This is a genomic window from bacterium (assembly GCA_035295165.1).
In the GTDB taxonomy this organism is placed as follows: Bacteria; Sysuimicrobiota; Sysuimicrobiia; order Sysuimicrobiales; family Segetimicrobiaceae; genus JAJPIA01.
Map to the genome: position 1 here is coordinate 1 of DATGJN010000064.1, position 56,628 is coordinate 56,628.

Consider the following 56,628-nt stretch of genomic DNA (forward strand, 5'->3'; position numbering starts at 1 on the left):
GTTGCCTCCGCGGAGTTGGTGTTGGTGTCGAGCGGTCCGGGAGAAGTCTCGAACTGGGCCGTGCCAATGGCCCGGGACGCGGCGGCGTGGGCGGAGGAACGCGGCGTGCCGCTCGTCCTCTCGTTGGTCCTGCCGCCGTGCCAGTTCGCGAGCGGGCAGGAAATTCCGTACGCGCGCCGTCAGGGGCCGTTCGCGCGGATCCTCGGGCCGCGGGCGTGTTTGGCGGTAGTCGCCGGGATCCGGCGGCTGCCGGTCTCCGGTCCCGGGTGCGTGCTCCATCTAGGCGGCGACCTCTGGTACACCACCACCCTGGCGGGTCGTCTCGGGTTTCCCGCATTTGCGTATGTGGAGACCGCGCTCGTGCGCAGGCGTGCCCACCGGTTCCAGCGCATCTTCCTGCCGTCTCAGGACCTCGCCGACGCGCTGGCAGCCGTGCGCGTGCCGCGCGACCGGATGGCCGTCGTGGGCGATCTCCGCGTGGATCACCTCGCGTCGTACCGCGATCTTGCCAATGCGTCCCGGCGCGGGGCCCGCGTGGCGCTGCTGCCGGGAAGTCGGGGCTGGATCGTGGAAGGCATGCTGCCGTTTCTGCTGGAGACTGCGTCGGCGATGCGTGCGGAGCGAGGGCAGATCCGCTTCTCCGTGATCGCCTCGCCGTTTCTCGCACCGGACGCGCTCGCGCGGATGTTGGCGCCGCATCGCGCGCGTCTGGCTGCGCTCGAGATTGACGTGGTCCAGGATGACCGCCTGCGCGCCCTCGCCGGATGCGAGCTGGCGATCACGGTGCCGGGTACGAACACCGTGGAGCTCGCGATCCTCGGCGTGCCGATGCTCGTCGTATTGCCGCTCGACCGCCCGGGCCGCATTCGCACCGAGGGCATGAGCGAGTGGATCAGCCGGCTCCCGGGGCTCGGCACCGCGGTCAAGACGGCGATGGCCTGGCGGTTTGCGCGCCGGCATCAGTTCGTCGCGTGGCCGAACCGCGAAGCCGGCCGTGAGGTCGTGCCGGAGCTGGTCGGTCACATCGCTCCCGCGGACGTGTCGTGTCGGGCGCTGGAACTGCTCGCGGACGGCACGTGTCTCGACCGCACCGCCGGCGAGTTGCGCGGCCTGTACGCGACCCCCCCCGGGGTCGCGCGACGCATGCTCGAGGAGATGGCGCCCTTTCTCTCCCTGACCCCGGGCCGGCGCGCCGCGCTCGCGTGAAGCGGCTGCTCGTCGTCAGCAACGGCTACGGGGAGGACGTCGAGGTGGCGCAGGTGATTGGAGCGCTCCCGTCCGGCGCCGTTGAGGTGTTCGCATACCCGCTCGTCGGCCTCGGGCACGCCTACCCCGCCGGCGTCACGCTGCTCGATCCCCGCCGCGAGTTCCCGAGCGGCGGGTTCGGCGCCCGGGTGGGACCGGCGGCGCTGTGGGGGGATCTCCGCCGAGGGTGGCTGCGATTCTGGCGGGCGCAGCGGCGGACGCTGCGGGCGCAGCGCGGCCGAGCGGCCCTCACCGTGGCTGCCGGGGACGTGTACTGCCTGTGGATGGCCGCCGCGGCCGGCGGTCCGGTCGTGCACCTCGCGCTGCCTCGGTCCGAGTACATCGGTCCGCACTCGCCGCTCGAGTTGTGGGTGATGCGGCGAGCCGCCTCGCGCGTGTTCACGCGGGATGACGTGACCGCCGCGGCGTTGCGGCGGCGCGGGATCCCCGCGGAGTACCGCGGCTTTACGCTGATGGACACGCTCGCTCCAACCGGGGAGACGTTTGGGATCCCCTCCGGCCGGTCCGTGCTCACGCTCTTGCCCGGCAGTAAGCCGGCGGCGTTCGACAACCTGCTCCTGCTGCTGCGTGCGGCGGAACTGGTCTCGCCGGGGGGCGGCGAACGCCCGGCCGTGCTCGTGGCGTGGCCTCCCAACCTGTCGCGCGACCAGCTCCGGCGCGCCATGGAGACCGCGGGCGCGCACTGGGACGACTCCGATCGGTTCCGGTGCCGCGGGCTCGACGTGCGGGTCACGAGCGACCGGTTCGCCGACGCGCTCGCACGTGCGACGGTCGTGTTGGGCATGGCCGGCGCCGCGCACGAGCAGGCGGCCGGGCTCGGCAAACCCGTGGTGGCATTCCCGGGCACGGGACCGCAGGTCACGCGGCGGTTTCTCCGGGAGCAGCAGCGGTTGCTGGGAGACGCGCTCGTGGTCGCCGGAACGCCTGAGGAGGGAGCCGCCGAGACGTCGGCGCTGCTGCGCGACGCCAGGGAGCGAGAGCGGCGCGGCCGCGTTGGCCGGGAGCGCCAGGGCGGCCCGGGCGGGTCGTCGGCGATCGCGCAATATCTTCTCGAGAGACTGGGCGCGTGACGGTCCTCCGGCGGAGCGCGTCGTGAGGGACGCCGGGCCCTCCGAGGCCGGGCGTCCCGAGCCGACCGGGGGGCGCGACCGGCTGTGGACCGCGGTCCTCCTCGCCGGCGCTGCCGTCCTGACGTTCTACCGGCTCGGCGCCGGATCGCTGTGGGACCAGGACGAGACGAAATACGCGCAGGTCGCCCGGGAAATCCTCGAGCGGGGCGACTGGGTGACGTTGTACGTGAACCATGTTCCGTGGTACGTGCACCCGCCGTTCTATATGTGGTTGACCGCGCTCACGGGCAGCGCCTTCGGCTTCAGCGAGCTCACCGTGCGGTTCTGGTCCGGCGTCTTCAGCGTCGTCGCCGTGTATGCCACGGTCTTGATCGGACGCGACCTGTTCGGCCCTCGGGTCGGCTGGCTCGCCGGTGCGGTGTTCGCGGTCACGTTTCATTTCCTCGTGCAATCGCGCCTCGCGGTCTTCGACACCGTGTTGCTCGCGTGGATGCTGCTCGGCGTGCACGCGTTCCTTCGGGCGTACCAGCACGGCCGGCGCGCGGACTGGCTGCGCTTCTTCCTGTACTGCGGGCTCGCCACCTTGACCAAGGGGCCGATCGGTCTGATCCTGCCCGGGCTGGTCGCGGCCGCGTTCGTCACGGTTCGAGGCGCCTGGCACCGGTGGCGCGAGGTGCCCTGGGCGGCCGGGATCGCGGTGTACGTCGCCGTCGGGCTGTCGTGGTACGGTGCCGAGACGTGGCTTCACGGCCGGGCGTTCGTGTCGACCGTGTTCGGGTACTACGGCGTCGGGCGGTTCTTCGGGGTCGTGGAGAACCAGGCCGGCCCGTGGTACTACTACGTGCCGATCCTGGTGCTCGGCGCGTTCCCCTGGACGGCGTTCTGGCCGGCGGCGGCGGCGTTTCACGGGCGCCGGCTGCGCGACGACGGGAGCCTGTTCGTCGCGCTGTGGTGCGTGCTCACGTTTGCGTTCTACACGGCGGCGGGGACGAAGCTGCCGAACTACGTCCTGCCGATCTATCCGCTGGCGGCGGTCGGGGTGGCCGCGTGGTGGGAGGCGTTCTTGCCGGTGCGGCGGCTGGGGTGGGAGGGCTGGATGTCCCTGGCGCTCCTCGTCGTGCTGCTGGGCGCGCTGTGCTGGGGGATCGGCGGCTACCTCGCCCAGCTCTATCCCGCGCGGTTTCACGCGCTGGGTCACCTGCTCGTCGCGCCGGCGGTGGCGCTCGCGGCCGGGGTCGCGCTGGTGCTGGTGCTGACGGTGACGGGGGCCCGGCTTGCCGCGCTGCTCGCGATGTGCGCGGCGATGGCCGTCACGTGGCTCAGCGTCGTGACGTGGGTGGTGCCGGTGGTCGAGGCGGAGAAGCCGATGAAGCCGCTCGCGCTCGAGATTCGTGCGGCGCTTCGCCCCGGCGATCGGATCATCGGGTACCGGTTCGACATCTACTCGTCGCTCATCTACTACACCGACCACCATGTCGACTGGATCGACGATCCGAGGGCCCTGCGTGCGGCCGTATGCGCGCCCGGCCGGGTGTTTGTCGTGAGCCACCTGGACGAGCTGGCGCGGGTGCGGCTGCCCGCGGTCGTCTCGAGGTACGCGGTGCGGGGGGACGTCGTGGCCGTGGTGAAACCGGCGGAGGCGCACTGCACGCCGTAGCGGGGCGGATCGGCGGGGCGCTACGGAATCGGGTCTGGGCCCGATCACGTGCCGGCGCGTCGGATGGTACCGTGAGGATGGTGCCCGTTGGGACGGCCGAGTCTAGATGACGGCGAGGTGGAGTCACGATGCCGGTGCTCACGGATCAGGTCCGCGCTCAGGTGTCCAAGGTGTTCTCCGAACGGCTCGACGCCCCCGTGACGCTCCAGTTGTTTACACAGCGGGCTTCGCCGCTCGGTGCGCCTGCGCTCCCGTGTGAGACGTGTCAGGATACCGAGGCGCTCCTGCGTGAGGTCGCGGCGCTGTCAGCGCACATTACGCTCGCCGTTCGAGACTTCGTCGCGGACGAGAGTGTCGCCCTGCGCCTCGGGGTCGATCGAATCCCCGCCATGGTGTTCCAGGGTCGCAACAAGGGCGTGATGCGGTACTTCGGGGTGCCGGCCGGATACGAGTTCAGCGTGCTTGTCGAAGGCCTGATCGACGCCGCGCGTGGCGAAACCGCCCTGAGCGCGGCCACCCGTGAACGGGTGGCCGCCCTCGCGTCGCCGATCCAGATCCGCGTGCTCGTGACCCCGACCTGACCGTATTGTCCCCGTGCGGCCAGGTTGGCCCACGCACTCGCGGTCGAAAGCCCGCACGTGACGGCGGATGTGATCGAGGTCGCGGAGTTTCCCGAGCTCGCACAGCGGTACCACGTCCAGGGTGTTCCGAAGACCATCATCAACGAGCAGGTCTCGGTCGATGGCGCCGTCCCGGAGTCGCGCCTGCTGGCGCTGGTCCTCGACGCGGTCGGACGCGGACATGCGCCCTAGCCCCCGGCGCCCCCGCGCGGCGGCGAGGAGCGGGCGTGTGCGGATGGCGGATGGGCTGAGGAGGGTGCGGGGATGTTGACGACGTACGGATTTGGGACGCGGGTGTCGCTCCCCTACGATCAGGCGATCGAGCGCACGCGTGCGCTGCTCAAAGCGGAAGGGTTCGGCGTGCTCACGGAGATCGATGTTCAGAAGACAATGAAGGAGAAGCTCGGCGTGGAGTTCCGTCGGTACGTCATTATCGGCGCGTGCAATCCGCCGCTCGCGCACCGGGCGCTCGAGGCCGAGTTGGAGATCGGTCTGCTGCTCCCCTGCAACGTCATCGTGTACGAGGCCGATGGCGGGAGCGTGGTGTCCGTCATGGATCCCAACGCGGCACTCGGTATGGTAGGCAACGACGCCGTCCGCCCGATCGCGCAGGAGGCGCGGGCTCGCCTGGAGCGGGTCGTCTCGCGACTGCGGGAGGCCTGAGCCCCGCGTCGGGCGAGGTGAAACCAGGGGGGTAACGCGAGGGCCATGTATCGCCGTATTCTGATTCCCACCGACGGGAGCGCGTGTAGCCAACTCGCGCTCGAGCACGCACTTGGGCTCGCCAAGGAACAGCAGGCCGAGGTCAGGATCGTCCACGTGCTCGACCTGCAGCCGCTGTACACCTCCGAGGCCCTGGACGTCGAACCGATCGTCGACGCGTGGCGGCGCTCCGCGGAGGCGGTGGTCACCGAGGCCGCCGCGGCCGCCGCACGGTCCGGCGTCCACGCGGAACACGCCGTGCTTGAGGCGCTGGGCCACCGCGTGGCGGACGTCATCGTCGACGAGAGCAAGCGCTGGCAGGCCGACCTGATCGTGATCGGAACGCACGGCCGGCGCGGACTTCACCATGTCCTGCTTGGGAGCGTGGCGGAGGGGGTCGTGCGGACCACGACCGTGCCCGTGCTGCTGATCCGTGGCAGGTGACGCGCGGGACGGTACGCCCGCGGTCGATGCCGCGGCGTCGACGCGCGTGCCCAGCGGCCTGACCACCCAGGAGGCCGAGGAGCGCCTCCGCCGGTTCGGCCCGAACGCCATCCGTGAAGAAACGCCGCCGGCTTGGCGGGCGCTGCTCGGGAAGTTTTGGGCGCCGGTGCCCTGGATGCTCGAAGGCACGATCGTGCTCGAACTGCTGCTTCGGAAGCCGTTCGAAGCGGTGGTGTTCGCGCTCCTGCTGGCGTTCAACGGGATCCTCGGCTTTGCCCAGGAGCACCGTGCCGAGCGCGCGCTCCGGCTCCTGCGGGAGCGGCTCGCGGTCCAGGCCCGGGTGCGCCGCGACGGGCGGTGGGACCGGTTGCCCGCAGCCGTGCTGGTTCCCGGCGACGTCGTGCACGTGCGCGCCGGCGACTTCGTGCCGGCGGACCTGCGCTTGGTCGACGGCCATCTCGGCATCGACCAGTCGGCGCTCACGGGCGAGGCCCTCCCGATCGAGGCGGAGGCCGGCGCCACCGCGTTCGTCGGCTCGGTGGTGAAGGACGGCGAGGCGACCGGGGAAGTCACGGCGACGGGTGCCGGGACGGCGTACGGCAAGACCGCGGAGCTCGTCCGCACGGCTGTCGCGCCGGGGCATCTGGCAACGCTGGTCGCGGGCATCGTGCGCTACCTTGTCGTGTTCGATCTCCTGCTGGTCGCGGCCCTGATCGCCTACGCGGTGGCCGCGCGGCTACCCATGACCGATGTGCTTCCGTTCGGCGCCATCATTCTGATTGCCGCCATCCCGGTGGCGCTCCCAGCGACGTTTACGCTCGCGACGGTGCTCGGGGCGATGGAGCTCGCCGGTCGCGGCGTGCTGGTCGCACGGCTGTCGGCGATCGAAGAAGCCGCCGAGATGGACGTGCTCTGCGCGGACAAGACGGGGACGCTCACCCAGAACCGCTCCGCTATCGCCGCGCTTGCGCCGACCCCGCCGTACACGGAAGCCGAGCTCCTCGGGTGGGCTGCCCTTGCCTGCGACGAAGCGACGCAGGACCCCATCGACCAGGCGATCCTCACCGCCGCCCGGGCGCGGCAGGTGCCGTTGCCGTTCACGGGGCGGGTGCGGTTTGTTCCGTTCGACCCCGCGACGAAACGGTCCGGAGTGATCTTTCACGACGGGGACGTTGCTCGACAGGTGGTGAAAGGCGCGGTCCAGGTCGTCGTGCCGGAAGGCGCGCCGGACCGCGCCTGGGCGGCCGAACGCCGGGACGCGCTCGCGGCCGGCGGGGCCCGCGTGCTCGCGGTGGCGGCGGGCCGACCCGACGCCCTGGCGCTCGTCGGGCTCGTTGCGCTGCATGATCCTCCGCGCGACGACTCCAAGACGCTCGTGCGGCGTCTCCGTGATCTCGGGATCCGTGTTGTCATGGTCACGGGAGACGGGCTCGCCACCGCGGCGGCCGTCGCGGCGCAGGTCGGCATCGGGCCGCGCGCGGCTCCCGCGGGGATGCTCGACCAGGTGCAGGATCCTGAGGCGGCGCGCTACGACATCTTCGCCCGGGTGTTGCCCGAGGGCAAGTTCAACCTCGTCAGCGCGTTGCAGCGCGACGGCCATCGCGTCGGCATGACGGGCGACGGCGTCAACGACGCCCCTGCGTTGCGGCAGGCCGAGGTCGGCATCGCCGTCGCCACCGCCACTGACGTCGCCAAGGCCGCCGCCGGCCTCGTGCTGACACGCTCGGGCCTGGTGAACATCGTGACGGCGGTGGAGGTGAGCCGGCGGATCCACCAGCGCATGCTCACGTACACGCTCAACAAGATCGTGAAGACGTTCGAGTTGTCGCTCTTGCTGACGTTGGGCCTCATCGTCGGCGGCATCTTCGTCACGACGCCGCTGTTGATCGTTCTGCTACTGTTCGCGAACGACTTCGTGACCATGTCCGTCGCGACGGATCTGGCCCGGGCTGCGCCCGCGCCCGACCGCTGGGACGTGCGCGCGCTCGTTCTTGCCGCGCTCGGTGTGGCGGGCGTGCTGCTGGCGTTTTCGAGCGGCGTCGTGTGGGCCGGCTGGCGGGTGTGGCACCTGCCGCTCTCCACGTTGCAGACCGTGGTGTTTCTCTGGCTGGTGGTGGGGATGCAGGCGACCGTCTACCCCGTGCGGGAGCGAGGGCGGTGGTGGGGCTCCCGGCCGGGCCGCTGGCTTGTCGTGAGCACCGTCGGGGACCTGGCGGCCGTGAGCCTGCTGGCAACCCGGGGCTGGCTGATGGCGCCTGTCGGCCCCGGAGTCATCGGCGCGCTCCTCGTCGTGGGGGCCGTGTACATGGTGGTTGCCGATCTCGTGAAAGTGCCGGTGTTTCGAGCCTGCGGGCTGCGCTGAGGGCGCACGGGCCATCGGAGGCGTCCGCACGGCGGGTAGCGCGCCTTCATCCCCAGAGGAGTCCGACCGGGGCGAGTGGTAGTCATCCGCAACGACGTGCGCCCGTGCGGCGACGACGCGGCATCTGGGTGGAGGCACACCAGAATGGTCTCGACCGACACGCACGAGCGGCGTCACACTCGGAAATGTTTCTGGAGCCGGGCGTCCCAGGCGGCGTTCGTCGCGTTCTTGCTGCTGGGCACCGCGACCACCGTCCTCGGCGCCGGGACGGTCCCACCGGTCGGCTACGACGGGGCGACGCACACCGTGTCCTTGAGCCTTACCGCGGCACAGGCAGACGCATACAACTTCAACGGTTACGCCGGCGGTGCGCTGGTCGTGAAGGTGCCGACGGGAAGCACGGTGCAGGTGACGATGCGGAACGTCGCGGCGGACGTTTCGCACAGCGTGCTCGTGGCACCCTGGGACCAGCGCACCAAAGGGAGCGGGTTCACGCCGGCATTTCCCGGTGCGGCGCCCGCCGACTTCGAGACGGGGATCACGTCGCACGACCCTCCGCTGCACTTCACCTTTTCCGCCCGCAGCGCCGGGACATATGCCCTTCTCTGCGGCGTGCCGGGGCATGCCCTGATCGGCATGTGGGACGAACTCGACGTTGTGGACGGACTGAGCGCGCCGTCCGCGACGACCAAGTGAGGCGCGTGGGCACGCGCGACGCGGACATCGAAGAGGAGGGGGCTGAGATGGACCGTGAACCTGCTGCTGGACCGGGTACAGAGTGGAACGGTGGACTGTCCCGCCGGGCGTTGCTCTATCGATCGGGGACGATCGCTGGGGTGGTCGCGTTTGCTGGAGCGTGGCCGTTGGTCCGCGACGCGTTGGCGCAGGAGCCAGCAATCCCCGGGGTCGCCGCGGGGATGAAAGTGATTAGCCGGTCACCGATCAACCTGGAAACGCCGATCCCGCCGCTGCGGACATGGATCACGCCCAACGACTGGTTCTTCGTCCGCTTGCACTTGCCAGGGTACGCGCAGCTCAACCGGGAGACGTGGCAGATGACAATAGACGGAGCAGTCGGACAACCCCTCCGTCTCGCGTGGGCCGACATGCAGCGGTTTACACATGTCGAGCTCACCGCATGGGTCCAGTGCGCGGGCAACCGGCGCGGACACTTCCAGCCCAAGGCCGCGGGCGGGCAGTGGGATCGCGGGGCCGTCGGGAACGCCCGATGGTCCGGCGTACGCCTGCGTGACGTGCTGCTGTCGGCCAACCCCACGGTGAAAGCGCATCATGTGGCGTTTGAGGGGAGCGATCCCAACGGTGCCGCTCCACCGTACGTCCGCAGCATCCCGATCGAGAAGGCCCTCGACCCCAACACGTTGCTGGTCTTCGAGATGAATGGCCAGCCGTTGCCGACCCTCCACGGATTCCCGGTTCGCGCGCTCGTGCCGGGATGGGTCGGATCGGCCAACGTGAAGTGGATCCGAGCGATTCACCTGGTGGAGGAGGAGTGGAACGGACCGTATATGAAGGACCTCTACCGGATCAATCCGGTCCCCATGAACCCGACCGACAAAACCTTCAGCTTCTCCCAGGACTTCGTTCCCACCACGGTGTTCCCGGTGAACTCATTCTTTACATCGCCCGTCACGGGCGACACGCTCCCAGCGGGCTCCGTGACCCTTGCTGGGGTCGCCTACGCGGGGGAGACTGGAATCGCGAAGATCGAGGTCTCCGTGGACGGCGGGGCGTGGCGGCCGGCGCGGATCACGACGCCTGGGTCCGCGTACGCATGGTATCAGTGGGAGTTGGTGGAGACGCTTGCCCGCGGACGGCACGAGATCGCCGCACGCGCGACCGACTGGCGGGGCCGCACCCAGCCGCGTGAGGGATTGTGGAACCCTCAAGGGTACTTCTATAATGCCTGGGACGTGCTCGCGTTGACCGCCTCCTAGTCGTGCCCATCGGGCGGCGCCGTTCCGCGTCGAACCTTCTGCATCTCGCATTGGGAGGCAGACGGATCGCGGCACCCACTCCGCTCGGCGTGCCACTCTGGCCAGGGCGTGGGCGAGGTCGCGGCCATGGGGCTCACGTTGATCGTCGTGGCTCTTCGTTCTGGGGTACCGGTCTTTCGGAACACCGTGCCGTCGGCTCCCGCGGGCTGCCCTGAGCGGAAGGTGTTTTGCCGGTCGCGTCCGTTGTGGTAGGCTTCGAGGGACGGCGAACACGGGGGACAGTTCGGGCATGAGGATCCTGGTCACGGGTGGGGCGGGGTTTATCGGGTCGACACTGAGCGAGCGGTTGCTCGCGCTCGGGCACGAGGTGACGTGCCTGGACATCTTCGACTCGCACTACGATCCGGCGATCAAGCGGCACAACCTGGCGGGCGCGGCGCGGTCGCCGCGCTTTCGGCTGGTGGAGGGCGACATCGGGGACGCCGCGCTGATCGACCGGCTCTTGCTCGAGCAGGTGGATAGCGTGGTGCACCTGGCGGCCCGGCCGGGGGTGCGTCCCTCGATTGCGGATCCCGCCGCGTACGAGCGCGTCAACGTGCTCGGCACGATCACGCTGCTCGAGGCGTGTCGGCGCCACCCGGTGCGTCACGTCGTGTTCGCCTCGTCGTCGTCGGTCTATGGCCTCTCGCGCGACATCCCGTTTCACGAGGAGACGAGCCGGCTGCTCCCGGCATCGCCGTACGGCGTCACGAAGCTGGCGGGCGAGTACTTCTGCCGTGCATACCAGCACCTCCATACGATCCCGATCACATGCCTGCGGTTTTTCACGGTGTACGGCCCCCGGCAGCGCCCCGACATGGCGATCCACCGCTTCGTGCGCCTGATCGACGAAGGGAAGCCGATCCCGGTATACGGGGACGGCACCGCGCGGCGAGACTTTACGTACATCGACGACGTCGTGGACGGGGTGGTGCGGGCGATCGAGCGCCCGCAGAGGTTCAAGATCTACAATCTGGGGACCCACGACACCGTGATGTTGCGCGATCTCGTCGCGGTGATCGAGCGCGCCCTCGGCAAGACGGCCGCGATTTCGCGGCAGCCCGATCAGCCGGGAGATGTCCCGATCACCTACGCGGACGTGAGCGCGGCCGGACGCGACCTGGGGTACGCACCGTCCACGCACATCGAGGCGGGCGTCGCGCGGTTCGTGGAGTGGTTCCGGGCGTCGCGGGCGGCCCTCGCCTCACCGGACAGTTCGGCCGGCAGCACGTAGTCGGGCGCACACGCATTCCGGCGCGCCGCGCATGACGACGGAGCACGCGCACAATGAACAACCGCTGGGTGGCGGACAGCTCTCGCCCGTCGTGCGCGTCGGGGACACCATCCGACGTCCGACGGGTCCGTGGACGCCCGCCGTCCACGCGCTCCTCGCGCACCTCGAGCAGGCGGGCTACCCCGGGGCGCCGCGGGCCCTCGGGACCGATGACCAGGAGCGCGAGATTTTGTCGTTCGTCCCCGGCGAGGTGCCCGCTCCGGACAACCCGCCGCCGTATGTCTGGGCGGAGTCCGCGTTGACGGGGGCGGCGCGGTTGCTGCGACAGTACCACGACGTCGTTGCCGATTTCGTCCCTCCCCGCGGCGCCGTGTGGCAGACGGACGACGCGTCAGGACAGGAGCGCGAGATCATCTGTCACAACGACGTGGCGCCGTGGAACACCGGGTTCCTGGACGGGGTCCCGAGCGCGTTCATCGACTGGGACTTGGCCGGACCGGGCCGGCGGCTGTGGGACGTCGTGTACGCGCTGTGGCATTTCGTTCCGCTGTACGCCGAAGAGAAGTGCGCCCGCCTGGGATGCGATCCTTCCCTGGACGAGCGCGCCCGGCGCGCCCGCAGCTTTTGCGACGCGTACCGGCTTCCCGACGGTGCGGTGGTGATCGACGCGGTGCTCGAGCGACAGTGGCGCGCCCGCGAGCGCATCCGCACGCGGGCCGAGCGCGGGGACCCGGCGTTCGTCGGGTTGTGGCGCCGAGGCGTCGGGACGGGTATACTCCACGACCTCGCGTTCGTGAGACGCAACGCGGTGACGCTGGCCCGCTATGTGAGCCACACCGGCGGCCGGTAGCGACCCCCTCCGTCAGCCGGCGAACGGACTAGCGAGCCGCGGCCGTTCCGCCGGACACCGCACGTCCCGAGACCCCGCACCCGGCCATGAGCGCGACGGCGGCGGAGTCGCCGGTCGCCGTCGTTCCGCTCCACACCGAGTCCGCCCAGTTCCTGAAGTCCCCCAACGTATCGCCCTGGCGGTCGAGACATTGGAACGTTGACAGTGTGACCTGAGTGTTGATGCTGCCGCTCTGGGCCGCGTGTGCGAACAGCGAGACGGTGTCGTAGACGCCCGCGGCATACCCGTTTCGGAACGTGTCGTTGTCGCGCCGGACGTCTGAGATCCCCTCGAAGTACGCGCCCGGCGACGCGACGGCCGCCACGGCGGACCCGACAAGAAAGGATAGCACGCATCCTGCGATCATCTTCCGCATGATCATCCCCCCGCAACCGCGTCTGCCCGACCATTGTGCCCACATCCAGAGCGAGGCAGACGCCGGGTCCGGCGCCGCCGAGGGGGTGTTCGCGCTCCTCACCCTAAACTCGGATCGCCAATGCGAGGGAATCGACGCCAGCGTTTAGGCGCTCCATGCGTACCCGGTCACGCCCAACAGCGCCTGCTTCATTCCTTTGCCCGGCGCTCCCGCTGGAACCGGGTCAAGGCGTCCTGTTGCCGCGCCGTGTACGATGGCAACGGTACCCTCCGATGCTCCTTGCTCCGCAACACTCGGAGCGCGCGCTTCACCTCCTCCGGCGTCGCGGTGTAGCCGTAGCGTTTCAGGAATCCTCGCGTGTTGTCGACCACGTTCTCCACCGTAGGGATCATCGCCAGCGGGATCGCTTCCTCGATCTGCGTGCGCGTCGCCGTTCTGAGCCTTCCCATCCCCGCCCCCTTCCGAAGCAGAAATGTTCGGGACTTCAAACGCGCTGCGTCCCCCCGCGCCGTCCGCGTTCGCTGCGCGGGGGGGACGGACTGCGTCTCCCGGAGTCAGTATAACCCGGCGACGAGGACGCGATGTTCCGATGACGAGCGTCAGGCCGGGAAGGTCGCGTCCGCATGTCTCTGGAACCGCGGCATGACGTCCCTCGCCAGCAGTTCCATCGAGCGACGCCAGAGTCGCGGGCGGTCCCAATCGTGGCCGGTCATCAGCAGGGTGCCGAAGTGACCGGTCTCATCGCGCAGCGCGACCAATTGGTCGAGCACGCGGCCCGGCGTCCCGGAGATGACCTGCGAGCGCTTGATCACGTCGACGGTCGCCGCCTCGTCGGGCATCTCGGGATCTGGTTTGATCATGAACAGGGCCTTGCGCCCCACGGCGAAGCTGTGCCGGAAGAAGGCGTAGTAGTAGGAGAGGCCGTTGGTCGGGTCCGCGAGGTAGTCTTCGGCCTCCGCGTCCGTCTCGGTGACGAGCACGCAGCGCGAGACGCGCCAGACGGTTGGGTCGGGCCGCGCTCCCACCCGTTCGCGCCCTTCCGCGTAGCGTTCCCAGTGGCCGCGCAGATACCGGCGGTGAAAGAAGTTCCCTGAGATCGGAATCCACCCCCGCTCGCCCGCGGTCCGGGCGCTCAGGGAGTTGGGCGTGACGAGGGACAGCGCGATCGGCGGGTGCGGCACCTGGTACGGTCGCGGGACCCAGCCGACCTTGAAGGCGGGCCAGACCGAGTCCTTGAGCGACAGCGGCCACGATTGTCCGGGCAGGTCGTACGGCGGGTCCTGGGACCACAGCTTCAGCACCGTGTCGATCGACTCGACCACCATCTGCGAGCGCACCTCGCTCGGGGGGACGTGGAACATTTCCATGTCGCTGCCGAGGCCGCCCGAGCCGATCCCCAGGATGAGGCGCCCGCGGCAGAGATGATCGAACATCGCGGCCTGCGCCGCCACCACGAGCGGGTGCGTCTGCAGAAGATTGAGGACGCCCGTGCCGAACCGAATCGTCCGCGCGCGGTCGATCACGGTCGAAAGGAACACGAACGGGGAGGTGATGCGCTCGCTCCACGACGTGAGATGCTCGCCGACAAACACCTCCGAGAAGCCGAGCCCGTCCGCGAGGATGATCGCCTCGCGGTCTTCCTCGAGCACGGCGGTGTAGTCCCGATCAGGATGGTGAAACGGCATCATGAACATGCCGAGCGTGACGCTCACGACAGCCTCCTCACCCGTGCCGCACGGAGCATCCCCGAGCGCTTGGGGAAGGTTCTAGGTCTGGCTCCCGCTCAGCCGGCGCACGTACGGCCGGAGCGTGGTGCGGTGAAGGGAGTCGACGAGCCGATCGTCGGCCGTGACAAGGAAACAGTCTTCAGCCACCGCCAACGCGAGATATAGCGCATCGTATACGGAACGACCGAACCGTGTCGCAATCTCGAACGCTGCGGTAAGCAACGGTACGGAAGGACGGAGCACAATCGGCGGGGCTGAGGCGAATGCGGTGACGACGTGCTGTGCCTCGCGTGGGCTGAGCTCGCCGCGCCGGGTCTTTTTCCAGAGCGTGTTGCCGAACTCGGTGAGCAACAGATCGGGCGCGAGCAGCCGCAGGCCGCGAGCGAGGAGTCCGGACGCGTGATCGCTTCCCCGCTCCGGGACGTACCATTTCACCGCCACGCTCGCGTCGACGACCACCAGCTCGGTGCGCGTCACCGCCGACGGTCCTCTCGGATGAGGGCCGCGCTGTCACTGAAGGTGCGGTCGCGCCGACCGAGCCGCGCGCGCACCGCGGAGGCGATCCGCGCCGCACTCTGATCGGTCGATTCGCTGGCCGCAGATTCGAGGATGGTCACGAGTTCCTGCTGAAGCGACCGCTGGTGTCGTGCAGCCCTGCGCTTGAGTGATTTGATCAGGGCTTCGGGAACACGCCGAATGAGGACGTCCGTCACGAGCCACCTTCCGTTCGAACGTGCTATCATCATGATAGCAGTCGAAGCGTTTCGGTGTCAAGAACGTACACTGCCCCGTGAGCCGCGGCGCGGATGGCGTTGCCTGCTGCGGGCTGGTTCGCGGCGGCACTAGCGAGCCTAAACGGCACGGCCGCCGCGTGTTCCATCGCGTTGCTTCGCATCGAGAGGGTTGTTTCCGCCGTCAGCGAGGCCGTGGCACGATCGTCGTGACGACAGCGGGCCCGCGGCCGCCCACCGGGTCGCAGAAACGTGGCCGACGCTGGGGAGGGGTAGCTCGTGTCCACCAAGCGCAGAGCGCCGACGTCTAAACCCGCCAAGGTCGTGAAGGAGGGGGCGGCCATGCAATTTCCGGAGATGCCGCAGGAAGACTCCGCATCGTTCGACGAGGTGACGGCGATCGCGCGCGAGCGAGCGCTCGCAATGCCGACGCAGCGGGCCGCCCGGGAGAAACGCGACCAACACGCGTTGGAAGCGGGAGCGGGCGCCACGTCGCAGGCCGTCATCGACGGCTTGAGCAAGACTCGTCTGATGGTCAACGAGGCACTCGATGACGTCGGTGGGGCCCTGCTGGACCAGGCAAAGCAACTGGCCGCGCTGGAGGAAGCCGTTCGCCTGCGCCGGGCCGAACTCCAGGAGGTGTATCGGGTCGAAGTGGCCGTACGCACGCTCGAGGAGATGGTTGCTCGGTATCACGCCGAGCGGCAGCGGCTCGAGAGCGAGCTCTCTGACGCCCGATCATTGGCCGAGGCAGAGCGCAGTAGGTGGCAGGAGACGTTTGATGAAGAGCAGGCCGAAGCCCGGAAGGCCTGGGAGCGCGCGGAGGAGGAGTACGACTATCGGAAGAGGACGGAGCGTGCGCGAGAGGAGGCGGAGTACCAAGCAAAGCGGAAGGCGCTTCTGGCCGAACACGATGAAGAGCGGACCCGCCGCGAAGAGGAGTTGAAAGGCCGGGAGAATGCCCTGGCTGCGAGCGAGGCGCGGCTCGCTGAGCTGGAGGCTCGCGTCCAAGCCTTCCCAGGGGAGCTAGAGCAGGCAGTGGCCCAAGCCCAGCAAGCCGCGATTGTTGTCGAGCGCGAGCGGGCCCGTATGGCATCGGAGTCAGCCGCCAAGGAAGCTCAGGCTGCCGAGGCGCTCCTCAAGCAACGCGTCGGAACTCTGGAGGAGCAGAACCGGGCTCAGAGCGCGCGCATCGGGCAATTGGAGCGTGAACTGCGCGAAGCCGTGCACCGGGTCCGCGACATCGCGCTGAAGGCCATCGAAGGTGCTAGTGGTGCGGCTGCACTGCAACGAGTCAGCGAGTTCGCGCTGCACCAGGCACGAACGCGCGGTGAGGGTGCATGAGACCCAAACCAAGATCACCGTGATGTCTTTTCGGTCAGGAAGATTTCTCGAGAGAAGTCGTCGCAAACCCCGCACCGCGTAGCGTGATCGAGGCGTCGGGTTTGCAGGATGCGCCACGTCTAACCGCGGGCGCGGCAGCGCAGAACACCTCTCGGTTCATGAGGTGAGCTGCTCGCAGACAAAGACTCTGAGAACCGGGGCCCGTGCCAAGGCGTGACCTCACGGCGGCGTTCTCAACGGTCCCGCCGATCCCCTCTGCATGCAAATCAGGCGCCCTCGGGCCGCTCGTCTTTCTCAAGTACGGAGAGGAACGCTCGAGGGTCGAGAACGGGCGGTCGGGACCTTCGGAGCCCTGTGAGATGGGTATCACCCGAGACAAGAAAGTGAGCACCCGCAGCCCTGGCCAAACTGACCAGATAGTCATCCTCGCGGTCAGGCGTCAGTCCTCCGACCGACTGTGGACCGGTCGCGGTGCTCGCTCGGCGATCGAGTAGGGAGACGTATGCCCCCGCTTCCTCGATCGTGACGTACGGCCTGAACTTGGGACGCGGGAGAACGGCCCTCAGCTCACTGCGCAGCTTCGGGGAGACGACAAGCTCAAACAACCCTTCCATCCAAGCAAGAAGGATCCGAGCCGGAGCGCCGCTGCCTGATAGCAGCGCAGCGATCAGGACGCCGGGATCGGGGGGCGACCGGATGCACCTATTTTCTCGCGGCGTGCAGTTCCCGATAAGCGAGATCGCGAGCGTCCTTCTCCGTCAACTTGCCGCGGCTCCAGATTCTCTCGAGCGCGCCGTGCCCCAGATATCCACGGAGAGCATCCTCAAAAACCTCGTCCTCCTTCCTGCCGGTGCGAGCCGCAAGAACCTTGATGGCGTTGAGCACGGCGTCGCCGATGAAAACCGTAAACTTCCTCCTCGCCATATGTCCATTTTAACCGATCGCATCATTCTGAGGCGTCAGCCGTCACGACGCCTACTGCCCCGGGCGTCCCTCGAGTGCCAGAACTGGAACACTTTCCCGCTCGGGCCGCTTCGAATCTCATGGCACCGCGCCGTCGACGCTCTATTCGTCTGGTGCTCCAGTTTCCTGGTCCGTCCGCGCGGACCGGGCGTCGATGCGCGGGCGCCTCGCAACGGCGAGAAGGCTCGCGCCAAGCGGTAGGCGCAGAAGATCGCCGACCGATGCGAGCGCCGATGCCACCCCGCGCTTGATCCGCTCCATGGGACGCTTCCCCATGTCGTTTTGCGCGCTGCGGATCGCGACGACCTGATATCCCATTGACGTGAGCAGCGTGCTGATGGTGCTGGCCGAGAAGTGGGCAACATGTTCGCCCGCCCCCACAAAATCGACACCGGGTCGAAATCGTTGCAGCGCTCTCGCCTTCCACAGATTGTACGGGCCGTTCGGTACCCTCGCGAGCAGGTATCCGCCGGGCTGCAGGACGTTCCAAATGGAGGCCAGGATCGCCTTGGGCCGGGCGATGTGTTCCAGCACGTCCAGCATGGTCACAACATGGAACGTCTGAGGATCAAATGCGTTCGCGCGGTTGTCGTAACGCACATTGAGGCGCAGTTGCCGGCACCACGCGGCTTGCGTCTCAGACGCTTCAATGCCGTAGCAGTCGTATCCGTACGCGGTCGCCGCACACAGGAACAGGCCCATGCCACATCCCACGTCGAGGATCCGCCAGCGCTCGCGATCGATGTTGAGGCAGTCGATCGTGCGCACCGCGGACGTGTACACGTTCATGCGCTCCGTCGCGGCCGCGCGCATTTCGTCAAACAGGTCCTGGCGTTGAAGCGCCTGGTAATATTCTCCGGAGATAGGAGGGTCGGTGTAGAGTAGGCCGCAGGCTTGGCATTGAACGATGCGCGCGGTTCCCTGCGTGAAGCGCGTCACAGGAGAAGTGGCATCGCAGACCGGGCATCGGACTGTCAACGGGCACCCCCCGGAGGTCGGGCGAAGATAGCTGAGCCCGAGCCGGCGCATCGGTCACGCCGCCTGTTGACCATTACACGACTTTCATAGGACACAATTTGGAAGCCCATCCTAATTCTTCGAGTTGTAGGCGACAGACTCTTGCACATCTTGCGACATCTAGGGCGTGCTGGCGGTGGAGGGACTACGGGTCTTATGCGGCGGAGTTCTCGAGGTACGAGCGGTGCCAGAGCTGGAGCACGAGAAGATTCCACAGCTTCTTGCGGTGGTCGTGTGTGCCTTCGAGATGCTCCGACAGCAGGCGGGTCACCGCCTGCGGGTTGAGGAGCCCCTGGCGGGCGAGGCGATCCGGCGCGAGGACGTCGCGGAACAGATCGCGCCAAGGGCCGCGGATCCACATCCCCACCGGTATCCCAAACCCCTTCTTGCGACGGTCCAAGATCCGGTCGGGCAGGACCCCCCTCAGGCTGTGTTTCAACAGGAACTTCGTCGTCAGCCCCCGCAGCTTCTGCCGCGCCGGGAGGCGGCTCGCAAACTCGACCACCGCGGTGTCGAGGAACGGCGAGCGGACCTCGAGCGAGCACGCCATGCTGGCGCGGTCCACCTTGACGAGCACGCCATCCTGCAGGTACAGTTTGGCGTCGAGGTAGAGGAGCGTGCCGAGCCAGTCCCGGTCTGCCGCCGCCCGGACGTACCCGCGCACTTCGGAGAACAGGTCGTCCGACCGGACCTGCTGCCACACACTGGGCGCGAGCAACGCGGGCAGGTCGTCGGCCGCAAACGTCCCGAGCCACGCGGCGTGTCGGAGCTCGAGAGGCCGGCCGAGGCCCGCCAGGAAGCGCCGGATCTTGAAGTCCAGGCTGAGGTCGCCGTAGGAGACCGGCAGGCGTGCCGCCAGCGCCCGCGCCCCCGCGACGACCGGGCCCGGGGTCCACTCGAGCCGGCGCGCCACCTGATGCGCCTGGTACGTCGGGTAGCCAGCGAAGAGCTCATCGCCTCCGTCGCCGGACAGCGCCACGGTCACGTGACGTCGCGTGAATTGCGAGAGCAGGTACGTCGGCAGGATCGAGGCGTCCGCCAGCGGTTCGTCGAGGATCTCGCCGAGTCGTGCCGCCAGGTCCAGCATCACCCGGGGCGCCAAGATCTCCTCGTGGTGCTCGGTGCCGAGACACGCCGCCACCTCGCGCGCGTACCGCGACTCGTCGAACGACGGCTCCTCAAACCCGATGCTGAACGTCTTCACCGGCGTCGACGAGTGCCGCGCCATCAGGGCCGTTACCGCGGACGAGTCGATCCCGCCGCTGAGGAACGCGCCCAAGGGGACGTCGCTGATCAGGCGGCGCTGCGTGGCGGCGTCGAGCAGCTGCGCCAGCCGCTCCGCCGCCTCGGGGACATCCGCCCCGTCGTCGCCGGGGGCGGGGAGGTCCCAGTACCGCGTCAGGCGGGCGCGGCCGTCCTCGTAGACGAGCACGTGCCCGGGCGGCAGCTTCGAGACGCCCTGAAAGATCGTCTGGGGCGCCGGCACATAGTCGAACGCGAGATAGCGCGCTAGCGCCGGCACCGACAGCGTACGCGCCACAAGCGGGTGGCGGAGCAGGGCCTTCAGCTCGGACGCGAACACCAGCCCGTCCCCCGCGAGCGTGTAGTGTAGCGGCTTCTTGCCCATGCGGTCCCGTGCGAGGACGAGGCGCCGGCGGGGTGCGTCCCAGATCGCGAACGCAAACATCCCGTCGAGGAGCGAGACGAGGTCGGGGCCGCGGTCCTCGTACAGGTGTACCAGGACCTCCGTATCCGAGCGTGTCCGGAAGCGGTGCCCGCGGAGTTCCGCGTCGGCGCGCAGGTCGAGGAAGTTGTAGATCTCCCCGTTGAAGGCGACCCAGACGGTGCCGTCCTCATTGCCGATCGGCTGGTGGCCGCCGGCGACGTCGATGATGCTGAGCCGCCGCGCGCCCAGCGCCGCGCCCGCCGCCACGTAATACCCGTCGTCGTCGGGCCCGCGGTGGCGGATCGCGTCGCACATCGCGCGGATCACCCGGTCCGCGCGATCGGGCGCGAGCGCGCTACCGGTGAATCCCGAGATCCCGCACACGGACCGCATCCCCGTTGTGGCTGACCACCCGCCGCACCACGTAGATCGGCTTCGCCTGCGACTCGTGGTACGTCCGGACGATCAGCTCGGCGAGGAGGCCCATCAGGATGAGCTGCAGCGCGGATACGAAGCAGAACCCGGCGATCCATGCGAGCGGGTTCTGGTGGACCCAGATGCCATACGCGAGCTTCTGGACGGCCACGATGATCGTGACGAGGATCCCCACGGCGGCCACGGCGAAGCCCGATCCGCCAAAGACGTAGATCGGCTTCGTGAGGTAGCTGCTGAGGAACCGCACGGTCATGAGATCGAGGAGGACCTTGAGCGTGCGCACGATGCCGTACTTGGACCGGCCGAACCGCCGGGGGCGGTGGTTAATGGGAAGCTCGGTGATCCGGGCGCCGATCGACGCCGCGTAGGCCGGGATGAGCCGGTGCATCTCGCCGTAGAGCTGGACGTGCTCCAAGACCTCTCTGCGGTAGGCCTTGAGCGTACACCCGTAGTCGTGGAGCTTGAGCCCCAGGACCGTGGAGATCGTCAGGTTCGCGAGGATCGACGGGAGGCGCCGGCTCAGAAACGGATCCGCGCGGTCCCGCCGCCACCCGCTCACGACGTCGTACCCGTCGTCGAGCTTCTCGACCAGCCGCGGGATGTCCGCGGGATCGTTCTGCAGATCTGCATCCATCGGCACGATGGTGTCGCCGCGGGCGTAGTTGAGGGCGGCGGCGATGGCCGCCGTCTGACCGAAGTTGCGCCGGAGCTGGACCGCGACCACGTGCGGATCCCGCTCGGCGAGGCCCTCCAGCACGCGGAAGCTGCCGTCGGTGCTGCCGTCGTCGACGCAGACGATCTCCCACGGCCGGCCGAGGCGCTCCATCACCACCGTGACCTCGGCGTGGAGCGTCGGTAGGCTCTCCGCCTCGTTGTACACGGGCACGACGATCGAGATCTCCACGGCGGAATCACGAGACGCCATCGTCGGCTCCTCCGTGCACGCGGGCGGCCGGCGCGGGGTCGCGCGACGGCTGCGCGGCCGTCTTCCTCGCCTCGAACACCCCGGCGTAGAATGCTTCCTGCAGCAAGTTCTTGTAACACTCGTTGAGCACCAGCAGCCAGTCGCGCCGCTCGCCCACCGGTACGAGCCGGCGGAGCAGCGGCATCACGAGCGGTGTCCGGAACACCAGCCACTTGAACGGAAGCATCCACGGGAGGATCTCGAGAAACAGCCCCAGCCGGCCCGGCCGTCCGTGTTTCCTCCAGACGTACACCGCGCAGAGTCCGGCCTCGTACATTTTGCGCCGGACCCCCTCCAGACTTTCGACATGATAGTGATAGCCGAGGGCCTCCGGCTCGTACTCGAACACGACGCCCATCGCGGACATGCGGAGCGCAAGGTCCAGGTCCTCGTACCCGTAGCCTGGAAATCCTTCGTCGAAGCCGCCTGCGGCGTCGACGTCCGTCCTGAGCATCGAGAAGTTCCGCGCGACGACGTGGTACGGGGACATGCGCTGGCGGCTGCGGACCGTGAGGTCCGGGCTCACCTCCTTGACCCGCATGAACGGGGTCACGAGGCTGTCGGGGTGGATCACCGTAGCCCCCTGCACCGCGATCCGGGCCGCCGCCCGCGGGTAGTGGCGGTAGTGCGCGACGAGCAAGCCGGGCTCGGCCCAGAAGTCCGAGTCGACGAACAGAACGATCCGGCCCCGGGCCTGACGCCAGCCCAAGTTGCGCACGGCCGAGGCGCCGGCGTGTGCGCGGGTGAGGTACCGGAGATCCGTGGGAAACGCGATCGTCCGCACCATCTCGGCCGTGCCGTCGGTCGACCCGTCGTCCGCGACGATCACCTCGTACCGCTCGCGGGGAAACCGCTGCGCCGCAAGGTGCTGGAGCGTCCGGCGCAGCACCTCGCGGTTGTTGAACGTCGAGACGACGACGCTAATCTCCATGCGTCTGGGTCCGGCGCGGTTCGACCGCGGGGGAAGGGGAGGGCGACGGGGCGCGCCGCAGTGCTGCGAACACGCCGTCGTAGTACGCTTGCCAGATCAACTCTGTGTAGCACTCGTTCGCGAGCAGCAACCAGCCGCGCCGCTCCGCGACGGGGAGGAGCCGCCGGAACAGCGGCATGAACAGGGGGGTGCGGAACACCAACCACTTGAACGGGAGCATCACGGGCAGGATCTCCAGGAACAGGCCGAGCCGGGGGGACCGGTTGTGCTTGCGCCAGAAATAGACCGCACCCTCGCCCGCCTGGCGGAGCTTGCGGCAGATCCCCTCGAACGTCTCGATGTGATAGTGGTAGCCGAGCGCCTCGGGATCGTAGTCGAACTTGGCGCCCCGCGCCTGCATCCGCATCGCCAGCTCGATATCCTCCCAGCCGTAGCCCGTGAATCCCTCGTCGAATCCCCCGACCTCGTCGAACTCGGAGCGGAGCACCGAGAAGTTCCGTGTGATGATGTGGACGGGCGAGAGGTTGTGGCGGCGTCGCATGGAGAGGTCCGGGGTGATCTCCCGGGCGCGCATGAAGGTGTTCACGCGGGCGTCCGGATGCGTCAGGGCGCGGCCTTGCACCCCGAGCCGGCGGACGCCCGCCGGATAGTGCGCGTGGTGCGCCGCGAGCAGCGTCGGCGTGGCCCAGACGTCCGCGTCCATGAACAATAGCAGGCGCCCGCGGGCTGCCCGCGCCCCGCGGTTGCGCGCTGCGGACCGGCCCACGTTGGGTTGGGCGACGTAGCGCACGGCGACCGGGCCGCGCTGGGCATCCGCGACCATCGCCGCCGTGCCGTCGGTCGAGCCGTCGTCGGCGATCACGATCTCGTACGCGTTCTTGGGAAATGTTTGCGCGGTGAGCTCCGCGATCGTCCGGCGCAGCACGTCCCGGCTGTTGAACGTGGGAATGACGACGCTGATCTCCACCGGCGCTACCCGTTCGCCGCCCGCGTGCGGGGAGCACCGCGTCCGCGCAGCTCCGCGAGGTACCGTTCGTTCAACACCCCGGAGAGGAGCACGCGGCCGAGCGCGGGGGCGCCCCAGCGCCGCGTACGCGCGACCAACGTCTCGACGTTGCCCGCGTGGACGGCGCCGAACCCGCGCTGCAGCAGATTGAGCAGCAGGTGCAGGGGTGTCAACTGCACCGCGAACCGGGCCTCGAGCGTCGGGTACTTGGCAAAGAAGATGCGGGCCGTGCGCGCCCGTTCCTCCTCCTTGACGAGCATCGCCGAGAGCGTGCCGGGGGACACCTCCGGGCGGTAGTGGTAGAGGACGGCGTCGCGGCGGAACACCCGCCGCAGCCCCAACCGCCGCAGCCGCAACCCGAGGTCGAGGCCCTCCCACCCGTAGGGGAAGAACGCCTCGTCGAACAGCCCCGCCCGAAGGAGGTCCGCGCGCCGCACCGAGCCGTTGTCCGTGTCGAAGTACGCGGTCGAGATGTCCAGCACCCCGCCCCGGACGTCGAACGGGCGATCCAGCGTTTCCGTGACGATCACGGGCCCGCGGCACACGATGCCGTCCGGATGCACGGTGTGGGCGTCGAGGTGGGCGTCGAGAAACACCGGCGGGGCCAGCGAGTCGTCGTCCACGAACGCGACGACCTCGCCCTGGGCGCCGTGGATCGCCGCGTTCCTGGCCGCCGGCACGCCGGAGCGACGGTCCATGCGGTAGGCGCGGATCGCGCAGCGCGCGCGGCGCCGCGCCGCGTCGACCACGGCGGGCGTGTCGTCGGTCGAGGCGTCGTCCGCGACGAGCACCTCGTACCGGGCCGGGTCGAGCGTCTGCGCGTCGAGCGCTTCCAAGCACCGCGCCAGCACCCGCGCGCGGTTCCGCGTCGCCGTGATGACGCTGACCGCGACCGTCACGATGCCGGCGCCGGTGTCGGGGGCGCCGCCCGGCCGGTCTCCTCGAGGAGCTGCCCTCGCACGAGGCGGCTGTAGACGCCGTCGCGGGATGTAAGCTCGTCGTGGGTGCCGACCTCGACGATCCGGCCCTCCAGCATCACCACGATCCGGTGGGCGCTTCGGACGGTCGACAGCCGGTGCGCCACGATGAACGTGGTGCGGTCCCGAGTCAGCCGCGCCATCGCCTCCTGGATCGCTTCCTCCGACTCGCTGTCCAGGGCCGAGGTCGCCTCGTCGAGGATGTACACCGCCGGATCGTTGAGCACGGCGCGGGCGAGCGCGAGGCGCTGGCGCTGCCCGCCCGATAGCTGCATGCCGCCTTCCCCGAGCACCGTGTCGTAGCCTTGGGGCAACGCCGAGATGAACGCGTGGGCGTTGGCCACGCGGGCCGCCCCCTCGACCTCCGCCCGCGTGGCGCCGGGACGGCCGTACGCGATGTTGTCCGCAACGCTGCCGGCGAACAGGATCGTCTCCTGCGGCACGAGTCCGATCTGCCGCCTGAGCGACCCGATCGTGACGCGGCGGAGATCGTGGTCGTCGATTTCCACGGTCCCCCGGCTCGCGTCGTAGAATCGCGGGACCAGGTTGACGAGGCTGCTCTTGCCGGCGCCGCTCGGTCCGACGATCGCGACGTGCTCGCCCGGCTGCACGTCGAGCGTGATCTCGCGGAGCGCGAAACGCCCGGGTTCGTAGGCGAGGGAGACGTTGCGGAACCGCACGCGGCCCCGCAACGGCGGCAGGGGCACGGCGTCCGCGGGCTCCGTCACGGTTTCGGGGACATCCAGCAGTTCGAAGACCCGGACGAGCCCGGCCATCGCCTGGCGTGCCTCGGAGTACAGGCGCGTCATCCCCATCGCCGGGTCCATCGTCAGCGCGAGGTAACCGAGGAACGCGAGCAGGGACCCCGGCGTCATCTCGTGCCGAGCGACGTACCGCGCGCCCAGCCACAGCACGAACACGAGCGACAGCGCGGTGAGCAGGCTGACGAACGACACCTCGAACGCGATCAGCCGGCGGATGTGGTAGTTCGCCTGGAACGTGCGGTCGTTCTCCTGGCCGAAGCGCTGTTCCTCGCGCGACTCCTGGACGAACGCGCGGATGATCCGGGCGCCGATGACCGACTCCTTGATGAGACGGGTCAGCGCCGCGATCTGTTGCTGCGCGCTCGTGGAGCTGCGCTGCACCTCGCGGCCGAACAGCCGCGCGACCAGGAAGAACACGGGGACGGTCAGGAACGTCAGCAGCGCGAGACTCCAGTTGATCGTAAAGACCATCACGATGATCCCGACCAGCGTGAGCACGGTCGTGATCAGGTCCACGAGCCCGTTGAGCAACCGGGCTTCCACGAGTTGGGTGTCCTGGATCGCCCGGGAGATGATCTCCCCGCTGTGCCACGTCACGAAGCGGTCGAGCGACCACCGCTGCACCTGCCGGAAGAGCCCGGCGCGAAGGTCGGCGACCAGACGGTGGCCGACGTAGGCCAGCAGGGAGAGTTGGACGTACAGGCAGACGCTCCGGAAGGCGTAGATCCCGAGGACCACGAGCGCGCTGTGGTTGAGCACCGCCAGGCTGCCCGTCTTGATCACCACGTCGGCCTGGTTGCCCAAATAGCGCGGTACGTACAGCCAGGCCACGGCGACCAAGACCGCGGCGCCCACGCCCGCCCCCAACTGCAGGCTGTACGGCCGGAGGAACCGGGACAGCCGCCGCAATTCTATCATAACGTCATTATAGCGTTCACGTGCAGGGGGAGATAGGGCCCACGGGAAAGTCTTCGTGTCGGAGGAGACGGTGATGCGGCCGGCGGCGGGCATCTTTCGCGAGTACGACATCAGGGGCGTCGTGGGGCAGGATCTGGACGCCGAGGCGGGGCAGACGATCGCCCGCGCGTTCGGCGTGTACCTCCGGGGCGCCGGCGTGGATCGCGCGGTCGTGGGCCATGACAACCGCGCCAGCTCCGCCGCGCTCTACGAGGCCGCGATCCAGGGACTCCGAGACGCCGGTTGCGACGTTACCGCGATCGGGCTCTCCCTCTCGCCGATCTTCTACTTCGCCCTCCGCCATCTCAAGATCGACGGCGGGATGATGGTGACCGCGAGCCACAACCCGCCGGAGTTCAACGGGTTCAAGCTCGCCCACGGGCCGGGGACGCTCTACGGAGACGCCATCCAGCGGGTCCGCGAGATCGCCGAGCGGGAACCCGCGAAGACGGGGGCGGGGCGCATCGAGACGCGCGAGGTGGCCGGGGCGTATGCGGCGATGCTGCAAGAGCGGATCCACCTCGGTCCACGCAAACTGCGCGTGGCACTTGATTGCGGCAACGGCACGGCAGGCGTCTTCGCCCCGGAGATTCTGCGCGGCTGGGGCTGTGAGGTGCTCCCGCTGTACTGCGAGCCCGACCCGACGTTTCCGCACCATCAACCGGATCCGGTGGATCCGCACAACCTGGTCGACCTGATCCGTTTGGTCAGGGACGCCCATGCCGACGTCGGGATCGGCATCGACGGCGATGGGGACCGGATCGGCGCCGTGGACGACCGCGGCGAGATCCTGTGGGGCGACCAGCTGATGGCACTGTTCTGGCGGGAGATCCTCCCCGTGCATCCGGGTGCCACCGCGCTGATCGAGGTCAAGTGCTCGCAGGCGCTGATCGACGAGGTCCGCCGCCTGGGGGGCCGTCCCGAGTTCACACGCACCGGTCACTCGCTGATCAAGGCGCGCATGCGAGAGATCGGCGCGGTGTTCGCCGGGGAGATGTCCGGACACATGTTCTTTGCCGACGAGTACTACGGCTACGACGACGCGTTGTACGCCGCCGGGCGCCTGCTCCGCATCCTCTCGCGCACGGAGCGGCGGCTGTCCGATCTGGCGAGCGAGATCCCGCGGTACTTTGCGACACCGGAGATCCGCGTGGCGTGCCCCGACGACCGGAAGTTCGAGGTGGTGGCGGCACTTACCCGCGCGTTCCGGGGACAGTATGAGGTGATCGACGTCGACGGCGCGCGGATCGTGTTCCCCGACGGATGGGGCCTGGTCCGCGCGAGCAACACCCAGCCGGTGTTGGTCGTCCGGGCGGAAGGTACCACCCCCGAGGCGCTCGAGCGCGCCAAGCGCGTGCTCGAGGACGCGCTGCGCCGGTATCCCGAGGTCGCTCCGGTTTCTTGGTGAACCCCGAATCGCACGAAGCGACGGAGGAGACGTGCCAAACGGGTCGATGATTCGCGCCGTGTGCGGCGCGGCGCGAAGATGGACGGCGTGGCGACGCGTCTGTCTCGTGGAGGCGGTTCGCCGCGTCACCGCGCTCGGCGCCGCGATCCTCCTGGTGGCGTCCCTCGTCGTTCCGGCGTTCGGGGCGGCCGCGGCGCCTCAGGCCGCGCCGATCACGTTGACGGCCGATCACATCGACTACAACACGCAGACCGGCGATGTCGTCGCGGACGGGCACGTCAAGGCCACGCAGGCGGACCAGACCATCACGTCCGACCATCTCACCGGGAATCTCCAGACCGGCCAGGTCCACGCCGAAGGTCATGTGACGCTCGCGCAGACCGGCCAGACCTCGACCGGCGATGCGCTGACCTACAACTATCGCACGCGCGTGGGGCAGATGAGCAACGCCACGTCCAAGTACGGCCCGTGGAACATGACCGGGCACTCGCTCGAGACCGCGCGCGGGCAAGGCGTCGGGTACATGACCTCGCTGACCCCGTGCGACCCGAAGCGTCCCGCGTTCCTCGTCAAGTCGAAGCGGGTGGTCGTGATCCCCGACGACCACCTGACCGCCTATCAGTCGACGCTGTATGTGTACGGCGTGCCGGTGGCCTATCTTCCGGTGTACACTGCGTCCCTCCGGCGACGACGGAACGCGGAGAGCGGCCCCACGATCGGCTATACGACCTTCGACGGGCTGTTCGCGGAGTACAATCAGTTCTTTCTTCTGGGGGACGCGACCGATCAGTTACGCGTGCGCTACGGCACAAACAGCCTGGTTACGGTCGAGAACATCCTGAGCGAGCGTGCGGCGGATCACGTGTGGTCGTTGCACCTCGGTCGACAGGAGTTCTACGACCAGAACGGCAACCTGGCGAACGTGGATCGCAACTCGATCGATCTCGTGTACGACGGCCACGACATCCCGGGCGTGCCTGCATCGTACCAGTTCGAGGCGCACTACGGAGACTACCACGAGAAATTGACCGGCGTGGACACCACGCGCGCCGACGGGATCGTGACGGTGTCGAGCAACACGTTCCAGTTGTCCAAGGTGCTGAGCGCCGCGGCGAGCGCGTACTACAAGTACGACTACTACGGGACGGGGCAGCAGCGCAACATCTACTCGGTCCAGGCCGCGCTGTCCCAGGTGCTGAACCCGGTCAGTTCGGCCACGCTGTCGTACAACCTCGTGTCGATCACCGGGATCAACCCGTCGCAGTTTGTCACGAACGGCGGACCCTTCGATCCGTTCTCGTTCGACAGCCTGAACAACGCGAGCGCGGTGACCCTGACCTACTCCTACTATCCCATCCGCGGATTGTTTCAATCCGGCAGTTGGAACGTGGCGTACGACTTCAACAGCCTGCAAACGACCACGAACATGTCGTTGAACTTCAATATCAGCCCGTCGTTGGTGTTCACCACGGCGGCGACCTACAACCTCACGCAGTCGCTTTTGACCGAGGTCGACTATGCCGTGAACGGCACGTGCGACTGCCTGTCGCTTGGCCTGTTGTATCGGACGTTCCCGAGCAGTCCCGCGAGCAACACCTGGTACATCACGGTCGGCGTGAACACGCTCCCGGGCGCGTCGACGCAGTTCCAGCTTGGGGGCGGCGCGCCGAGCCATTTCCCCTAGGGCGGTCCGTAGGGATCTCGCGCGTGTCCCGAGAGCGTGCACGTGTGCCAACGCCCTGGTCTGCGCCGCGCATCTAGTCTATACTTTAGAATTGGTTGTCCACCCACCAGCGGGAGGGGTGCTGACGTCCCCGAACGGAGGGTTGAGATGTTCCGGTATCTCGCGGCGCTCTCGATCGTAGCGTGTGTGGCCGGCGCCGTGTCGGTTGGGAACGCCGCGCTGACGATTGCCGACACGTCGGTCTTGAAGCCGATCTTCACCCAACTGCTCGACAACCCCCCGGTGCTGCGTCTCGACGTGGTCCCCGATCTCTATGAGGGAGGCTACGCGCGGATCAGCATCTACGCCGAGCATCCAGACATCAAGGGGATGCACATCGATCAGCTCTGGATCCGCCTGGTCGGGGTGAGCTTCGATCCGCAGGCACTCCGGGCCGGCGAGTTGAAAGTGCAGGACGTGCGCGAGAGCGCCATCTACGGAAAGCTCCAACTCGCGAGCGTGCAGGATTTCCTCAACCACGAGGGCTCGGTGCGGGACGTGCGGCTCGTCGCGCGCGAGGACACGATCCTGGCCTCCGGGACGGTCCTGTACAACGGTGTTCCCACGCGGGTGCGGATGCAGGGCGTGTTCCAGGTCTACGGAGCGCCCGAGGTGTTCTTCCACCTCCAGGCGCTGCTCGTGAACTCGATCCCCGTCCCGTACGTCCTGGTCGACAAGCTCGAGCGGCAGATGAACCCGGTCGTGGACTTTCGTACGTGGCCGGTCCCGTTCCCGATCCGGACGTTCCACCAGGACAACGGCACCTTCGTGTTGAGCAGTCAGACCGACTACTCGCAGCCCTGCGACGTGTGCGGGGGCGCTCCGGTGAAGCTGAAGCCGTGAGCCGGCCGGACCATCCGCTCGGCGCACGTCTGGCGCAGGGGCCGCTGCTCTGCGATGGGGCGATGGGGACCCTGCTGTACGCGCGGGGAGTCCCCTTTGACCACTGTTTCGACGCGCTGAACGCGACCCAGCGCGAGCTGGTCCTCAACGTGCACCTCGACTACCTGCGCGCCGGCGCGGAGATGATCGAGACCAACACGTTTGGCGCCAACGCGATGCGGCTCGCCGCTCACGGGCTCGCCGACCGGGTCCGCGACCTCAACTGGCAGGGCGCCAAGATCGCGAAGGAAGCCCGTGACGTCTTCGGGCGACCGGTGCTGATCGCTGGTTCGGTGGGGCCGCTCGGCCGGCCGGTCGCCCCGTTCGGGAGGATCACCCCATCGGAGGCGCACGCGGCATTTCGCGCGCAGATCGATGCGCTTGTCGAGGGCGGCGTGGACGTGTTGATCTTGGAGACGTTCGCCGACCTCACCGAGATCCAGGAGGCGGTGCGGGTGGCGCGGGCGGCGTGCGACCTTCCCGTGATCGCGCAGATGACGTTTACCGAGGACGGCCGCACGCGCTACGGGCACAGCCCCGCCGAGGTCGTGGCGGCCCTGGAGGGGTTCGGGGCGGATGTGATCGGCGCGAACTGCAGCGTGGGGCCGGTGCCGATGCTCGAGGTGGTGCAGCAGATGGCCGCGGTGACCCGCACGCCGCTCTCGGCGCAGCCCAACGCCGGGTTCCCAACGCTCGTCGACGGCCGCTATCTTTATGTGTCGTCGCCCGAACACGTCGCCGCATACGCGCGGAAGATGGTCGAAGCAGGCGTGGTCCTAGTTGGCGGGTGCTGCGGCACGACCCCCGAACACATCGCGGCGATCGCACGCGCGATCGCCGATCTGCGCCCCACCGCGGCGCCGCGGCCGGCGACGCTGCCGGCGGCCCCGGCGCCGGAGGCTGCGTTGCGGGCCGTGGACGAACCGAGCGAGCTTGCGCGGAAACTCCGCAAGACGTTCGTGATCAGCGTCGAGGTCGACCCGCCGAAGGGGCTCGACGCGACGAAAGACCTGGAGGGGGCGCGCCTGCTCAAGGAGGCCGGCGCGGACGTGATCGATGTCGGCGACAGCCCGATCGGCCGCGTGCGGATGAGCGCGCTCGCGATGTGCTTCCTCATCCAGCAGCACGTCGGGATCGAGACGATCATCCACTTCACGACCCGCGACCGCAACCTCGTCGGCCTGCAGGCGGACCTGATCGGCGCGCACGCCATGGGGGTGCGCAACATCCTGGCGCTCACCGGGGAGCCCCCGCGCGGAGACTATCCGAACGTGACGGCCGTGTACGATGTGGACAGCCCCGGCCTCGCCCGCATCATCAAGCAGTTCAACGAGGGGCTCGACTTGGCCGGCAAGTCGATCGGGCATCCGGCGCGCTTCCTCATCGGCGCCGCGCTCGACATGCACCCGGCGACCCTCGATCGCGAGCTGCCCCGCCTCGAACGCAAGCTGGAGGCGGGAGTGGACTTCCTGATGACCCAGCCGATCTACGAGCCCGAGGTGCTGGATCGGTTCGAGCGCCGCGTGGGCCGGCTGCCGGTCCCGATCCTGGTCGGCGTGCTTCCGCTTCAGAGCTTCCGGCACGCCGAGTTCCTCCACAACGAGGTGCCGGGCATCACGATCCCGCAGTGGGTGCGGGACCGCATGCAGGCCGCCGGGAACGCCGGCCGCGAGGAGGGTCTCCGTCTCGCCCGCGAGCTGCTGTTCGCGCTGCTCGACCGGATCGACGGGGCGTACCTGATGCCCTCGTTTGGACGGTACGAGGTCGTGGCCACGCTCGTGCGAGAGATGAGGGCGCGAATCGGGACGGGCTCGGACCGCGTCCGGACGTGACGACCATTCGGCCTGACGGGTTGCCGCGCGGCCTGATGTCGCGGTCGCTGAGGGCGTCGTGACGGTCGATCTCAACCGGCCGACCACCGTGCCGATGCGCCTTCCGGGTCACGCCGGCGCGTTCACGGCCTACGTGCGCTGGGCCGGGGTGGCCATTGCCGCGTTCTTTGCCGCCGGGTACTCTACGATCGGGTTTGCCCTGCTCTTCTTCGGCCAGTTGTGGAGCCTCGCCCGCCGGCAGACATGGCTGTGGGGGGCGACCGCGGTGGACCTGCCGCTTGCGGTGTTCGGCGCGGTCCTGCTGGCGTCCGCGGCGATGTCGCCGTATCGATCGCTCGCGCTCGGTGTGACCCTGATGCTGATCATCTCCGGCGCCGTGTACTTCGGCGGACTCACGTGGCTGTTGCGTCGCGACCCCGGGGTGCGCCGCACACTGCTGCGCGTGTGGGCGATGGGGTCCGCCGTCACGGCGCTCGCGGGCCTCGCCTACAGCGCCACCCACCACCTTCGCCTCAACCACGGCCCGATCGTCCCCGACCGCGCGCAGATTTTCCACGGCGTCGGGCCGAACGGGCTGGGCACGACGATGCTGCTCGGAAGCGTGCTCGCGCTCGGTCTCGCGTTTCGGGCGCGCGGCCGCTGGCGGCTGCTCTGGCTCGCCGCGGCCGTCCTCGGCTTTGCCGCGCTGCTTGCGAGCGCATCGCGAGCTTCGCTGGTTGGGTGGGTCGCGGCGGTCATCTATCTGGTGTGGAAGGAGCTGCGGACGCGACCGCGCCTCGCGGTGATGATTCTCGGCGTGGGGCTCGCGGCGCTGGTCCTCATCGTGACGGCGTCCCCCCAACTGATGTCCCGCGTCCGATACACGATGAGCGACGTCACCGGAAACCGGGTGCGCATCTGGGAGACGTCCCTGCAGATGATCGCCGCGCGCCCGCTGCTCGGGACCGGCTTTGGCACGTTCGAGACCGCCTACGACCAGCGCAAGGATCCCTCGATGAGCTCCGAACCGTTCGCCTTCAACATGGGCCTCAATCTCGCCGTGGAGACCGGCCTCCTTGGCCTGCTTGCCGCCTGCTGGGTGGGGCTCGTTGCCGTGCGCGAATGGTTTCGCACCGGGCGACGCGCGCCGCCGGGGGGGGATCCGCTTCGCGCGGTCGTCGGCGCGCTGTGGATCGGCCTCCTGGTGGATCAACTGGCGGACAACACGCTCTTCTCCATCAGTACGAGCGCCGGACTGTGGCTGCTGTTGGCGCTGGTCGTGAGTCCCGCGCCCCCGTCAGTTGGCGCGACTTCGCCCGACGCTGGCGGCCGGGGACCCGTCGGTGCCCCTGCGCCCGGCACCACGGCGGCCCGGACGGGGATCACGGGGCGGTTGGCGTTCGCCGTCTTCACGTTCGGGCCAACGATGTTGTTCTTCTTTCTCCCGCCGCTGTTCTACCGCGTGCCGATGATCGCCTATCTCAACCACGACCGGTCGATCTACGTCGCCGCGCGCGACGTTGTGCAGGCGCTGGCGGTGTGCGCCGCCTGGTTCGGCGTCGCGCTCGCGATCGTGCTGTGGCCCGGACGGGCCCGGGCGGCCGCGCGCGAATGGACGCCGTCCGTCGTGTGGATCGCGTTCGTCGTGTTCTCGCTGGTGGGCGGCGCGATCGCTCTGGTCCACGAAGTGATCGCCCTGCCGGCGGCGATCGAGGATTTTGTGCACCAACTTTCCCTCATGCCCGCGCTCGCCGTGATCCTCGGTGTCTACCTGTTGCGGCAACCGCGATCCCCACAGGCGCCCCGGCGGGTCGTGGCCGTGTGGGTGCTGCTCGCCCTCGATCTCGCCGTCTCGGTGCTGACGCCGTTGGCGCTCGCAAAGGTGGCGCCGGCTGCGTTCACGATCGTGATGCTCCTGTACGGCATGTGTGTGCTCGGCGTTCCGTGGCGCCGGCTGGCGTTCGCCGCAGTCGCGATGACGCTCGTGGTTGCCGCGGCGTTCCCGGCGAAAGAATACCTGCGGGCGCGCTTCTACGGTACGGACGCTTACCAGCGCCTCGGCTTTCTGTCGCACCACCCGCAGCAGCCGGCGACCCAGCCGTCCGGCGCGCCGACCGCCGCCGCGGCCGCGCAAGCGTACGCGCAGAAGATGGCCGTATACGACGTCTACGAGGGCGGCCTGCGGTTTCACCGCGCACCGGGCGCGCTCGGCGATCTCGAATACCTCGCGTGGCGAGGCCTGAACCGGATCAACCGTCTTGCGGATCTTGCCTACGTGGTGCAGGAGACGCCCAGCGCCGTGCCGTTCGCTCGCGGCGCGACGTACGTGCCTCTCATAAGCAAGTTTGTTCCGAGGGTATTTTGGAAAGACAAGCCCGGAGAGGACGCTGGGCAGTTCTACGGCCACCGGTACGAGTTCCTCGACCCGACGGATACCACCCATAGCGACAACCTCCCGATGGTCACCGAGGGATGGGTCAATGGAGGGTGGACCGGCGTGGTCCTCTCTGCCGCGTTCGTGGGCATCATCCTGCGAGGCATCTGGACCTACTGGGTCGGGGAGCACGCGGCGCCCGGCAACCTGCTCATCGGCGCCGTCATCGTCGCGACCGCCGTGGACGGGGAGTCGAACCTGAGCCTGATGGTCGGCGGCGTCATCCACGCGCTCGTTGTGTACTGGGCCATCACGGCGATCGCGGAGCGCTGGGGACGGCGGCGGGATCGACGAGTTGTCGCGAGGACCGAGACCTGATCCAATGGAACGTGCTCGGAAATTGCGCCCCCCACGGGCGGATGATACCATGAGGCCGCGATCGGCCAAACCGCGCGGGGCGTTGCTGGACAGCCGAGGGAGACAGGGGCGACCATGCGACTGAGCGTGATCGGAACGGGATACGTCGGGTTGGTGGCGGCCGTGTGCTTCGCCGATCTCGGCCACGACGTGATTGGGGTGGACCGCGACGCCGAACGGATTCGCGCGCTTCAGGCGGGGCGGTCTCCGATCTTCGAGCCCGGGCTCGAGGAGTTGCTCGCGCGCGGCGCCGAGAGGAAGCGCCTCCGGTTCACGACCGACACCGCGGAGGCCGTGCGCGAGTCCGAGGTGATCTTCATCACCGTCGGGACGCCGTCGCTGGAGAGCGGGGACGCCGACGTCACCGCCGTGGCGGCGGTCGCCGAGACGATCGCGGAGTCGCTACGTGACTACCGGCTGATCGTCGAGAAGAGTACGGTGCCGGTACGAACCGGGGAGCGCATCCGGGACCAGATCCAACTGCTGACCGGCGGGACCGTGCCGTTCGACATCGCCTCCAACCCGGAGTTCACGCGGGAAGGGTCGGCGATCTACGACTTCATGCACCCCGACCGGATTGTGATCGGCGTCCAGAGCGAGCGCGCCGAGCGGCTGCTCCGTGAGGTCTACCGCCCGTTCGACTGCCCGCTCCTCGTCGCGAACTTGGCCACCGCGGAGCTGATCAAGCACGCGAGCAATGCGTTCCTGGCGATGAAGATCTCGTACATCAACGCGGTGGCGAACGTGTGCGAGCGGGTCGGCGCCGACGTCCGCATGGTCGCGGAGGGGATGGGCCACGACGACCGGATCGGCCGCGCCTTCCTGAACGCCGGGGTGGGGTACGGCGGATCGTGCTTTCCCAAGGACGTCGCCGCGTTCGTGCGGATCGCACACGAGGCGGGCTACGAGTTCCGCCTGCTGGAAGAGGTCGCCAGGGTGAACGAGACGCAGCGAGACCTTCTGGTCCGCCACCTCAAGGACGCGCTGTGGGTGCTCGCGAATCGCATCGTGACGGTGTTTGGCTTGGCTTACAAGCCCAACACCGACGATATGCGGGACGCCCCGTCCGTGCCGGTGATCGAACGCTTGGTGCGGGAGGGCGCGCAGGTCCGGGCATGCGATCCGGTCGCCGAGGCCAACGCGCGCCGCCTCCTGCCGGACATCGCCTACTATGCCGATCCGTATGAGGCCGCCCGGGGAAGCGACGCCGTCGTGCTCATGACGGAGTGGGACGAGTTCCGGAAGGTCGACCTCGCACGTCTGCGCGAGATCGTGCGGCGTCCGGTGCTGATCGACGGCCGAAACCTCTTCGATCCCGAACAGGCGCGGGCACTCGGGTTTCACTACGTTGGGATGGGCCGATGAGGGTCGTCCTCACCGGCGGCGCGGGCTTCGTCGGGTCGCACCTGTGCGACCGGCTGCTGGCGGACGGCGCGCACGTGCTCTGCGTGGACAATCTCCTTACCGGACGGGCGGAGAATCTTGCCCACATCGCCGACCCCCGATTCGAGTTCCGGCAGCACGACATCACGACGCCGATCGAGGTGCCGGGGCCGGTCGATTGCGTCCTTCACTTCGCCAGCGCGGCGAGCCCCGTGGACTACTTGACCCACCCGATCAAGACGCTCAAGGCCGGCGCGCTCGGGACCTGGATCACGTTGGGGCTGGCGCGCGCCAAGGGCGCCCGGTTTCTCCTGGCATCCACCTCGGAGGTGTACGGCGACCCCGAGGTGTCTCCGCAGCCCGAGACCTACTGGGGGAACGTCAACCCGGTCGGACCGCGCGGGTGCTACGATGAGTCGAAGCGGTTCGCGGAGGCGATGGCGATGGCGTACCATCGTTATCACGGCGTCAATACCGCGATCGCGAGGATTTTTAATTCCTACGGCCCTCGGATTCGCCCGGACGACGGACGGGTGGTCCCCACACTGCTCACGCAAGCGATGCGCGGCGAGCCGCTGACCGTCTACGGGGACGGCAGCCAGACGCGGAGTTTCTGTTACATCACCGATTTGATTGACGGCATCGTGCGCCTGCTTCGCTCCGACCTGCACGACCCCGTCAACCTCGGGAATCCCGAGGAGATCACCGTGCTCGAGTTTGCGCGAAAGGTGATCGCGATGACCCGTAGCCGAAGCGAGATCGTGTACCGGCCGCTCCCCCAGGACGATCCGATGCAGCGCCGTCCCGACATCACACGGGCGAAGACGCTGCTCGGATGGGAGCCCAGGATCTCACTGCGGGAGGGGCTCGAGCGTACGCTGGAATGGTTTGCCGCACGTACGGGAGGCCGGTCGTAACATGTGCGGCATCTGCGGGATCTACCAGGAGCGCGGAGGCCACCCCGATCCTCTGAGGTCGGCCGCCACGCGCATGGCCGCGTCGCTCGCGCACCGGGGCCCGGACGACGAGGGTGTCTGGGCGGATCCGGCGGGGCGGGTGGCGCTGGGAAACCGCCGCCTCGCGATCATCGACCTGTCGCCGGCCGGTCACCAGCCGATGCTGGCCGCGGACGGCGACGTGGCCGTGACCTACAACGGAGAGATCTACAACTTCCAGGAACTGCGCCAGGAATTGGAGCGGGAAGGGCGCCGGTTCGTCGGGCACTCGGACACGGAGGTCATGCTTGCCCTGTACCTCCGCGACGGGATCGACATGGTGCGCCGGTTGCGGGGGATGTTTGCGATCGCGCTGTGGGACGGGCGCACGCGGCGGCTGACCCTCGCGCGCGACCGTTTGGGGATCAAGCCGCTCTACTACACGCGCCGCGAGGGGCAATGGCTGTTCGCCTCGGAGATCCGGGCGATTCGCGCCGTCCTGCCCGGACCCCTCCCGGTCGATCCCGTGGCGGTGGCGGCGTTTCTCCGCCTCGGGTCCGTGCCGGGCCCGCTTACGGCGTTCGAAGGCGTGCACGAACTGCCGCCCGCGACCACGCTGGTGCTGGCCGAGGGCGAGGCCGAACGCGTCCCGCGGCCGTACTGGCAGGTCCCGGCCCCCGACCCGGGCTTGCCAGACGCGGCGGCATGCGCCGGGGAGCTCCGGGAACACCTCCTCGACGCCGTCACGCGGCACCTCGTCAGTGATCGTCCCGTGGGCGTGTTCCTGAGTGGCGGGCTCGATTCGGGCGCAATCGTCGCGGCGATGCGCGAGGCCGGGCACGCACGGGTTCGCACGTTCTCGATCACATTTCCCGAAGCCGAGTTCGACGAGGGGGCGGACGCCGCGCGCGTCGCCGTCCGGTACGAGACCGAGCACACCGCTCGAATGGTGTCCGGCCAGGATCTCGCGGACGACCTGGACCGCATCATCGGCGCGATGGACCAGCCGAGCGTGGACGGCGTCAATACCTACTACGTCTCCGAGGTGACCCGTCGCTCCGGTACGGTCGTGGCGCTTTCGGGACTCGGAGGCGACGAGCTGTTCGGCGGGTACTCGTCGTTCCGGCAGCTGCCCAGGCTGCTCGCCTGGCAACGCGCCGCGGGGCGCATTCCCTTTGTGAGGCCGCTTGTGGCGTCCGCGCTCGGCGCGGTTCGGTCCCCGCGCTCCGCGAAGCTGCGGGAGGGTCTCGGCATGCCGCCGACGGTCCGGTCCACGTATCTCGTGATCCGGGGCCTGCTCAGCCAGGATGAGACGAGCGACTTGCTGCGCCCGGGGGCCGTGCGCGAGGCGTGCGGGCACCTCGACGCCGCCGCGGCGCTCGGGGCGTTTGCGGCGGACGTGCCGGACGATCCCGTGGCGGCGACGAGCGTGCTCGAGTTGCGCGGCTACATGCACAATCAGCTGCTCCGGGACACCGACGTGATGAGCATGGCGCACAGCCTCGAGGTCCGCGTGCCGTTTCTGGACCACCCCCTCGTCGAATTTGCGGCACGGCTCCCCGGTCGCCTTCGCGTGAACGGGCATCCACCGAAGTGGCTGCTCCTGCGCGCCCTGGGCGACTGGCTGCCGCCCGAGGTCGGCCGGTCGAAGCGCGGATTTACGTTTCCGATCGGGGAGTGGCTGCGGGGGCCGCTGCGCAGGCAGGTCGACGAGACGCTCGGCGGCGGTGCGGGCCTGTTCCGGCCCGACGCTGTCGGACGCTTGCGCGCGCGCTTCGAGGCCGGCCACAGCCACTGGTCCCGTCTCTGGGCGCTCGTAGTGCTCGCGCGGTGGCTGCGCGGCGTCGACTCCCGCGAGTTGGCTGCGTGAGGCGCCGGGCCTTGCGCGTTCGAGCGCGGTGACGGCCACTCCCGCGGTCTGCGGTCGGACGAGGTCCGGCGCTCGACGTCGCTCGGGGCATCGATGAAGATCCTGATTCTCGCCACGAGATACCTGGGTCTCGGCGGAGCGGAAGCGTACACGCGGATGTTCGCGGAAGCCGCCGCGGCGTCCGGCGCCCAGGTCGAGGTCTTGTCCTTTCTCGGTGGAGACGTCCCCGACCGCGGTTCGGCGGTGCGGTACCTGGGACATGCGGCGAGCCGTTCCACTGCGCCGGCACAGGCGCGGTTCGTGGCGGATGTCCTCCGACGCGGCCGCGGGTACGACCTCTTCGTGTGCAGCCACGTCGCCGTCGCCCCCATCGGCTTGATCCTGCACCGGTTGTTCGGGACGCCGTATGTCGTGTTCGCACACGGTATCGAGGTGTGGGGGTCGCTCGGACCGCGCCGGCGGGTGGCGCTGCGGCGCGCGGCGCGGGTGGTCGCGGTGAGCCGATTCACGGCTCGCGCGCTCGTCCGCGAGCACGGCGTCGCCGAAGACCGGGTGGTGGTGATCTACCCGGCGGTCGATCCCGCGATGCTGCGGCGGGCGTTGGAGGAGCCCGACGCGCCGCCGAGCCACACCGGGGTCACGCTGCTCACGGTCGCGCGGCTCTCGGCGCAGGAGCGGTACAAGGGGTGCGATGCGGTGATCGCGGCGCTTCCGGACGTCATCGCCGCCGCCGGGCCGGTGCGTTATGCGATCGTCGGCGACGGCGACGACCGGCCTCGTCTCGAGGTAGTCGCACGCGACCGCGGCGTGGCGGACGCCGTACGCTTCGCGGGCCGCGTGCCGGCGGACGGTCTTGCGGCATGGTACCGTGATTGCGATGTGTTCGTGATGCCGTCGGTCGCGGAGTTGCGTCCGGGCGGCTGGGCCGGCGAGGGGTTCGGGATCGTGTATCTCGAGGCGGCCGCGTTTCGGAGGCCCGTGATCGCGGGCGCGGGCGGTGGTGCGCCGGAGGCCGTGCAGGACGGCACGACCGGCGTCGTCGTGGACGGCCGCGATGTGCGTGCCGTGGCAGCGGCGATTGCCGGCTTGGCACGCGACGCCGCGCTCCGCACAAGCATGGGCGACGCCGGCCGTCGCTGGGTCCTGGAGCGGTTTACGTTCGATCGGCTTCAGGAAGAGGTGGGTGCTGCGGTGCGCCTAGCCTCGGCCACACGCGCTCGCTGACTTCGCCGCCTCGTCGTTATTCCTTCGCACGCCAACTACACCGCTCTCGATTCGTCCATAAATGCCTCGCTCAAGTCGTCAACTATCCCGCATTCTGTAAAATGTCGTCAAATTGTCAATCAAATGTTCGATAGATCAAGTGAGGAAGTCTGACGCTTAATGTGAATCGAAAGGAGGAAGAAGCGCATTTGTGACGGAACTTGCCGTCGCGAAGTTCGTGACGGGACGCAGTATCTGCTTGGGGGAATCCTCGCGTGGCTATTTGGATCGGTGTGGTTCTTCTGGCCGCTTCTGGCCTGCTATCCGTGATGCTCGTAGGCCACCTCTTTACTCCTTCCACCATATTCCTCGCGATATGGACGGGTATGTTTGGTTTCGTGCTGATCGACGAGACAGTGTATCGGTTCTTCTCGTCTCAGGTGAGCGGTTATGCATATCTCCTCCACGGTCTGAGCTTTCTCGCGTTCATTGTGGGTTCGGTGACGATTCTCTTAGCACACGCGATGGCACGGCGCCGTCAACACACGTCGCGTCGAGACGACGTGGGTCCAAGCAGTCTCCTTGCGCTCGCGACGTGGCAGGTCCTCGCTCTTCTTGGGCTTGTGGGATTCAAATTGGTGCTCGTCCATGCTCGGTATGGCAATGTTCTCGCTAGTCTCGGGGCGATTCGGGCCGACTTTATCGCCGGCCGCGTTGCGTTTCCCGCGTGGTCCGATCTGACGACCGTGTTCGCAAACTTGGCGATTCTCAATCTTGCTGTTCTCATGGCCTACAAGAGGACGCCCCTCGCGACGGCGCTGGCCGCAACCACGATTGTTGCGGCGTTCCTCGATGATCTATCGACCGCCGACAAGGGCGGACTCCGCCTGATCATCCTCCTGGTTCTCGGGACATACTACGCGGCAAGCATTGGGCGTCAGGCGAGATGGAACGGAAAGGTCATCATCACGTGGTCCGTTGTGGTCCTTGCCACGGTGGCTCTGTTCTCGTTCATCACATCGTGGCGAAGCGGCAGCAGGTCGATTGCGGACGTTACCTACCAACACTTCTACGGCGATATCGTCGGCAATCTCGTTTCGTCGAGCTGGTTTGTGGAACGCCCCTTGCCGAGCACCGTGCCGGGCGAAAACAGTTTTCATGGACTCTACACGCTGGTGGGAGGCATCACGGACCACCTGTTTGGACAGTCGGTCTACGCGAGCGGCTACTCAAGCACCGACCCCGCATACTACGCGAACATCGTTGAACGTGGCGTGTACAACACGACGGACTATGTAGCTTATCTGTACTCCGATTTCGGAATCGTGGGTCTGATCCTTGCGAGCTACGTGTGGGGGGTCGTCGCGACGAGGGCGTTCGTGCGTGCGATCCAACGGAAGCGCATCGTCGACATCCAAGCGCTGGCCCTGATCACCGTGGGCATCGTGGTCTCCGTCAGGGGATTCTACTATGGCGCCGCGGGATTTTGGCTGACGCTGCTGTGCGTGTACGCTCGGGGGTGGTTCTCGACGATGTTGCGGGACCATAGGCGAGCTGGTACGACGGTCCGCTCGGGCTGATTGATTGCGGGAGGGAGCCGATGGATATTGAAGGGTTCGTCGACGTTCTCGTCAAGCGATGGCCTGTCGGCGTGGCGGTTGCTCTTGCGTCGGTCGTGATCGGTGCCCTGATCGGTGTCACGCTGCCGCCGATCTACGAAGCCCAGGCGCTCATCCTCGTGAGCAGGCCTCCGGTGCAGGTGGGGACGCCTCCCGATCCGACGGGCCCGGGTCTCAAGATCGGCGAGGTCCTCAGCCAGGATCTGCCCGCCGCGGCCGTCGTCGAATTTGCCAATTCCGACGGCGTGATACGCACGCTCACCGAGGACCTTCAGCCCCCCAGGGAGATCCGCGAGCGACTTGTTGCCCGTCTCGTTCCTGGCACAAACTTGGTCGAACTGGTGGTCCGGGGGAGAGATCCGAAGCAGACCGCCGTGCTAGGAAACGCCTGGGCCCGCGTCGTCGACGCGGCGGGCGATGCGATCCTTCAAGCCGACGCGAATGCCACCCATGACTTCTTCGCGACGCAGGTGCAGGATGCGGCGGCGAATCTGGCGGGAGCGCAGAAGGCGCTCCGTGACTTTGACGTGACGACTCCGCTCGGCTTGCTCCAGGCTCGGGTCAACGTGATTACGGGTCAAATCTCGAACTATGAGTCCCGCCTGACGGATCTCGGGGTGTCGTTGCGGAGTCAAACGGCGACCCTCGCGGGGATCAACGGGCAGTTGCTGGGTCAGCCCAAGACCCTCACCCTGACGAAGCCTGTGATCACCGACCCGTTCTTGATGCAGGCGGCCAGCGAGGTGACTCGACACGGAGTGCTCGAATCCAGCACGCTTGCCCTCAAGAGCCAGGAACTCAATCCGGTGTATCTTCAGCTGGATCAGGCGCGAGCAGACGCGGAGATTCGGATCTTGGCTTCCCAGGAGGAAGGCGCCGCGATCCGGCAGACCATCAGCCAGTTACGGGACGAGATTGGTGGTTTGCGCGCGCGATTGGCCGACGGACAGCTTCGGCGCGCGGCCCTGGCCGGCGCGGCCAACACGGCGAGTCAAACGTACAGCGTTCTCGTGGAGCGCCGGAATGAGACTCACGTCGCCTCCGTTGTGCGAGGGAAGTCCGTCCGCGCCATTGTCGATGCGGTGGCGCCAAGGGCGCCGGTGGCGCCAAAGAAGCACGTGATCCTCGTTCTGTCGTCGTTATTCGGATGCATGCTGGGTGTGCTCTCGATGTTGGTGGTGGAGTATTCCGTCACGCCTCGGCCTCGGGTAACAACAGTTCCCGGCGCGCTGAAGGCTGAGCCCCGCTTGGAAACGTAGTACGGCGCCGGCAACGGAGGAATCAAACGGCATGTCAGGGTACTGATTCGCGGCGGTGCCCTTACTGCAGAGGAGGTGCGCCTATGGACAACGCGCGGCTGCGGGTCGCCGTGATCGGTCTATGGCACCTGGGTTGCGTGGCTGCGGCGTGCCTCGCGAAGCTCGGGCATGCGGTCGTTGGAGTCGAGACAAGCCCCCGTCGTCTCGAGGAACTGCGTGCAGGACGCGCGCCGCTGCGCGAGCCCGGCCTGGATGAATTGCTGACCGCGGGTCTCGCTGCTGGCACTCTGCGGTTCTCGGGAGATCTGGAGGAAGCGGTTCGAGAAGCTGACGTCGGGTACATTGCGTACGACACGCCTGTCAACTCTGAGGACGAGGCCGATCCTTCGATCGTCCGAGAAGCAGCGCAGCGGGTCGGCAACGGGCTGCCGTCCGGCGCGCTGTTGTTGGTGCAGAGCCAGGTCCCGGTCGGCAGCTGCGAGTTGATCCGCGCCGCACTTGAGGCCGCACGGCCGGGGCAGGTTCTCGTCGCCTGCGTGCCGGAGAATATCCGGCTCGGGCAGGCGATCGAGCGCTACCTGACGCCCGACATGCTCGTCGTGGGCGCCCGCGACGGCGCCGCCTACGAGACCGTGGATCGGGTGTTCGCCCGCGTCGACGCACCACGCGTCCGGACAGACTTCGCGACTGCGGAGACGATCAAACACGCAATCAACGCGTTTCTGGCAACGTCCATCAGCTACGTGAACGAGATGGCCAATCTCGCCCAACTTGAGGGCGTTGATCTCGATGCGCTCCTGGCGGCGCTCAGGCTCGAGCGCCGGGTCGGTCCGCACGTGCCGTTGACGCCGGGGATGGGCTTTGCCGGCGGGACGCTGGCGCGCGACATCAAGGCGCTTCAGGCGTTGGGCGGCCGGCATGGGTACGTCCCTCATTTGTTCGACGCCGTGCTGCGCGTCAACGACGATCAGAAGACACTTCCGGTTCGGTGGCTACAGCAGGCGTATGGGGCGCTTGAGGGACGCCGCGTCGGTGTGCTGGGTCTCACGTACAAAGTCGGCACGAGCACGCTGCGGCGTTCCGGCGCCGTGGAAGTGATTCGCCGCTTGGTTGCCTCCGGCGCAGCGGTGGCCGCCGCCGACCCGCAGGCGGATCCGACGGAGATCGCCGACCTGCCGCCGTTTGAGTTCAGCCGGGATCCGTACCTGGCGGCGGCCGGTGCGGACGCGTTGGTGGTGGTCACGCCATGGCCGCAGTTCGAGGCGCTGGACTACGCGAGAATCCTCTCCGAGATGCGCCACCCGTTCGTGCTCGACATGGCGCGCATGTTGGATCGGCGACGCCTCGAAGCGCTCGGGTTCGCCTACATTGGGGTAGGAACGGGTCCGGTTCCACGAACGGCCGCACCGTAACCGTCGGCGCAGACACCCCGCGGGCTTCCAATCCCAATGGACCTATGCTTTAATACGGATGTGGCGCGATCGTTCTCGGATGTTCCAATCACGAGTGTGGCCGAGTACTGGAACGCGCGACCGTGCAATATCCGGCATTCGCCGCGCGATGTAGGAACGCGCGAGTACTTCGATGAGGTTGAGGCCCGGAAGTACCTCGTCGAGCCTCACATCCCCCGATTTGCGGAGTTCCCGCGCTGGCAAGGGAAGCGCGTCCTGGAGATCGGCTGCGGGATCGGCACCGACACGATCAACTTCGCGCGCCACGGCGCGCGCGTGACTGCGGTGGATCTGTCTGAGCGATCGGTGGAGATCGCCCGGCAGCGCGCGCACGTGTACGGCCTCGAGCGGCAGATCACGTTTCACGTCGCGAACGCGGAAACGTTGACCGGAGTGGTGCCCATTGAACCGTACGACTTGGTCTACTCGTTCGGCGTGCTCCACCACACGCCCCATCCGCCTCGTGCGATCGAGCAGATTCGCCGGTACATGCGGCCGGGGAGCACGCTGAAGATCATGGTATACCATCGGCGGTCTTCGAAGGTGATGGGAATTCTCGTGCGCCATGGAAAGGGCCGCGTGTGGGACCTGCCGCGCGTCGTGGCTAGATACTCGGAGGCCCAGACGGGGTGCCCGGTGACGTACACGTATCTTCCCCGGGAGATGCCGTCGTTGCTGCGCGGACTTCGCATCCGGGAGATGTGGGTCGACCACATCTTCCCATATCGGTTTCCCGACTACACCGAATACCGGTACACGCGCGTGTGGTACTATCGCGTCCTGCCGGCGCCGATGTTCCGGTGGTTGGAGCGCCACTTCGGCTGGCATCTGTGCGTGACGGCGGAGGCATGAGCGCTTCAGGGCCGACGGCGGCCCCGGCGCGGCGCGGCCCCGAGACGTATGCTGTGCAGGGGTCGCGCCGGTCGCTCGACGTTGCGGCGCTGGATAGATGGGCGCTGATGGCGGTGTGCGTCGTCGGGGCCATGATTCCGTGGTACACGCTCCGGCTGTTTCCGCTGCTCACGATCGGCAACGCCACGATCAACCTCGTGGACGCGCTCGTCGGGGTTGCGGTCCTTCTCGCGCTGCCGCGGATCGTCGGCGCCATCCGGCGGCGGACGCCGGCGGCTCTCTGGATCACGGCCTTTCTTGTGTTCATGACAGTGCCGTTCCTCATGGGCATGCGCGATCCCGACGCCGCGTTCTACGCGCTGCGCGAGGCGCGCGGCCTGGCATTCTACGCGCTCGCGCTCGCGTTCGTCGCGGGAGGCTATCACGCGGAAGACTACCGCGCCTTTGCCGCGGCGTTTGTGATCGGTGCGGCGGTCTCCGCGGCCGCGGTGTTTGCGCACGTCGAGGGGTATCTGCCGATCCCCGGCTATCCCGACGAGCTGCTGAAGCTTCAGGGCTGGACGGGAGGTGTGCTCCTCGTGAAATACCTGGAGTGGATCACCCCCGCCGTCGCGTTCCTGCTTGGGCTCGTCGGTGTGCTGACGGCACGGGGCCGGGGTGCCGCGGCGGGCTGGACCCTTGCGTCGTTCATCTTGGCATGGTACATTCTGGCGACCGCGGAGCGGTTCATCCAGGGGGTGGCGGCGTTCGCCGCGGTCATGGTCGTCGCGGTCTCCGGATTGCGGGCGATCCGGCTCCGACCGCTGGCCGTGGTTGGCGCCGTGTGCCTGATCGCGGCCGCGTTGGCCCTCGGGTCGGTTACCGGAGGTCGGTGGATCAGCCGGTGGGCTAGTTTTGGGGCGATGCGGTGGGGACTTATCGCGAGCGACGGATCGCTTGCATTTCGTGTCCACGAAGTCGCGGCATCGATCCCGCTGGTGAAGAGAAATCCGGTGTTCGGGACCGGGCTCGGCACCCGCCTTCCCACCGGGGGGCCGACCCCGAGCGAAGCACAATCGGCCTGGCATTACGTGTCGGCCGGTTATGGGTATCTACTGATCAGGTCTGGCGTCACGGGCCTGCTCCTGTTCCTGGCGATGAACGCGTGGGCGCTGCGGGTGGCGTGGCGGCGCGCGCATGCGCGGCCAGGCGGCGCGGGTTGGCCGGCGGCGACCATCGGTGCCATGGGGCTCGTGACGTTGCTGGTTGCGAACCTCCTTCATCCGGTCGTGGATATTCCGGAAGGGGTGATCGCGTTCAGCTTGTTCTTCGGAATGATCGCGTCTGTGGATGACGGTCGCGTCGCGGGCGCGACCGGGAGGCTGCCGGCGGCGCCAGCCAGATCGATGCGCTGAGCCGGCGCGCCCGGTCGGAACAAGAGGGGGGACGTGCGGTGACCCGCATCTCCGTGATTGGACTCGGCAAGCTCGGGTTGTGTACCGCCGCGTGTTTTGCGTCTCGCGGGTTCGACGTCGTCGGGGTCGACGTGGAAGCGCGCACGGTCCAATTAGTGAATGACGGGATCCCTCCCATGTACGAGCCCCGGCTGTCGGAGGTCATGGCCGCGGCCGGCGGTCGTCTCCGGGCGACCGGGGACTATCGGACCGCCCTTGAGCGCTCCGATGTGACGTTTCTCGTCGTGCCGACCCCGAGTGCGCCGAACGGGGAGTTCTCCGACCACCATCTACGGGACGCGCTCATGCATCTGTCGCGCGCGCTTCGGGACTCGCGGAAGCGTTCTCACTTGTTTGCCGTCACCTCCACAGTGTCTCCGGGGACCATCGACGGAAGTCTGACTCCGCTGATCGAAACTACGTCCGGGCGAGCGATCCACGACGGGTTCGATGTCTGCTACAATCCAGAGTTCATCGCGCTCGGCAGTGTGATCACCGATTTTCTCAATCCGGATCTGGTATTGATCGGAGAGAACCGCGACGGTGCGGGCACGCAGTTGGAGGAGATCTACCGGAAAGTCTGCGAGAATACCCCGCAGATTGCACGGATGTCGATCATCAGCGCCGAGATCACGAAGCTCTCGCTGAACTCGTTTGTGACTACCAAGATCAGCTTTGCGAACACGCTCGCAGCGATCTGCGAGGCGATGCCCGGGGCGGATATCGACGCGATCACGCGGGCCCTGGGGGCGGACCGGCGCGTGTCGCCGTACAGCCTCAGGGGTGGGCTGCCGTTCGGCGGACCGTGCTTCCCGAGGGACAACCGCGCGTTCGCGACCTTTGCGGAGCAGCACGGCGTTGACGCGAGACTCGCGAAGGCCACCGACGAGATCAACCGCGCGCGCACGCACGACATCGTCGAGCTCGTGCAACGGCATCTTCCCCGCAAGAACCGGCGCGTCGGCATCCTCGGGTTGTCGTACAAGGCAGGGACCCCGATCGTCGAGGAGTCGCCCGCCCTAGCGTTGATCGACGAACTCCTCGGCGCGGGTGACCTTGAGATTACCGTCTATGACCCGCTCGCGCTCGAGCCGGCCCGCGCCGTTCTGGGCGATCGCGTCTCGTATGCCCCGTCCTCGCGGGCGTGTGTGGGAGACGTGTCGGTGTGCATCATCATGACCGCCGCGCAGGAGTTCCATGCCGTGGAGGAAACATATGTGGGCGAGCAGTTGACGGCTGTCATCGACTGCTGGCGGATTCTCGATGCTGAAAAGCTCGGGCCGCGCGTATGCTACGTGGCACTGGGACGGCCGGTTGAGTGACGAACGCGAGTCCAGCGAGGTAGACGGCACCCGCCGGAGAGGATTTCTGAGAAACTAGCATGCAGCATCTTGCCACCAAAGCGGGTGTCCGGTCCGGGGTTCGGTTGCGCCTCCGATTTTCGGAGCGCCGCTTGCTCCTTACCGTGCTGGATCTTATCGCGTTGTTCGCTGCGCTCACGCTCGCACAAGGCGCTCGGCTGCATTTCCGTTCGGACTGGACATTAGTCCTCCGACAGCCGACGTGGTTTGTCGTGCTCGCGCTGATCTGGCTGGTGATGGCACCGACGTTCGACGCCTACGAACCCAGGGTCGCTGCGCGCCTGGGGGCCAGCGTCGCTGCTGCGATCAAGGCGGGTCTGCTCACCGCGTTGCTGTACCTGGTCGTTCCGTACGTCACGCCGCCACTTCCTGCGTCACGAGTGGAGCTCGTCGCGTTTCCACTGCTGGTCGTCGGCGCGCTCGCGTTCGAGCGGACGGTCCACACGTTCCTGTTCCCGAGACCGGCGTTCCGGCAGCCCGCCTTGATCCTGGGCACCGGTCGCGCCGGCCACCTAATCGCGCAGGCACTGGCGGAGGATGGTGACGAGAGTTATCGTGTGGTCGGGTTTGTGGACAGCGATTCGCACTCTCCCGACGCCGGCCGTGGCGCCGAGCGCGACACCTCGGCGCTGGGTGCCCGGCGGGAGGACAACGGCTCGGTGCCCGTCCTCGGTGCGAGGGACGACCTCAAGCAGCTCGTCGAGCGACATGAGATCTCGGCATTGGTCCTCGCGACGACTTATCGCGTGGACTCGGTCTTGCTGCAGACACTGCTTGAATCGGTCGAGCGCGGGGTGGAAGTCATCCCAATGGCGGTGCTGTATGAGCGTCTGACCGGCCGTGTGCCCGTGGAGCACGTGCGCGAGGACTGGTACGTGGCGCTACCGGTTGAGCAATTGACGCACAGCACGGTTCGTCTTGTCGCCAAGCGGGTGATGGACATTGTGTTGGCGTCGTTGGGGCTCTTGTGCCTCGGGTCTATCCTGCCGCTCGTGGCCCTGGCGATTCGGCTTGACTCACCGGGGCCAATTTTCTACGTGCAGGAGCGCGTGGGTGTCGGCGGACGCGTGTTCCGTGCCTACAAATTCCGATCGATGGTCGTGGACGCCGAGCGCCACGGCGCCGTATGGGCGCAGGAGGCCGATCCGCGAGTGACTCGCGTTGGGCGGTTTCTTAGAGCCACTCATATCGACGAGTTTCCGCAGTTCCTCAACGTGTTGAAGGGAGACATGAGCGCGGTCGGGCCGCGGCCCGAGCGTCCGGAATTCGTCGAGAAGTTCGCAGCCGAGCTTCCGCTGTATCGGCTCCGGCATGTCGTGAAACCTGGCATGGGGGGGTGGGGACTCATCCGGCAGGGCTACGCTGCCACGACGGAGGACGTGCTCGTCCGTCTGCAGTATGACCTGTATTACATCAAGCATCAATCTCTGTGGCTTGATATGGTCATTCTGCTGAAGACCATCGCGCACGCGCTCACCATGCGGGGCCGTTGGTGATAGTCAATCGCGGTTGATAGCTACTAGATCGAAATGAGCGTCTTGATCGCCGACGGATTGTGCGAGAGTGATCCTGGTTATTCGAACCGGTTCTCCAGGGGAGGAACGGGTGTCCAATGGTGAGCACAGGTCGTCGTGTCGTCGTGACGGGAGCCGGTGGATTCATCGGACATCATCTCGTCAAGTACCTCAAACACCGGGGCTACTGGGTGCGGGGCGTCGACGTGAAATACCCGGAGTACGACCGAACGCCCGCGGACGAGTTTGAGCTTCTCGACCTGCGTCGTTGGGCCGACTGTCTACAGGCCGCACGGGGCGTTGACGAATGCTACAATCTCGCCGCCAACATGGGAGGGATCGGGTTCATCACGAGCTTCAAGGCGGCGGTGATGCACGACAACGTGTTGATCAACGTACAGATGCTCGAAGCTGCGCGCGTGAACGATGTCGGCAAGTTCCTGTTCACGTCGTCAGCGTGCGTCTACCCAGGGTACCGGCAACAGACACCCGACGTCATGCCGCTGCGTGAGGAAGATGCATATCCCGCGGACCCCGAAGACGGGTACGGGTGGGAGAAACTGTTCAGCGAGCGCCAGTGCGCCCACTATGCAGAAGAGTTCGGGATGCGGACGTACGTCGTCCGGTTCCACAACATCTACGGGCCGTTGGGCACGTACGATGGGGGTCGCGAGAAATCGCCCGCCGCGATTTGTCGAAAGGTCGCGCTTGCGGGACCGGACGACTCCATTGAAGTGTGGGGAGACGGTCGGCAGACGCGTTCCTACTGTTACGTGGACGATTGCGTCGAGGGCGTGTTCCGGTTGATGCAATCGGACTATCATGCGCCGCTCAATCTTGGTTCGGACCGAGTGGTCACGATCAGTGATTTGGTCGACATCGTGGCGCGCATCGCCGGCAAGCGGATACACAAGCGCTACGATCTGACCAAGCCGCAGGGCGTCCGCGGGCGTAACAGCGACAACACGCGACTGCGAGAAGTGCTGCGATGGGAACCTGGCACCTCGCTGGAAGACGGGCTCGCGTCGACCTACAGATGGATCAGCGAAGAGCTGCGGAACAAGGGACAGCTCAAGGCGCAGATCACACGTTAGGCAGATCCGGCCGCTCCCGGTGCCGACCGCTCGGGTGGGGCGCGAGCGCGTTGCGGGATGGTGGTGCCGCTCAAGACGGAGCAGATCCCGGATGAAACTTCTCGTCGTCCAGCCAACCGGAGACAAGCGCGGCCACTACGGTCTCTACACGACGAAACTGTGCCACGCGGCAGGTGAGCTGGGTCATGACGTGACGCTATGCACGAACCGTCTTGACGTTTCCCAATACCTGCTTGTGCCCCCTCGGTTTCGCCTCGTGGAGATCGCCGATCGCCGCCTGGCATTCGATCGGTTCGATGCGGCGGTCAGTCGCGCGCCTCTCTACTACTACTGGGGGTACTTCCGCAACAGCATCGCGGTCACTGGCGCTGCGATCCGGTTGTGCCAACGCGAGACGTTCGACGCCGTCGCCATCATGGATGCGGAATTCATGACGTCCTCGTGGCTGCTGCGGCGCAGCCGGCGCGAGATCCCCCCGGTGATCATGTTCCTTTGGGCGTCGAATTTTTCTTTCTCCGCGTATCACGGTTCGATGCTGAAAAAGGCATATAAGGTTGTGCAGCGTGAGGTGTTTCGGCGGGCGCTGGGCAACGGGATTCAAGCCCTCGCCGTGCTCGGTGAGTGGCATCGCGACGCATTGCGTGAGCAGCTCAGGCCTTCAACGGGGTTTCCGATTGCCGTTATCCCGGATGGGGCGGACCCCGCCCCCGATATGCCGGACCGCGGGGCCGCGCGGAAACAACTTGGATTGCCCGAGGACGGTCCGCTGTTTCTCTTCTTCGGAATTCTCCGCCGGGACAAGGGTGTCGAATACTTGCTCGACGCCGTAGCCCGGCTTCGGGTGCAACCGTTTCATCTGGTGATCGCAGGATGGCCGATGGAATACACTGCGGAGGCGATGGTCGAGACGGTTCGGCGGCTTAATATCGCCGACCGAGTGATCCTCCGGCTTGCGTACACGCCCGACGGGGAGGTGCCGGCGTATTTTGCCGCGTGCGACGCCTTGATTCTGCCGTACACCAGGGCGTACACGGGCGGAAGCGGCCCGTTGATGAAGGGTGCGTGCACGTACGGGCGGCCGGTGATCGCGACGCGCGTCTCTGAGATGGGACGGCTCGTGGAACGGTACGAGTTGGGGCTCGCGGCGGCGCCCGAGGACGCCGAGTCGCTGCACGAGCAGATGGCCAGATTCCTCACCCTCTCCCAGATCGCCCGGGACGCGATGGCCGCGAACGCGTCTGCGCTCGGGAAGAACAATTCGTGGGACTCACTCGCGCGTCGGCTTGTCGACCTTGCCGAAACCCTCGCGGCATCCGGCTCTTCACGGTGATCGCTTCGTGGTTGTTCCGTAACGTCAATCACCGCCAGGTGATCCTCAAGAACACGTTCTGGCTGACGCTGGCGGTCGGGGTAGCGGGGCTAGGCGACTTTCTCGTCACGATCTATGTCGTTCGCACGTTTGGCGCGGTCCGGTATGGTATCTACGGGTACGCGTTTTCGTTTGTGTCACTTTTTTCGGCGCTGTTCGACTTCGGCATCGCGACCGCCGTCACACGAGAATTCGCGGCCAATCGCAGTCGGGAGCGCGCATTCGGCGAATTGCTCGGCTTGAAGCTTCTCATCGGCGGCGTCGGCTTGATGGTCGTGTGGGCCGGCGGCGCCCTCATTACGCGCGACCCAGTTATCCGGCAGATGATCGTCCTATTGAGTCTCTACATCGCCCTCGTCGAGCTCGTCAATTTCTGCTATGCGCTGTTTCGGGCGCGACAGCAGATGGAGTTCGAGGCGGTTTTTCGGTTTGTGTATACTGTCTGCCTCGTTGGTTTGGTCCTCGGGCTAACGTCCTCCCGCGGCTCGGTGCTCACCCTTGGCGTCGCGTACCTCGGAGCGATTGCAGTGACCGCGGCGAGCGCGTTCATTTTCGTGGCGCGGTCGGGGAAGCTCCCTCTCAGTCCGCGACCTCGGGTGCAGGGTGAGATCTGGCGAGCGTATCTGGGGATCGGTCTCTACATCGCTCTGGGGCGAGCGTCCGGTGATCTGAACCAGAACATCGGTGCCGTCACGCTCGGGTATCTTGGCCGGCTCGCCGAAATCGGATGGTACAATGCCGCCGACAAGATCTACGGCTTGATGCTGTTCCCAATGGGGTTGATCGCGTCTGCGGTGTTCCCGGCCTTGTCGGAGGCGCGACAGCGAGCTCCGGAGCGGTTTGTACGGTATTGGATCACGTGGGGGCGTGTCACGATCACGCTGTCCGTGTTGCTCGCGTGTCTTGTCTTCATGCGATCTCGAGATATCATTGAGCTGTTGTATCGCGGTAGCTTCCTTCCCGCGGCGCTCGCGTTGCAGATCCTCGTTGTGGCCGCGCTCATCGGTTACGTACAAGTTCTGTACTATCACGTGTTGCTGATTGCCGATCGCCAGCGCGAGCTGTTTGTCGCAGGCGTTGTGGCAACCGTGGTACACGTCGTGCTGAACTTTCTACTCGTGCCGCGGTACGGCCTGTATGGCGTGGCGTTGGGCACGGACGCGTCCCAGCTAGTTCTACTCGTTCAGTGCGTGGTACTGACGTCGCGGTACGCCGCAGTCAATCCGGTGTCTCCCGAGCTCCTGCAGTCGCTCGCGGTTGCCCTGGTGTCCGCGGCGGCGACGGCCGCTGTCGTCGCCCGCGTACCGCAGGGTCGGATCGGCCTCATGGTTGCCTTGCCGATCGGCGCGGCCGTCTATTTTGGGATGGTCAGAGTGTCGGGTGAAGTGTGGCGTTGGCTGGCGCGCCGGTGAAAGGGGCACGCCGCGCGGCCCGGCGTTGGTCGAATGGAACCGGTGTTTGTGTCGGCGAATAGGATCACGTCGTCGAAGGAGTGGATGGCCGCATGAAGCGCGCGTTGATCACGGGACTGACGGGCCAGGATGGATCCTACCTCGCAGAACTGCTCCTGTTCAAGGGGTATGAAGTCCACGGGCTGGTGCGACGAGCTTCAACGTTCAACACTCGGCGGATCGAACATATCTATCGCGATCCACACGACCCGGATCGCCACTTGGCTGGTTACTACGGCGACCTTTCGAGCCTCGAGCAGCTCATCAGCCTCATCTACGATGTGCGCCCGGACGAGGTGTATCACCTCGGCGCGCAGAGCCACGTCAAGGTTAGCTTCGAGATGCCGGAGTACACGGGGGACATCACGGGGCTTGGGACGACGCGCGTACTCGAGGCCATCCGCAGGAGTGGAATCAAGACGCGGTTCTACCACGCGTCGAGCAGCGAGATGTTCGGCGACGCGAGGGCGCCGCAGAGCGAGCGGACGCCGTTTCGCCCCCGCAGTCCCTACGCGGTGGCGAAAGTGTACGCGCATTGGATGACGGCGACCTATCGTGAAGGGTACAAGATGTTCGCGAGCAACGGCATCCTTTTCAACCACGAGAGTCCCCGGCGGGGCGAAATTTTCGTCAGTCGCAAGATCACGCGTGCGGTCGCGCAGATTGTTGCCGGGCAGCAGCAGCGTCTGTATCTCGGAAACCTCGCCCCCAAACGCGACTGGGGCTATGCCCCGGAATACGTCATGGCGATGTGGCTGATCCTACAGCAGGATAGGCCGAGCGACTTCGTCATCGGTACCGGTGAGGCCCATTCCGTGTCGGAGTTTGTCGAGGAGGCCTTTTCGTACGTCGGCCGAAACTGGCGCGAGCATGTGAGCATCGATGCTCGGTATCAGCGTCCGCTGGAAGTCGAGAATCTCGTGGCGGACGCGTCGGCCGCGAAGGTGCACCTGGGATGGGTTCCCACGGTGAGGTTCCGCGAGTTAGTGCGCATCATGGTGGACGCAGACATGGAAGCGATTGGGCTGGCGCCGATTGGAGAAGGGAAGAAGATCCTGGAGCAGAAGTTCCCGAACCAGCGTTTCTGGGATTTGCGCGCCGTGTCGCCGTGAACACGCGGGCGGACGGCGGTCGGTTGGTGCGCGGGACGATTGGGGGACTGCTTTGATGCGGACAGAGATGCTTCCACTCACGAAACCGTTCTTCGACGACGACGACTTTCGAGCGCTCAACGACGCGCTGCGGTCCACGTTCGTGAGTGGAGATGGCCCGGAGTGCCGGGCGTTCGAGCAGGAACTGGCGGCATACCTTGGAGTGAGGCACGCGTTTTTTACGACCTCCTGCACAGCCGCGCTTGACCTCGCGTTCTTGGTCAAGGGGCTTCCGCAAGGCGCAGAGGTGATCGTGCCCGACTTCACATTTACGTCGAGTGCGCTCGCCGCGATCATGAACGGATTGAAAGTCGTGCTGGCGGATGTACGCGCTGACAATGGCAACCTGGATATGCGACAGTTGGAAGCAAAGATCACTTCTCGAACAGCGGCCGTTGTGTCCGTCGACTACGCGGGGAACCCGGCCGAGATGGACGAGTTGTTGCGCGTGGCCGGGCGGCACGGATTGTATGTGGTGAGTGACTCCGCGCAGTCGATCGGGGCGACATACAAGGATCGCAAGATCGGCGCGCTGTGCGACGTGACCTGTTTCAGTTTCCACGGAACGAAGAACCTCGTCGTTGGCGAGGGCGGGGCGATCGTGACGAACGACGATGAGGTCGCCGACCGGATCATCGTCGCGCGCGAGAAAGGGACCGACAAGCATCGGTTCCTGTCAAACCCGACGATGAAAGGCTACTATGAGTACATTGGGCGTGGCAATAGCTACGTCCAGTCGAACCTCTTGGGCGCGCTCGGTCGCTCGCAACTGAAGAAACTGGATTTGATGAACGCGCGTCGTCGCGAGATCGCGGCGTTCTACCAGCGCGAACTCGGCGGAATTGACGGACTGAGACTTCCCTCGATCACTGACGGGGCAGTGCCGAATTGGCACCTGTTCTACGTTCTGGTCGACGGTTCGTTCAAAGAGGCGCTGATCGATGGTCTGCGCGCGGAGAGGATCGGCGCCAACATTCACTATCACCCTCTTCACATTAATCGCTACTATCGCGAGGTTTGCTCCTTTGAAGACACGGAGTTTCCTAATGCGACAGCGTTTTTCAACGGGCTAGTCCGGCTGCCGCTCTACTTTGGAATGTCGGACACGGACACCCGAGACGTCGTCGACGCGGTCCACGCGGTGATGGCGGTTCACGTGCGGGCGGGACGGGTCTAGGTCCCGTGTACACCTACAAACATGTTGGGTTTCGACCAGTCGAAGCCTCGGATCTTGAGCGTCTGCGCGAGTTGCGGAACGACATGAGCACTCTGCTGCAGCTTGGATCGGTGGACATGGCGTCCAGCGAAGAGCAGGAGGCGTGGTGGAAGGATCTTGCGCGGCATCGGTCGGAGAAGCGCTTTACCATTGTGGAGACCGCTTCCCACGAAATCATCGGGGCGCTGCGCGTGCAGCACATCGACCCCGTGAACGGACACTGTGAGATCGGCCTCGACATCGTGCCGTCCCGACGTGGGAGAGGCTACGGGACGGCAAGCTACCAGATGGTGCTCGAGTACATGTTTCTGCACCAGAACATGCATATGGTGTACCTGCGGGTTGCAGAGTTCAATCCACGTGCGAGGATGCTATACGAACGTCTGGGCTTCGTGGAGACCGGACGGTATCCGGAGTACCTCTATCGGCACGGCCGCTACTGGGACTACACGATCATGGCGATGACGCGGGATCAGTACGCCAAGCAGTACCCGGTTCCGTAGGCGCGCCGCTGCGGTGCCGGCGCTTCTGCTCGGAGCAACCGGATTCTTGGGAAAACGGCTTGCCCGACGTCTTGCCGCCGAGGGTGTGACGTTCGTTCCGGTGGCTCGTTCGCTCGGAACGGATCTTCGGGATCCCCGGCAGTTCCGACACCTCTTTGAAACCCATCCCGGAATCGACGTGGTGTTCCACGCGGCCGCGTTCGTCGGCGGGATCAAGTTCGGTCTCGCGCATCCGGGGGAGATCTACTACAAT

At 67.1% G+C, this 56,628-nt stretch carries 49 protein-coding genes and 1 pseudogene; 36 read left to right on the plus strand and 14 right to left on the minus strand.

The annotated features are described in order from the left end of the window. The 12 genes and pseudogenes from VKZ50_09985 to VKZ50_10040 all read left to right on the plus strand — a co-directional run. Positions 1–1,206, plus strand: a 1,206-nt coding sequence (locus VKZ50_09985) for a hypothetical protein (protein ID HLJ60050.1), incomplete at its 5' end; no start/stop codon positions are given. Beyond that, on the plus strand, positions 1,203–2,336 hold the full coding sequence (locus VKZ50_09990) for a lipid-A-disaccharide synthase-related protein (GenBank protein HLJ60051.1): 1,134 nt from the start codon (positions 1,203–1,205) through the stop codon (positions 2,334–2,336). The genes VKZ50_09985 and VKZ50_09990, both read left to right, overlap by 4 nt. A gap of 22 nt (positions 2,337–2,358) precedes the next feature. Beyond that, positions 2,359–3,993 carry a glycosyltransferase family 39 protein gene (locus VKZ50_09995; protein ID HLJ60052.1) on the plus strand — a complete coding sequence of 545 codons (1,635 nt, stop codon included), beginning with the start codon at positions 2,359–2,361 and terminating at the stop codon, positions 3,991–3,993. 128 nt (positions 3,994–4,121) lie between these two features. Then, complete coding sequence (locus VKZ50_10000; GenBank protein ID HLJ60053.1) at positions 4,122–4,574, plus strand: hypothetical protein; 453 nt, start codon at positions 4,122–4,124, stop codon at positions 4,572–4,574. Between the two features lie 12 nt (positions 4,575–4,586). Next, positions 4,587–4,805: pseudogene (locus VKZ50_10005) on the plus strand (thioredoxin family protein). A 72-nt stretch (positions 4,806–4,877) separates the two neighbouring features. Continuing rightward, positions 4,878–5,276, plus strand: a complete 399-nt coding sequence (locus VKZ50_10010) for a DUF302 domain-containing protein (GenBank protein ID HLJ60054.1) — start codon at positions 4,878–4,880, stop codon at positions 5,274–5,276. Between the two features lie 45 nt (positions 5,277–5,321). After that, the gene (locus VKZ50_10015) at positions 5,322–5,759 is read left to right on the plus strand and encodes a universal stress protein (GenBank protein ID HLJ60055.1); all 438 of its coding nucleotides are present in this window, start codon (positions 5,322–5,324) and stop codon (positions 5,757–5,759) included. Further along, positions 5,749–8,121: a plasma-membrane proton-efflux P-type ATPase gene (locus tag VKZ50_10020; protein ID HLJ60056.1), complete on the plus strand. Its 2,373-nt coding sequence runs from the start codon at positions 5,749–5,751 to the stop codon at positions 8,119–8,121. Before VKZ50_10015 ends, VKZ50_10020 begins: the two co-directional genes overlap by 11 nt. A gap of 144 nt (positions 8,122–8,265) precedes the next feature. Continuing rightward, entirely contained in the window at positions 8,266–8,817 is a 552-nt protein-coding gene (locus tag VKZ50_10025; GenBank protein ID HLJ60057.1) for a sulfocyanin-like copper-binding protein, read from the plus strand. A gap of 47 nt (positions 8,818–8,864) precedes the next feature. Next, complete coding sequence (locus VKZ50_10030) at positions 8,865–10,076, plus strand: sulfite oxidase (GenBank protein HLJ60058.1); 1,212 nt, start codon at positions 8,865–8,867, stop codon at positions 10,074–10,076. A gap of 289 nt (positions 10,077–10,365) precedes the next feature. Next, positions 10,366–11,349 carry an NAD-dependent epimerase/dehydratase family protein gene (locus VKZ50_10035; protein ID HLJ60059.1) on the plus strand — a complete coding sequence of 328 codons (984 nt, stop codon included), beginning with the start codon at positions 10,366–10,368 and terminating at the stop codon, positions 11,347–11,349. A gap of 31 nt (positions 11,350–11,380) precedes the next feature. Continuing rightward, a complete protein-coding gene (locus tag VKZ50_10040; GenBank protein HLJ60060.1) occupies positions 11,381–12,199 on the plus strand; it encodes an aminoglycoside phosphotransferase family protein in 819 nt (272 codons plus the stop codon). Between the two features lie 28 nt (positions 12,200–12,227). On the opposite strand, the gene VKZ50_10045 is transcribed toward VKZ50_10040, so the two are convergent. The 5 genes from VKZ50_10045 to VKZ50_10065 all read right to left on the minus strand — a co-directional run bounded on the left by VKZ50_10045 (position 12,228) and on the right by VKZ50_10065 (position 14,958). After that, positions 12,228–12,614, minus strand: a complete 387-nt coding sequence (locus VKZ50_10045) for a hypothetical protein (GenBank protein ID HLJ60061.1) — start codon at positions 12,612–12,614, stop codon at positions 12,228–12,230. Between the two features lie 188 nt (positions 12,615–12,802). Beyond that, on the minus strand, positions 12,803–13,063 hold the full coding sequence (locus VKZ50_10050) for a hypothetical protein (protein HLJ60062.1): 261 nt from the start codon (positions 13,061–13,063) through the stop codon (positions 12,803–12,805). Between the two features lie 150 nt (positions 13,064–13,213). Next, positions 13,214–14,326, minus strand: a complete 1,113-nt coding sequence (locus tag VKZ50_10055; GenBank protein ID HLJ60063.1) for an LLM class flavin-dependent oxidoreductase — start codon at positions 14,324–14,326, stop codon at positions 13,214–13,216. A 54-nt stretch (positions 14,327–14,380) separates the two neighbouring features. Beyond that, positions 14,381–14,818 (minus strand): type II toxin-antitoxin system VapC family toxin, encoded by a 438-nt coding sequence (locus VKZ50_10060; GenBank protein ID HLJ60064.1) that lies wholly within the window; start codon positions 14,816–14,818, stop codon positions 14,381–14,383. Next, positions 14,815–14,958: a hypothetical protein gene (locus VKZ50_10065; protein ID HLJ60065.1), complete on the minus strand. Its 144-nt coding sequence runs from the start codon at positions 14,956–14,958 to the stop codon at positions 14,815–14,817. The genes VKZ50_10060 and VKZ50_10065 overlap by 4 nt, the downstream gene beginning before the upstream one ends. A gap of 393 nt (positions 14,959–15,351) precedes the next feature. On the opposite strand from VKZ50_10065, the gene VKZ50_10070 reads away from it, so the two are divergent. Next, positions 15,352–16,416: a hypothetical protein gene (locus tag VKZ50_10070; GenBank protein ID HLJ60066.1), complete on the plus strand. Its 1,065-nt coding sequence runs from the start codon at positions 15,352–15,354 to the stop codon at positions 16,414–16,416. A gap of 266 nt (positions 16,417–16,682) precedes the next feature. Here the strand turns inward: VKZ50_10070 and VKZ50_10075 are convergent, their stop codons facing one another. From VKZ50_10075 to VKZ50_10115, 9 genes are all read right to left on the minus strand, one after another. Next, complete coding sequence (locus tag VKZ50_10075; GenBank protein HLJ60067.1) at positions 16,683–17,156, minus strand: putative toxin-antitoxin system toxin component, PIN family; 474 nt, start codon at positions 17,154–17,156, stop codon at positions 16,683–16,685. After that, positions 17,119–17,340, minus strand: coding sequence for a hypothetical protein (locus tag VKZ50_10080; GenBank protein HLJ60068.1), 222 nt, complete (start codon positions 17,338–17,340; stop codon positions 17,119–17,121). The genes VKZ50_10075 and VKZ50_10080 overlap by 38 nt, the downstream gene beginning before the upstream one ends. Before the next feature lie 141 nt (positions 17,341–17,481). Next, the gene (locus VKZ50_10085) at positions 17,482–18,318 is read right to left on the minus strand and encodes a class I SAM-dependent methyltransferase (protein ID HLJ60069.1); all 837 of its coding nucleotides are present in this window, start codon (positions 18,316–18,318) and stop codon (positions 17,482–17,484) included. A gap of 232 nt (positions 18,319–18,550) precedes the next feature. After that, positions 18,551–20,446, minus strand: a complete 1,896-nt coding sequence (asnB, locus tag VKZ50_10090; protein HLJ60070.1) for an asparagine synthase (glutamine-hydrolyzing) — start codon at positions 20,444–20,446, stop codon at positions 18,551–18,553. After that, positions 20,418–21,422, minus strand: a complete 1,005-nt coding sequence (locus VKZ50_10095; protein HLJ60071.1) for a glycosyltransferase family 2 protein — start codon at positions 21,420–21,422, stop codon at positions 20,418–20,420. The genes asnB (VKZ50_10090) and VKZ50_10095 overlap by 29 nt, the downstream gene beginning before the upstream one ends. After that, positions 21,409–22,392, minus strand: coding sequence for a glycosyltransferase (locus tag VKZ50_10100; protein ID HLJ60072.1), 984 nt, complete (start codon positions 22,390–22,392; stop codon positions 21,409–21,411). Before VKZ50_10100 ends, VKZ50_10095 begins: the two co-directional genes overlap by 14 nt. After that, entirely contained in the window at positions 22,382–23,359 is a 978-nt protein-coding gene (locus tag VKZ50_10105; protein HLJ60073.1) for a glycosyltransferase, read from the minus strand. The genes VKZ50_10100 and VKZ50_10105 overlap by 11 nt, the downstream gene beginning before the upstream one ends. A 5-nt stretch (positions 23,360–23,364) precedes the next feature. Next, on the minus strand, positions 23,365–24,297 hold the full coding sequence (locus tag VKZ50_10110; protein ID HLJ60074.1) for a glycosyltransferase family A protein: 933 nt from the start codon (positions 24,295–24,297) through the stop codon (positions 23,365–23,367). After that, a complete protein-coding gene (locus VKZ50_10115) occupies positions 24,294–26,057 on the minus strand; it encodes an ABC transporter ATP-binding protein (GenBank protein ID HLJ60075.1) in 1,764 nt (587 codons plus the stop codon). Before VKZ50_10115 ends, VKZ50_10110 begins: the two co-directional genes overlap by 4 nt. Positions 26,058–26,130: 73 nt before the next feature. Here VKZ50_10115 and VKZ50_10120 point away from each other — a divergent pair, with 73 nt between their 5' ends. The 23 genes from VKZ50_10120 to VKZ50_10230 form a co-directional block, all read left to right on the plus strand. After that, positions 26,131–27,504: a phosphomannomutase/phosphoglucomutase gene (locus VKZ50_10120; protein ID HLJ60076.1), complete on the plus strand. Its 1,374-nt coding sequence runs from the start codon at positions 26,131–26,133 to the stop codon at positions 27,502–27,504. 31 nt (positions 27,505–27,535) lie between these two features. Beyond that, entirely contained in the window at positions 27,536–29,188 is a 1,653-nt protein-coding gene (locus VKZ50_10125; GenBank protein ID HLJ60077.1) for an LptA/OstA family protein, read from the plus strand. A 147-nt stretch (positions 29,189–29,335) separates the two neighbouring features. After that, positions 29,336–30,070 (plus strand): hypothetical protein, encoded by a 735-nt coding sequence (locus tag VKZ50_10130; protein ID HLJ60078.1) that lies wholly within the window; start codon positions 29,336–29,338, stop codon positions 30,068–30,070. After that, positions 30,067–31,941 carry a bifunctional homocysteine S-methyltransferase/methylenetetrahydrofolate reductase gene (locus VKZ50_10135; GenBank protein HLJ60079.1) on the plus strand — a complete coding sequence of 625 codons (1,875 nt, stop codon included), beginning with the start codon at positions 30,067–30,069 and terminating at the stop codon, positions 31,939–31,941. The genes VKZ50_10130 and VKZ50_10135 overlap by 4 nt, the downstream gene beginning before the upstream one ends. 58 nt (positions 31,942–31,999) lie before the next feature. Then, positions 32,000–34,672 carry an O-antigen ligase family protein gene (locus tag VKZ50_10140; GenBank protein HLJ60080.1) on the plus strand — a complete coding sequence of 891 codons (2,673 nt, stop codon included), beginning with the start codon at positions 32,000–32,002 and terminating at the stop codon, positions 34,670–34,672. 114 nt (positions 34,673–34,786) lie between these two features. Continuing rightward, complete coding sequence (locus VKZ50_10145) at positions 34,787–36,076, plus strand: UDP-glucose/GDP-mannose dehydrogenase family protein (GenBank protein ID HLJ60081.1); 1,290 nt, start codon at positions 34,787–34,789, stop codon at positions 36,074–36,076. Next, positions 36,073–37,011, plus strand: a complete 939-nt coding sequence (locus tag VKZ50_10150; protein ID HLJ60082.1) for a UDP-glucuronic acid decarboxylase family protein — start codon at positions 36,073–36,075, stop codon at positions 37,009–37,011. The genes VKZ50_10145 and VKZ50_10150 overlap by 4 nt, the downstream gene beginning before the upstream one ends. 1 nt (position 37,012) lies before the next feature. Beyond that, positions 37,013–38,899 carry an asparagine synthase (glutamine-hydrolyzing) gene (asnB, locus tag VKZ50_10155; GenBank protein HLJ60083.1) on the plus strand — a complete coding sequence of 629 codons (1,887 nt, stop codon included), beginning with the start codon at positions 37,013–37,015 and terminating at the stop codon, positions 38,897–38,899. 93 nt (positions 38,900–38,992) lie between these two features. Beyond that, positions 38,993–40,123: a glycosyltransferase family 4 protein gene (locus tag VKZ50_10160; GenBank protein HLJ60084.1), complete on the plus strand. Its 1,131-nt coding sequence runs from the start codon at positions 38,993–38,995 to the stop codon at positions 40,121–40,123. Positions 40,124–40,377: 254 nt separating this feature from the next. Then, a complete protein-coding gene (locus tag VKZ50_10165) occupies positions 40,378–41,682 on the plus strand; it encodes an O-antigen polymerase (protein ID HLJ60085.1) in 1,305 nt (434 codons plus the stop codon). Positions 41,683–41,702: 20 nt separating this feature from the next. Continuing rightward, entirely contained in the window at positions 41,703–42,980 is a 1,278-nt protein-coding gene (locus VKZ50_10170) for a GNVR domain-containing protein (protein HLJ60086.1), read from the plus strand. An 83-nt stretch (positions 42,981–43,063) separates the two neighbouring features. Beyond that, on the plus strand, positions 43,064–44,392 hold the full coding sequence (locus VKZ50_10175; protein ID HLJ60087.1) for a nucleotide sugar dehydrogenase: 1,329 nt from the start codon (positions 43,064–43,066) through the stop codon (positions 44,390–44,392). 96 nt (positions 44,393–44,488) lie between these two features. Continuing rightward, the gene (locus tag VKZ50_10180; protein ID HLJ60088.1) at positions 44,489–45,283 is read left to right on the plus strand and encodes a class I SAM-dependent methyltransferase; all 795 of its coding nucleotides are present in this window, start codon (positions 44,489–44,491) and stop codon (positions 45,281–45,283) included. Then, positions 45,280–46,677 (plus strand): hypothetical protein, encoded by a 1,398-nt coding sequence (locus VKZ50_10185; protein HLJ60089.1) that lies wholly within the window; start codon positions 45,280–45,282, stop codon positions 46,675–46,677. The genes VKZ50_10180 and VKZ50_10185 overlap by 4 nt, the downstream gene beginning before the upstream one ends. 38 nt (positions 46,678–46,715) lie before the next feature. Continuing rightward, positions 46,716–48,038, plus strand: coding sequence for a nucleotide sugar dehydrogenase (locus VKZ50_10190; GenBank protein ID HLJ60090.1), 1,323 nt, complete (start codon positions 46,716–46,718; stop codon positions 48,036–48,038). Positions 48,039–48,097: 59 nt separating this feature from the next. Then, positions 48,098–49,573, plus strand: a complete 1,476-nt coding sequence (locus tag VKZ50_10195) for a sugar transferase (GenBank protein ID HLJ60091.1) — start codon at positions 48,098–48,100, stop codon at positions 49,571–49,573. 116 nt (positions 49,574–49,689) lie between these two features. Beyond that, positions 49,690–50,685 carry an NAD-dependent epimerase/dehydratase family protein gene (locus VKZ50_10200; GenBank protein HLJ60092.1) on the plus strand — a complete coding sequence of 332 codons (996 nt, stop codon included), beginning with the start codon at positions 49,690–49,692 and terminating at the stop codon, positions 50,683–50,685. Between the two features lie 91 nt (positions 50,686–50,776). After that, a complete protein-coding gene (locus VKZ50_10205) occupies positions 50,777–52,015 on the plus strand; it encodes a glycosyltransferase family 4 protein (protein ID HLJ60093.1) in 1,239 nt (412 codons plus the stop codon). Next, positions 52,012–53,466: an oligosaccharide flippase family protein gene (locus VKZ50_10210; GenBank protein HLJ60094.1), complete on the plus strand. Its 1,455-nt coding sequence runs from the start codon at positions 52,012–52,014 to the stop codon at positions 53,464–53,466. Before VKZ50_10205 ends, VKZ50_10210 begins: the two co-directional genes overlap by 4 nt. 92 nt (positions 53,467–53,558) lie before the next feature. Continuing rightward, positions 53,559–54,617: a GDP-mannose 4,6-dehydratase gene (gene gmd / locus VKZ50_10215; GenBank protein ID HLJ60095.1), complete on the plus strand. Its 1,059-nt coding sequence runs from the start codon at positions 53,559–53,561 to the stop codon at positions 54,615–54,617. Positions 54,618–54,684: 67 nt separating this feature from the next. Next, positions 54,685–55,833 (plus strand): DegT/DnrJ/EryC1/StrS aminotransferase family protein, encoded by a 1,149-nt coding sequence (locus VKZ50_10220; GenBank protein ID HLJ60096.1) that lies wholly within the window; start codon positions 54,685–54,687, stop codon positions 55,831–55,833. Between the two features lie 5 nt (positions 55,834–55,838). Next, positions 55,839–56,375, plus strand: coding sequence for a GNAT family protein (locus tag VKZ50_10225; protein HLJ60097.1), 537 nt, complete (start codon positions 55,839–55,841; stop codon positions 56,373–56,375). Between the two features lie 13 nt (positions 56,376–56,388). After that, positions 56,389–56,628 (plus strand): NAD-dependent epimerase/dehydratase family protein (locus VKZ50_10230; protein HLJ60098.1); only part of this gene is annotated, 240 nt, incomplete at its 3' end.

Excerpts from the sequence above, each read along its gene's own strand:
- VKZ50_10115 (HLJ60075.1), bottom strand. The coding sequence starts at position 26,057 with ATGATAGAATTGCGGCGGCTGTCCCGGTTCCTCCGGCCGTACAGCCTG.
- VKZ50_10025 (HLJ60057.1), top strand. The coding sequence starts at position 8,266 with ATGGTCTCGACCGACACGCACGAGCGGCGTCACACTCGGAAATGTTTC.
- VKZ50_10145 (HLJ60081.1), top strand. The coding sequence starts at position 34,787 with ATGCGACTGAGCGTGATCGGAACGGGATACGTCGGGTTGGTGGCGGCC.
- VKZ50_10045 (HLJ60061.1), bottom strand. The coding sequence starts at position 12,614 with ATGCGGAAGATGATCGCAGGATGCGTGCTATCCTTTCTTGTCGGGTCC.
- VKZ50_10050 (HLJ60062.1), bottom strand. The coding sequence starts at position 13,063 with ATGGGAAGGCTCAGAACGGCGACGCGCACGCAGATCGAGGAAGCGATC.
- VKZ50_10015 (HLJ60055.1), top strand. The coding sequence starts at position 5,322 with ATGTATCGCCGTATTCTGATTCCCACCGACGGGAGCGCGTGTAGCCAA.
- VKZ50_10100 (HLJ60072.1), bottom strand. The coding sequence starts at position 22,392 with ATGGAGATTAGCGTCGTCGTCTCGACGTTCAACAACCGCGAGGTGCTG.
- VKZ50_10035 (HLJ60059.1), top strand. The coding sequence starts at position 10,366 with ATGAGGATCCTGGTCACGGGTGGGGCGGGGTTTATCGGGTCGACACTG.
- VKZ50_10195 (HLJ60091.1), top strand. The coding sequence starts at position 48,098 with ATGCAGCATCTTGCCACCAAAGCGGGTGTCCGGTCCGGGGTTCGGTTG.
- VKZ50_10220 (HLJ60096.1), top strand. The coding sequence starts at position 54,685 with ATGCTTCCACTCACGAAACCGTTCTTCGACGACGACGACTTTCGAGCG.
- VKZ50_10000 (HLJ60053.1), top strand. The coding sequence starts at position 4,122 with ATGCCGGTGCTCACGGATCAGGTCCGCGCTCAGGTGTCCAAGGTGTTC.
- VKZ50_10030 (HLJ60058.1), top strand. The coding sequence starts at position 8,865 with ATGGACCGTGAACCTGCTGCTGGACCGGGTACAGAGTGGAACGGTGGA.
- VKZ50_10200 (HLJ60092.1), top strand. The coding sequence starts at position 49,690 with ATGGTGAGCACAGGTCGTCGTGTCGTCGTGACGGGAGCCGGTGGATTC.
- VKZ50_10095 (HLJ60071.1), bottom strand. The coding sequence starts at position 21,422 with ATGGCGTCTCGTGATTCCGCCGTGGAGATCTCGATCGTCGTGCCCGTG.
- gmd (HLJ60095.1), top strand. The coding sequence starts at position 53,559 with ATGAAGCGCGCGTTGATCACGGGACTGACGGGCCAGGATGGATCCTAC.
- VKZ50_10040 (HLJ60060.1), top strand. The coding sequence starts at position 11,381 with ATGACGACGGAGCACGCGCACAATGAACAACCGCTGGGTGGCGGACAG.
- VKZ50_10130 (HLJ60078.1), top strand. The coding sequence starts at position 29,336 with ATGTTCCGGTATCTCGCGGCGCTCTCGATCGTAGCGTGTGTGGCCGGC.
- VKZ50_10205 (HLJ60093.1), top strand. The coding sequence starts at position 50,777 with ATGAAACTTCTCGTCGTCCAGCCAACCGGAGACAAGCGCGGCCACTAC.
- VKZ50_10170 (HLJ60086.1), top strand. The coding sequence starts at position 41,703 with ATGGATATTGAAGGGTTCGTCGACGTTCTCGTCAAGCGATGGCCTGTC.
- VKZ50_10160 (HLJ60084.1), top strand. The coding sequence starts at position 38,993 with ATGAAGATCCTGATTCTCGCCACGAGATACCTGGGTCTCGGCGGAGCG.
- VKZ50_10010 (HLJ60054.1), top strand. The coding sequence starts at position 4,878 with ATGTTGACGACGTACGGATTTGGGACGCGGGTGTCGCTCCCCTACGAT.
- VKZ50_10150 (HLJ60082.1), top strand. The coding sequence starts at position 36,073 with ATGAGGGTCGTCCTCACCGGCGGCGCGGGCTTCGTCGGGTCGCACCTG.
- VKZ50_10080 (HLJ60068.1), bottom strand. The coding sequence starts at position 17,340 with ATGGCGAGGAGGAAGTTTACGGTTTTCATCGGCGACGCCGTGCTCAAC.
- VKZ50_10120 (HLJ60076.1), top strand. The coding sequence starts at position 26,131 with ATGCGGCCGGCGGCGGGCATCTTTCGCGAGTACGACATCAGGGGCGTC.
- asnB (HLJ60083.1), top strand. The coding sequence starts at position 37,013 with ATGTGCGGCATCTGCGGGATCTACCAGGAGCGCGGAGGCCACCCCGAT.
- VKZ50_10175 (HLJ60087.1), top strand. The coding sequence starts at position 43,064 with ATGGACAACGCGCGGCTGCGGGTCGCCGTGATCGGTCTATGGCACCTG.
- VKZ50_10185 (HLJ60089.1), top strand. The coding sequence starts at position 45,280 with ATGAGCGCTTCAGGGCCGACGGCGGCCCCGGCGCGGCGCGGCCCCGAG.